The 57,492-nt window shown below is 67.7% G+C and carries 53 protein-coding genes, 2 tRNA genes and 2 pseudogenes (1 of these 57 only partly in view); 36 read left to right on the top strand and 21 right to left on the bottom strand.

Annotation, left to right across the window (positions count from 1 at the left end; all coding sequences use genetic code 11):
• On the top strand, positions 1-321 hold the 3' portion of the coding sequence (locus A5752_RS10980; protein ID WP_067085065.1) for an acyl-CoA thioesterase. 126 nt of this gene lie to the left of the window's left edge; only the last 321 of its 447 coding nucleotides appear in the window; its start codon lies off the left edge, out of view; the stop codon is at positions 319-321.
• Positions 318-977 carry a DUF8185 domain-containing protein gene (locus A5752_RS10975; protein ID WP_502686713.1) on the top strand — a complete coding sequence of 220 codons (660 nt, stop codon included), beginning with the start codon at positions 318-320 and terminating at the stop codon, positions 975-977. Before A5752_RS10980 ends, A5752_RS10975 begins: the two co-directional genes overlap by 4 nt.
• A 42-nt stretch (positions 978-1,019) precedes the next feature.
• Here the strand turns inward: A5752_RS10975 and A5752_RS10970 are convergent, their stop codons facing one another.
• Both A5752_RS10970 and A5752_RS10965 read right to left on the bottom strand, forming a co-directional pair.
• The gene (locus tag A5752_RS10970) at positions 1,020-2,585 is read right to left on the bottom strand and encodes a glycoside hydrolase family 13 protein (protein ID WP_067085061.1); all 1,566 of its coding nucleotides are present in this window, start codon (positions 2,583-2,585) and stop codon (positions 1,020-1,022) included.
• A complete protein-coding gene (locus tag A5752_RS10965) occupies positions 2,585-2,980 on the bottom strand; it encodes a globin (protein ID WP_064422536.1) in 396 nt (131 codons plus the stop codon). Before A5752_RS10965 ends, A5752_RS10970 begins: the two co-directional genes overlap by 1 nt.
• 138 nt (positions 2,981-3,118) lie before the next feature.
• Here A5752_RS10965 and A5752_RS10960 point away from each other — a divergent pair, with 138 nt between their 5' ends.
• From A5752_RS10960 to A5752_RS10950, 3 genes are read left to right on the top strand one after another with little or no spacing between them, the layout of a single operon-like run.
• A complete protein-coding gene (locus tag A5752_RS10960) occupies positions 3,119-3,787 on the top strand; it encodes an HNH endonuclease (protein WP_067085060.1) in 669 nt (222 codons plus the stop codon).
• A 25-nt stretch (positions 3,788-3,812) separates the two neighbouring features.
• Positions 3,813-4,097, top strand: a complete 285-nt coding sequence (gene ctaJ, locus A5752_RS10955; RefSeq protein WP_082963837.1) for an aa3-type cytochrome oxidase subunit CtaJ — start codon at positions 3,813-3,815, stop codon at positions 4,095-4,097.
• Positions 4,084-4,569, top strand: coding sequence for a DUF5130 domain-containing protein (locus A5752_RS10950; RefSeq protein WP_067085058.1), 486 nt, complete (start codon positions 4,084-4,086; stop codon positions 4,567-4,569). The genes ctaJ and A5752_RS10950 overlap by 14 nt, the downstream gene beginning before the upstream one ends.
• 33 nt (positions 4,570-4,602) lie before the next feature.
• On the opposite strand, the gene A5752_RS10945 is transcribed toward A5752_RS10950, so the two are convergent.
• The 3 genes from A5752_RS10945 to A5752_RS10935 all read right to left on the bottom strand — a co-directional run bounded on the left by A5752_RS10945 (position 4,603) and on the right by A5752_RS10935 (position 8,000).
• Positions 4,603-4,953, bottom strand: a complete 351-nt coding sequence (locus A5752_RS10945; protein ID WP_156613769.1) for an HNH endonuclease — start codon at positions 4,951-4,953, stop codon at positions 4,603-4,605.
• An 87-nt stretch (positions 4,954-5,040) separates the two neighbouring features.
• Positions 5,041-7,626 (bottom strand): aminopeptidase N, encoded by a 2,586-nt coding sequence (gene pepN, locus A5752_RS10940; RefSeq protein ID WP_067085056.1) that lies wholly within the window; start codon positions 7,624-7,626, stop codon positions 5,041-5,043.
• 50 nt (positions 7,627-7,676) lie between these two features.
• Complete coding sequence (locus A5752_RS10935; RefSeq protein WP_067085054.1) at positions 7,677-8,000, bottom strand: DUF732 domain-containing protein; 324 nt, start codon at positions 7,998-8,000, stop codon at positions 7,677-7,679.
• A gap of 248 nt (positions 8,001-8,248) precedes the next feature.
• Between A5752_RS10935 and A5752_RS10930 the strand changes: the two genes are divergently transcribed.
• From A5752_RS10930 to A5752_RS10915, 4 genes are read left to right on the top strand one after another with little or no spacing between them, the layout of a single operon-like run.
• Positions 8,249-8,857 (top strand): mycothiol-dependent nitroreductase Rv2466c family protein, encoded by a 609-nt coding sequence (locus tag A5752_RS10930; protein WP_067085053.1) that lies wholly within the window; start codon positions 8,249-8,251, stop codon positions 8,855-8,857.
• Positions 8,858-8,900: 43 nt separating this feature from the next.
• Complete coding sequence (locus tag A5752_RS10925) at positions 8,901-9,374, top strand: ribose-5-phosphate isomerase (protein WP_197500593.1); 474 nt, start codon at positions 8,901-8,903, stop codon at positions 9,372-9,374.
• Positions 9,375-9,376: 2 nt separating this feature from the next.
• Positions 9,377-10,171, top strand: coding sequence for an Fpg/Nei family DNA glycosylase (locus A5752_RS10920; protein ID WP_067085049.1), 795 nt, complete (start codon positions 9,377-9,379; stop codon positions 10,169-10,171).
• Between the two features lie 50 nt (positions 10,172-10,221).
• Entirely contained in the window at positions 10,222-11,910 is a 1,689-nt protein-coding gene (locus A5752_RS10915) for a cation:proton antiporter (RefSeq protein ID WP_067085048.1), read from the top strand.
• A 22-nt stretch (positions 11,911-11,932) separates the two neighbouring features.
• On the opposite strand, the gene A5752_RS10910 is transcribed toward A5752_RS10915, so the two are convergent.
• The gene (locus A5752_RS10910) at positions 11,933-12,697 is read right to left on the bottom strand and encodes a hypothetical protein (protein WP_067085105.1); all 765 of its coding nucleotides are present in this window, start codon (positions 12,695-12,697) and stop codon (positions 11,933-11,935) included.
• A gap of 177 nt (positions 12,698-12,874) precedes the next feature.
• Here A5752_RS10910 and A5752_RS10905 point away from each other — a divergent pair, with 177 nt between their 5' ends.
• Entirely contained in the window at positions 12,875-13,594 is a 720-nt protein-coding gene (locus A5752_RS10905) for a GAF domain-containing protein (RefSeq protein ID WP_231983382.1), read from the top strand.
• A 111-nt stretch (positions 13,595-13,705) separates the two neighbouring features.
• Positions 13,706-15,238, top strand: a complete 1,533-nt coding sequence (locus A5752_RS10900; RefSeq protein WP_067085046.1) for a sugar transferase — start codon at positions 13,706-13,708, stop codon at positions 15,236-15,238.
• Between the two features lie 42 nt (positions 15,239-15,280).
• Here A5752_RS10900 and A5752_RS10895 read toward each other — a convergent pair whose 3' ends face one another.
• The 5 genes from A5752_RS10895 to A5752_RS10870 form a co-directional block, all read right to left on the bottom strand.
• Positions 15,281-16,669, bottom strand: a complete 1,389-nt coding sequence (locus A5752_RS10895; protein WP_067085045.1) for an FAD-dependent oxidoreductase — start codon at positions 16,667-16,669, stop codon at positions 15,281-15,283.
• 6 nt (positions 16,670-16,675) lie between these two features.
• A complete protein-coding gene (locus tag A5752_RS10890; protein ID WP_353612396.1) occupies positions 16,676-17,341 on the bottom strand; it encodes an undecaprenyl diphosphate synthase family protein in 666 nt (221 codons plus the stop codon).
• A 681-nt stretch (positions 17,342-18,022) separates the two neighbouring features.
• Positions 18,023-18,781 carry a PP2C family protein-serine/threonine phosphatase gene (locus A5752_RS27965; RefSeq protein WP_231983380.1) on the bottom strand — a complete coding sequence of 253 codons (759 nt, stop codon included), beginning with the start codon at positions 18,779-18,781 and terminating at the stop codon, positions 18,023-18,025.
• 258 nt (positions 18,782-19,039) lie between these two features.
• Positions 19,040-19,354, bottom strand: coding sequence for a hypothetical protein (locus tag A5752_RS27960; protein ID WP_067085040.1), 315 nt, complete (start codon positions 19,352-19,354; stop codon positions 19,040-19,042).
• 166 nt (positions 19,355-19,520) lie between these two features.
• Positions 19,521-19,594 (bottom strand) — tRNA-Gly (locus tag A5752_RS10870).
• Between the two features lie 157 nt (positions 19,595-19,751).
• Between A5752_RS10870 and A5752_RS10865 the strand changes: the two genes are divergently transcribed.
• The 7 genes from A5752_RS10865 (at position 19,752) to A5752_RS10840 (ending at position 26,034) form a co-directional block, all read left to right on the top strand.
• A tRNA-Pro gene (locus A5752_RS10865) sits at positions 19,752-19,825 on the top strand.
• A 38-nt stretch (positions 19,826-19,863) separates the two neighbouring features.
• Positions 19,864-21,267 carry a trigger factor gene (gene tig / locus A5752_RS10860; RefSeq protein WP_067085039.1) on the top strand — a complete coding sequence of 468 codons (1,404 nt, stop codon included), beginning with the start codon at positions 19,864-19,866 and terminating at the stop codon, positions 21,265-21,267.
• Positions 21,268-21,314: 47 nt separating this feature from the next.
• On the top strand, positions 21,315-21,977 hold the full coding sequence (locus A5752_RS10855) for an ATP-dependent Clp protease proteolytic subunit (protein WP_082950747.1): 663 nt from the start codon (positions 21,315-21,317) through the stop codon (positions 21,975-21,977).
• Positions 21,974-22,633: an ATP-dependent Clp protease proteolytic subunit gene (locus A5752_RS10850; protein WP_067085036.1), complete on the top strand. Its 660-nt coding sequence runs from the start codon at positions 21,974-21,976 to the stop codon at positions 22,631-22,633. Before A5752_RS10855 ends, A5752_RS10850 begins: the two co-directional genes overlap by 4 nt.
• A 92-nt stretch (positions 22,634-22,725) precedes the next feature.
• The gene (locus A5752_RS27735; RefSeq protein WP_197500592.1) at positions 22,726-23,049 is read left to right on the top strand and encodes a hypothetical protein; all 324 of its coding nucleotides are present in this window, start codon (positions 22,726-22,728) and stop codon (positions 23,047-23,049) included.
• Positions 23,050-23,341: 292 nt separating this feature from the next.
• Positions 23,342-24,622, top strand: a complete 1,281-nt coding sequence (gene clpX, locus A5752_RS10845) for an ATP-dependent Clp protease ATP-binding subunit ClpX (RefSeq protein ID WP_067085034.1) — start codon at positions 23,342-23,344, stop codon at positions 24,620-24,622.
• 125 nt (positions 24,623-24,747) lie between these two features.
• Positions 24,748-26,034: an MFS transporter gene (locus tag A5752_RS10840; protein ID WP_082963838.1), complete on the top strand. Its 1,287-nt coding sequence runs from the start codon at positions 24,748-24,750 to the stop codon at positions 26,032-26,034.
• A gap of 4 nt (positions 26,035-26,038) precedes the next feature.
• Here A5752_RS10840 and fdhD read toward each other — a convergent pair whose 3' ends face one another.
• Entirely contained in the window at positions 26,039-26,863 is an 825-nt protein-coding gene (gene fdhD, locus A5752_RS10835) for a formate dehydrogenase accessory sulfurtransferase FdhD (protein WP_067085032.1), read from the bottom strand.
• A gap of 106 nt (positions 26,864-26,969) precedes the next feature.
• Between fdhD and A5752_RS10830 the strand changes: the two genes are divergently transcribed.
• The 6 genes and pseudogenes from A5752_RS10830 to A5752_RS10805 all read left to right on the top strand — a co-directional run bounded on the left by A5752_RS10830 (position 26,970) and on the right by A5752_RS10805 (position 33,121).
• Positions 26,970-27,113, top strand: coding sequence for a hypothetical protein (locus A5752_RS10830; RefSeq protein WP_156613767.1), 144 nt, complete (start codon positions 26,970-26,972; stop codon positions 27,111-27,113).
• A 315-nt stretch (positions 27,114-27,428) separates the two neighbouring features.
• Positions 27,429-29,384, top strand: coding sequence for a 2-oxoacid:acceptor oxidoreductase subunit alpha (locus A5752_RS10825; protein ID WP_067085029.1), 1,956 nt, complete (start codon positions 27,429-27,431; stop codon positions 29,382-29,384).
• Positions 29,381-30,451, top strand: coding sequence for a 2-oxoacid:ferredoxin oxidoreductase subunit beta (locus A5752_RS10820; RefSeq protein ID WP_067085028.1), 1,071 nt, complete (start codon positions 29,381-29,383; stop codon positions 30,449-30,451). The genes A5752_RS10825 and A5752_RS10820 overlap by 4 nt, the downstream gene beginning before the upstream one ends.
• A 10-nt stretch (positions 30,452-30,461) precedes the next feature.
• Positions 30,462-31,052: a molybdenum cofactor guanylyltransferase gene (gene mobA / locus A5752_RS10815; RefSeq protein WP_082963834.1), complete on the top strand. Its 591-nt coding sequence runs from the start codon at positions 30,462-30,464 to the stop codon at positions 31,050-31,052.
• A 1,102-nt stretch (positions 31,053-32,154) separates the two neighbouring features.
• Positions 32,155-32,388, top strand: a pseudogene (locus A5752_RS10810) (transglycosylase family protein); the annotation flags it as partial.
• A gap of 217 nt (positions 32,389-32,605) precedes the next feature.
• Entirely contained in the window at positions 32,606-33,121 is a 516-nt protein-coding gene (locus tag A5752_RS10805; RefSeq protein WP_067085097.1) for a transglycosylase family protein, read from the top strand.
• On the opposite strand, the gene A5752_RS10800 is transcribed toward A5752_RS10805, so the two are convergent.
• Genes A5752_RS10800 through A5752_RS10785 form a run of 4 tightly spaced genes read right to left on the bottom strand, consistent with a single transcriptional unit; the run spans position 33,105 to position 35,820 of the window.
• On the bottom strand, positions 33,105-33,671 hold the full coding sequence (locus A5752_RS10800) for a VOC family protein (protein WP_067085024.1): 567 nt from the start codon (positions 33,669-33,671) through the stop codon (positions 33,105-33,107). The two genes, A5752_RS10805 and A5752_RS10800, sit on opposite strands and share 17 nt — an antisense overlap.
• Complete coding sequence (locus A5752_RS10795; protein WP_067085023.1) at positions 33,668-34,834, bottom strand: FAD-dependent oxidoreductase; 1,167 nt, start codon at positions 34,832-34,834, stop codon at positions 33,668-33,670. Before A5752_RS10795 ends, A5752_RS10800 begins: the two co-directional genes overlap by 4 nt.
• A gap of 31 nt (positions 34,835-34,865) precedes the next feature.
• A complete protein-coding gene (locus tag A5752_RS10790; protein ID WP_067085021.1) occupies positions 34,866-35,396 on the bottom strand; it encodes a PaaI family thioesterase in 531 nt (176 codons plus the stop codon).
• A gap of 19 nt (positions 35,397-35,415) precedes the next feature.
• Positions 35,416-35,820 carry a winged helix-turn-helix transcriptional regulator gene (locus A5752_RS10785; protein WP_231983379.1) on the bottom strand — a complete coding sequence of 135 codons (405 nt, stop codon included), beginning with the start codon at positions 35,818-35,820 and terminating at the stop codon, positions 35,416-35,418.
• 69 nt (positions 35,821-35,889) lie between these two features.
• Between A5752_RS10785 and A5752_RS10780 the strand changes: the two genes are divergently transcribed.
• The 11 genes from A5752_RS10780 to proB all read left to right on the top strand — a co-directional run bounded on the left by A5752_RS10780 (position 35,890) and on the right by proB (position 50,865).
• The gene (locus A5752_RS10780; RefSeq protein ID WP_067085094.1) at positions 35,890-37,917 is read left to right on the top strand and encodes a S9 family peptidase; all 2,028 of its coding nucleotides are present in this window, start codon (positions 35,890-35,892) and stop codon (positions 37,915-37,917) included.
• A 10-nt stretch (positions 37,918-37,927) separates the two neighbouring features.
• A complete protein-coding gene (locus tag A5752_RS10775) occupies positions 37,928-39,217 on the top strand; it encodes a saccharopine dehydrogenase family protein (RefSeq protein ID WP_067085020.1) in 1,290 nt (429 codons plus the stop codon).
• 95 nt (positions 39,218-39,312) lie between these two features.
• Entirely contained in the window at positions 39,313-41,964 is a 2,652-nt protein-coding gene (locus tag A5752_RS10770) for a valine--tRNA ligase (RefSeq protein ID WP_067085018.1), read from the top strand.
• Complete coding sequence (gene folC / locus A5752_RS10765) at positions 41,961-43,406, top strand: bifunctional tetrahydrofolate synthase/dihydrofolate synthase (protein WP_067085017.1); 1,446 nt, start codon at positions 41,961-41,963, stop codon at positions 43,404-43,406. The genes A5752_RS10770 and folC overlap by 4 nt, the downstream gene beginning before the upstream one ends.
• Positions 43,403-43,792 (top strand): DUF4233 domain-containing protein, encoded by a 390-nt coding sequence (locus A5752_RS10760; protein WP_067085015.1) that lies wholly within the window; start codon positions 43,403-43,405, stop codon positions 43,790-43,792. The genes folC and A5752_RS10760 overlap by 4 nt, the downstream gene beginning before the upstream one ends.
• A gap of 39 nt (positions 43,793-43,831) precedes the next feature.
• On the top strand, positions 43,832-44,239 hold the full coding sequence (gene ndk / locus A5752_RS10755; protein ID WP_067085092.1) for a nucleoside-diphosphate kinase: 408 nt from the start codon (positions 43,832-43,834) through the stop codon (positions 44,237-44,239).
• A 308-nt stretch (positions 44,240-44,547) separates the two neighbouring features.
• Positions 44,548-47,421, top strand: a complete 2,874-nt coding sequence (gene rne / locus A5752_RS10750; RefSeq protein ID WP_067085013.1) for a ribonuclease E — start codon at positions 44,548-44,550, stop codon at positions 47,419-47,421.
• 191 nt (positions 47,422-47,612) lie between these two features.
• Positions 47,613-47,936, top strand: coding sequence for a 50S ribosomal protein L21 (gene rplU / locus A5752_RS10745; protein WP_066841644.1), 324 nt, complete (start codon positions 47,613-47,615; stop codon positions 47,934-47,936).
• Positions 47,937-47,949: 13 nt separating this feature from the next.
• Positions 47,950-48,216, top strand: coding sequence for a 50S ribosomal protein L27 (gene rpmA, locus A5752_RS10740; protein ID WP_067085011.1), 267 nt, complete (start codon positions 47,950-47,952; stop codon positions 48,214-48,216).
• Positions 48,217-48,298: 82 nt separating this feature from the next.
• On the top strand, positions 48,299-49,744 hold the full coding sequence (gene obgE, locus A5752_RS10735; RefSeq protein ID WP_067085010.1) for a GTPase ObgE: 1,446 nt from the start codon (positions 48,299-48,301) through the stop codon (positions 49,742-49,744).
• Entirely contained in the window at positions 49,741-50,865 is a 1,125-nt protein-coding gene (proB, locus tag A5752_RS10730; protein WP_067085008.1) for a glutamate 5-kinase, read from the top strand. Before obgE ends, proB begins: the two co-directional genes overlap by 4 nt.
• Positions 50,866-50,868: 3 nt before the next feature.
• Here proB and A5752_RS10725 read toward each other — a convergent pair whose 3' ends face one another.
• Genes A5752_RS10725 through A5752_RS10710 form a run of 4 tightly spaced genes read right to left on the bottom strand, consistent with a single transcriptional unit; the run spans position 50,869 to position 55,110 of the window.
• On the bottom strand, positions 50,869-51,708 hold the full coding sequence (locus A5752_RS10725; protein ID WP_067085006.1) for an NAD-dependent protein deacetylase: 840 nt from the start codon (positions 51,706-51,708) through the stop codon (positions 50,869-50,871).
• A 17-nt stretch (positions 51,709-51,725) separates the two neighbouring features.
• Positions 51,726-52,205 (bottom strand): hypothetical protein, encoded by a 480-nt coding sequence (locus A5752_RS10720; RefSeq protein ID WP_067085004.1) that lies wholly within the window; start codon positions 52,203-52,205, stop codon positions 51,726-51,728.
• A complete protein-coding gene (locus tag A5752_RS10715; protein WP_067085002.1) occupies positions 52,202-54,535 on the bottom strand; it encodes a molybdopterin oxidoreductase family protein in 2,334 nt (777 codons plus the stop codon). The genes A5752_RS10720 and A5752_RS10715 overlap by 4 nt, the downstream gene beginning before the upstream one ends.
• A 35-nt stretch (positions 54,536-54,570) precedes the next feature.
• The gene (locus A5752_RS10710; protein WP_067085000.1) at positions 54,571-55,110 is read right to left on the bottom strand and encodes a cysteine hydrolase family protein; all 540 of its coding nucleotides are present in this window, start codon (positions 55,108-55,110) and stop codon (positions 54,571-54,573) included.
• A 43-nt stretch (positions 55,111-55,153) separates the two neighbouring features.
• Here A5752_RS10710 and A5752_RS10705 point away from each other — a divergent pair, with 43 nt between their 5' ends.
• Positions 55,154-57,196 (top strand): NAD(+) synthase, encoded by a 2,043-nt coding sequence (locus A5752_RS10705; RefSeq protein ID WP_067084998.1) that lies wholly within the window; start codon positions 55,154-55,156, stop codon positions 57,194-57,196.
• Between the two features lie 61 nt (positions 57,197-57,257).
• On the opposite strand, the pseudogene A5752_RS27470 reads toward A5752_RS10705, so the two are convergent.
• Positions 57,258-57,492: pseudogene (locus A5752_RS27470) on the bottom strand (HNH endonuclease signature motif containing protein); the annotation flags it as partial.

The following is a 57,492-nucleotide window of genomic DNA, read 5'->3' as shown; positions in this document are numbered from 1 at the left end:
GAGGAGGCCCGGATCCCGTTCCTGCGTGAGCCGTTCGGCCCGGAGATCGAGACAATCGGACTGCTCATCGCCGAGGTCAACATCTCGTATAAGGCCCAGCTGCGCCTGATCGATTCGCCGCTGCAAGTCACCATGTGGTCCAAACGCGTCCGCTCCGTCGACTTCACCGTCGGATACGAGGTGCGGTCGGTTGGGGCGTCGCCTGATTCGAAGCCGGCGGTGATCGCCGACACCCAGTTGGCCGCCGTGCACATCAAAGAGCAGCGGCTGCACCGTCTTTCGCCGCAGCAAAAAGAGTACCTGCAGCGCTGGACACGATGACGCCCTCCGACCGGGGCGTCTGGCTCACCGATGCGGCGCACCGTGACGACCTCGCCGCGTTCGCCGAGCGGGCGATACGCCTCGACGAGGCCGCCGTCATCCGGCTGCGTCAACGCGCCGACGGCCTGTTTGGCGCATGGGTGGCAACGGGATTCGACGTGCTGGCCACCCGCGTGGTTGCGGGCCGGGTCAATCCGCCGGACCTCTCCGCGGGCGCCGACGCGCTGGCCGCGGGATTACAGGCGATGGACCGCAGCGGCTTCGTCGAACCCGGCTTCGCGCTGGACTCCGCATGGCGCGGCGCGCTTCCGCCGGACTCCGGGTTCGTCCACCTCGACGACGTCCCGGCCCGTGTCGTGCTCGACCTCGCCGAGCGCGGCGGCGCTTTGGTCAAGCAGCACTCCAGCGGTCAGGGCCCACCGGTCTCGCTGCTGGATCAGGAGGTCGTCGCGGTCAGTTCCGCCGACGACAGCGTCGGCATCCCGATGCGGTGTGTGTTCGCCTTGACCGCAATGGGATTCCTGCCGCAAGCCGGTTCGGCGGTGGGCGCCGACGAAATCGTGCGGGTTCGCGTCACCCCGACGTGGCTGCGCGTCGACGCACGGTTCGGATCGGTCTATCGCCGCCGCGGCGACCCCGCCATCGTCCTGCGGTAACGCCCACTTCGCGCACGCTCGCGCCGCCGCGACGGCGCGCACTCAGACCAGCCAAGCGGCGGCGTCGGGCGGCAGAGTGCCGTCGAACACCTCGGCGCTGGCAAGGAGAACCTGCCCCTCCGGCAGCGGTATGGGTCGCGATCCCGCATTCAACACGCACACCAACCCGCCGCTGCGGTGGAACACCAGGCTGTCGGCGGGCGAGTCCAGCCACTCGACCGTCGGCCCATCGAACTCCGCACGCCGGGAACGCAATTCAAACGCCCGCCGGTAGAACGCCAGCGTCGAATCGGGGTCGGCCAGCTGCTTCTCGACCGTCAACGCCGCCCACTCCCGAGGAATCGGCAGCCACGTGTCGGGGTTCGTCGAGAACCCGAACGGGGGAGCATCACCGTCCCAGGGCATCGGGATCCGGCTGCCGTCGCGTCCGCGACGGGTGTGCCCGGACCGCTCCCACACGGGGTCGCGCAGCGCCTCGTCGGGAAGCTCGACGTTCGGCAGCCCCAGTTCCTCGCCGTTGTAGACGAACACCGGCCCGGGCAGCGCGAGCATCACCAGTGCCATCGCCTTGGCGCGGGCCAACCCGCCGCTGCCGCCCCCGTAGCGGCTGGTTTCGCGTTCGACGTCATGGCGGGCCAGCGTCCAGGTCGGAACGGCGCCCACCAACTCGACCGCCGCCAAGGAGTTTTCGATGGCCTCTCGAACGTCGGCGGCGTCGAACGCGGCGCGCAACAAGCGGAAGTTGAAGCCCAGGTGCAGTTCGTCGGGGCGCACATAGCGGGCGAACTGTTCGTTGTCGTAGACCCAGACCTCGCCGATCGCAACGGATTCCGGATAGTCGTCGAACACCCGGCGAATGCGGCGGTGAAGTTCGTGGACGCCGTCGTTGTTGAAGCGCGGATCGTCGTCCATCTCGGCCAGCAGCATCTCGCGCCGGGGGATCGTCATGTCGGGAAGGTTCGGTGGCTTGGCCATGCCGTGCGCGACGTCGATGCGGAAGCCGTCCACCCCGCGACCGAGCCAGAACCGAAGCGTCCGCTCGAGGTCGTCGAACACCTCGGGGTTGTCCCAGTTGAGGTCGGGCTGTTCGGCGTCGAACAGATGCAGGTACCACTGACCCGCGCTGCCGTCGGCCTCGGTGATCCGGGTCCACGCGGGGCCCCCGAAGATCGACACCCAGTTGTTCGGGGGTTGCGAGCCGCCGGGCCCGGTGCCGTCGCGGAATATGTAGCGGTCGCGTTCCATGCTGCCCGGCGGCGCGGCCAACGCCTCGCCAAACCACGGATGCGCGGAGCTGGTGTGGTTGGGCACCAGGTCCATCGTCACCTTGATGCCCCGATCGTGCGCCGCCGCGATGAGCCGGTCCAACGCGGCCATGCCGCCGAACAGCGGGTCGACGTCGCGCGGATCGGAAACGTCGTAGCCGTTGTCGGCCATCGGCGAGACCATCACCGGATTGAGCCAGATCGCGTCGACGCCGAGCGCCTCGAGGTAGCCCAGGCCGGCGGTCACACCGTCGAGATCGCCGACGCCGTCACCGTCGCTGTCGCGAAACGAACGCGGATACACCTGGTAGAACAGCGTATCCGACCACCAGGGGCTGCTCATCAGAACGGCGCGTTCACCATCGAATGGGCGGCCATCTCCAGATAAGCCAGCAGTTCCTTGCGGTGCTCGTCGTCGAGCGTCTGCGAATCGATCTCGGCGACCGCGGTGTGCATGCACCGCAGCCACGCGTCACGTTCGATGTAGCCGATCCGGAACGGGGCGTGGCGCATCCTCAGCCTCGGATGCCCACGCTGATCGGAGTAGGTGCGAGGGCCGCCCCAGTACTGCTCGAGGAACATCCGCAGCCGCACCTCGGCGGGCCCGAGGTCCTCTTCCGGGTACAGCGGACGCAGGATCTCGTCCTCGCGGACCAACTCGTAGAACCGCGCCACGATCGCGCGGAACGTCTCGTGGCCACCGACTTCGTCGTAGAACGACCTCTGTGGCTGTGTCACGCCCCCATTGTTCCCTGTTGCTGGATTGCCAGGTCAGGCGGGCGCGCCACCCGATGTTCACCCAATTGACCTGCGAACACGTCGAGAAATGTCGTGCGATTCACAGGAATCCGTGGTGAACTGTCGGACGGAGGACGTATGGCGCATCGCAAGAAAGGCCCGTCCAGAAGGGCCGGCCAGCGGAGCCACGGTGCCGCGACCGCCCTAGCCGGGTCGGCGGTACCGGGCGCACAGGCACGCGTGCTGCACAGCGTCGACATCCATCCGCCGAGTACCAGCGAGGCCTCGATCTGGGGCCGCCGCCGGGTCCTCCTGCTGAACTCCACCTACGAACCGCTGACCGCTCTGCCCATGCGCCGAGCGGTCATCATGTTGATGTGCGGGAAGGCCGACGTCGTGCACGACGATCCCGGGGGACCGGTGATCCATTCGGCGACCCGCTCGATCGTGGTGCCCTCGGTGATTCGGCTGCGCACCTACGTGCGGGTGCCTTATCGCGCGCGCATCCCGATGACCCGCGCCGCGCTGATGCACCGCGACCGGTTCCGCTGCGCCTACTGCGGCGGCAAGGCCGACACCGTCGACCACGTGGTTCCCCGCAGCCGCGGCGGGGCGCACGCCTGGGAGAACTGCGTGGCGGCCTGTTCGACGTGCAACCACCGCAAGGCGGACCGGCTGCTCACCGAGCTGGGGTGGTCGCTGCGCACGGTGCCCGTCCCGCCGAAGGGACAGCACTGGCGGCTGCTGTCGAGCGTGAAGGAACTCGACCCGTCGTGGGTCCGATATCTGGGCGAAGGCGCGGCGTAAACGCGGCTGGTATACGGTTTGCGACGTGAGCACCGCACTGACACACGCGCTACTGATTCTGGTGCCGCTCGGGCTGACGGCCGTGCTTGCCGCTCTCATCTGGCGCAAGAAGGGCCCGCACCCGGCGACCTACAAGATGTCCGAACCTTGGAAGCACGCCCCGATCCTGTGGGCGGCCGACGAGCCGGCCGGTCACGGGCACGCCACCGGGCGCAGCGTGGCGGCCGATTCCGCGGCCGAAGGCGGAAACGTGGGTGGGCATGACACGCACGCGGTGACGATTGGAGGCGGCGCCAGTGGCAAGTGGTGATGTTGCAGTAACCGGCCACCGGGCCGCGGTCGAGCGCGCCGATCTGCCCGTCGGTTGGGTGGTCACGTCCAGCGGTCGCATCTCCGGTGTCACGCAGCCGGGCGCGCTGTCGGTGGATTACCCCTTCCCGGTCAAGGATCTGGTGTTCCTCGACGACGCGCTCAAGTACGGCTCGCGGGCGGCCAAGGCACGCTTCGCCGTGTACATCGGCGACCTCGGCACCGACACGGCGGCCACCGCGCGCGAGATCCTCGCGCAGGTGCCGACTCCGAACAACGCGGTGCTGCTGGCGGTATCGCCCGACCAGCGCGCGATCGAGGTGGTCTACGGAGCCGACGTCAAGGGGCGTGGCATCGAAGAGGCCGCACCGTTGGGCGTTTCGGCGGCCGCGGCGTCGTTCAAGGACGGCAACCTGATGGACGGCCTGATCAGCGCGGTGCGCGTGATGAGCGCCGGCGTCACCCCGGCCTGACACAGACCTTTCGCGCCTTTGCGCGAGCGCGCGTCAGGGTGCGTCGACCGCGAGCGCGGCGCGGATCTCGACGTAGCGCTCGAGGAACCGCCGCTCGTCGAGACGTTTGCGCCGCAGCCATGCGGTGACCTCGTCGTTGCACTTGCTGGTGTTGCACGAAGCGCAGGCCGGGACGACGTTGTCGATGGTGTAGCGGCCGCCGCGGGATATCGCCATGACGCAGTCGCGCTGGAGCGCTCGGTCTGTCGCCCCGCAGTAGGCGCAGCCCTTCCACGCATCCTTCAAGGCCTGCCATTGCTGTGGCGTGAGGTCGTTGTCGACGGCGCCGAGCCGACGCTTGCGCCTGCGGGCCGCCCTGGCCCGGCGGGTTCTGCTGATCGCCACGGGCTCAGCATGCCCGGCGAGCGTGCGCAAAACGTCGCGATGACGCGGCGTGTCGTGTGGGAACACGCACGCCCGCGCAACGGAGTTCTAGGTGATGTCGAAGGCGCGGGCGCGCAGGGAACGCTCGACGCCGGCGCGGCCCTCGATGACCAGGCGACGCAGCGGAGGCGGCACGTCGGGGTCGGCGAGGAACTCGTCGGCCGCGGCCAGACCGTCCTCGCTGATGTCCCACGACGGGTACAACCCGATGACGACGGTCTGTGCGACCTCGCTGGAGCGCCGCTGCCACACTCCCGAGATCGCGCCGAAGTACTTGGCGCGGAACGGCTGCAGCAGATCCTGCTGACCCGGCTGCACGAAGCCGCCGATGATCGCGCGGGCGGTGATGTTGGGCAGCGTGTCGTCCTCGATGACCTGCTCCCACGCCGTCGCCTTGACCTCCGGCTGCGGACGCGCCGCGGTCGCCGCCGCCGCGTGGCGCCTGCCGGCCGCGGTCGGGTCGCGCTGGGCCTCGGCGTCGATGAACGGTGTTGCGGCGCCGTCGGAGTCGACGACGCCCGCCGCGGCCAACGCGGTGACGATGCGCCACCGCAGATCGGTGTCGACCACCAGCCCGCCCAGTCCGGACTCGGCGGGATCCGCGTCGAGCACCGCCTTCAGCACGTCGGTGTGCCTGCTCGACAACACCGACCCGCACAGCGCGTTGACGTACGCCAGTTGGTGATCCGAGCCGCCCTCGGCGCCGCGGGCCAGTTCCAGCAGCCGGTCGGCGAACGCCGACCAGCCCTCCGAGTGCGCCCACTCGGGGTCGGCATAGGAGTTCAACGCCGTCTGCGCCTGCAGCAGAAGACGCTGCAGCACACCGACTTCCGTCTCGGCGTGTACACCGCTGGTCACCAGCGACACGAAGTCACGCGCCTTAAGCTCCGCCTCGCGCGTCATCTCCCACGCCGCCGACCACGCCAGGGTGCGCGGCAACGGCTCGGCGATGTCGGCGATGCGCGTCAGCACGGTCTGCAGCGAGTCCTGGTCCAGCCGCAGCGAGCAGTAGGTCAGATCGTCGTCGTTGACCAGGATCAACTTGCCGCGTGAAACTCCCTGTAGCGCAGGCACATCGGTGCGCGGTCCCTCGACGTCGAGTTCCTCGCGATGCACCCGGACCAGCTTGCCGGATCCGTCGTCGTCGTAGACGCCGACGGCGAGACGGTGCACGCGGGTCTCGCCGGCACCCGGTGCGGCGCCGCTCTGATCGATGGAGAACCGGGTGAACCGGCCGTCGACGTCGAGATCGAATTCGGGGCGCAGCGTGTTGAGGCCAGTCGTCTTGAGCCACTGCCTGCCCCATCCGGACAGGTCGCGGCCCGACGCCTTCTCCAGGGCGCCCAGCAGATCACCGAAGGTGGCGTTGCCGAATGCGTGGTCGCGGAAGTAATCCCGCAGCCCGGAGAGGAACTCCTCCTCGCCGACGTAGGCGACCAGCTGCTTGAGCACGCTGGCGCCCTTGGCGTAGGTGATCCCGTCGAAGTTCACCTCGACCGCGGCCAGATCCGGGATGTCGGCGGCGACCGGGTGTGTGGAGGGCAGCTGGTCCTGCCGGTACGCCCACGACTTCTCGACATTGGCGAACGTCGTCCACGCCTCGGTGTACTCGGTGGCCTCGGCCTGGCACAGCACCGAGGCGAACGTCGCGAACGACTCGTTGAGCCACAGGTCATCCCACCACTGCATGGTGACCAGGTCGCCGAACCACATGTGCGCCATCTCGTGCAGGACGGTCTCCGCGCGCCGTTCGTAGGAGGCCCGGGTGACCTTGCTGCGGAAGACGTAGTCCTCCAGGAACGTCACCGCGCCGGCGTTCTCCATCGCCCCGGCGTTGAACTCCGGCACGAACAACTGGTCGTACTTGCCGAACGCGTACGGGACGCCGAAGTTCTTGTGGTAGAACCCGAATCCCTGTTTGGTCTCGGTGAACAGCCGCTCGGCATCCATGAACTCGGCCAGCGAGCTGCGGCAGAACAGCCCGAGCGGGATGTCGCCGTGGTCGTCGCTATAGACGTCGTCCCAGCGCGCGTACGGTCCGGCGATGAGCGCCACCAGATACGTGCTCATGCGCGGTGTGGCGGCGAACGTGTGGCGCTTGGCGGCGCCGGCATCCTCGACGCTCACGGTGGCGCCGTTGGAGACGACCTCCCAGTGCGACGGCGCGGTCACCGTCACGTCGAACGCGGCCTTGAGATCGGGCTGGTCGAAACACGCGAACATCCGCTTGGCGTCGGCGGTTTCGAACTGCGAATACAGATACACCTCGTCGTCGACCGGGTCGACGAACCGGTGCAGCCCCTCTCCGGTGTTGGAGTAGCGGCAATCGGCGTCGACGACGACGACGTTGTGGCCGGCCAATCCGGTCAACGGGATACCGGTGGATTCGTCATAGGCGGAGACGTCGATGTCGCGGCCGTTGAGCGTGGCGCTGTGGATCACGTCGGCAGCGATGTCGATGTAGGTGTCGGCGCCGGCGAGGGCGTCGAATTCGACGGTGGTCGTGGACCGGAAGGTGCGCTCGCCGGGCTTGCCGGCGCCGTCGGTCAGGTCGAGTTCGATGCGGTAGCTGTCGACGGTCACCAGGGCGGCGCGTTCGACGGCCTGGTCGCGGGTCAGGTTGGGAAGTGCCACGCGACCAACCTATAGCGCGCGCCGGCCGACGGCGCGTCGCACGTCCCGCGTCAGAAGCCGGGTATCGCCCGCGCCGCGGGCAGCCAGTCCAGCACGGTGCCGTTGCCGACCGAGGCCATCATCTGCGGGCAGTACATCGAGATCGCGATGCCGGTGAAGAACGCCGCGATGTCCGGCGGGATGCCGTTGTCGGACACCTGCGTGTACACCTTCGCGAGGTTCTTACCCGGCTCGACGAGCATCGGGCACACGGATTCCCCGACGGCGACCATGTTCACCGGGTTGTCGACGGTCATGCCCGCACCGCGGAGCGCGGCCAGGAAGGCGTCGTCGGTCGTGTCGGCCTGGGCGGGCGCGGCGAACGTTGTCGCCATTGCCGCCAGACCGGCCCCTAACGCCAGAGCGCGTACTCGAACATCAACAGGTTTGTTCACTTCGGTAACGATTCTTCACATTGGTCACATCAGGAACACGGTTCGGTCACCGTTTGCACTCTTAGGCGTTTCTCATATCGCGATCCGCGGAGCGGGCCGCTATAGGCGCCGACGCGGGGAACACTCCACACGCGATCGCAGTTGTTCACAATTGGACCCTGCCCATTCCGCGCCCGGAAGGATTCATCATGCCCGAGAAGTCCGTCGCAGAACTCTGGTTCGACCCGCTGTGCCCCTGGTGCTGGATCACCTCGCGCTGGATCCTCGAGGTCGAGAAGGTCCGCGACATCGACGTGAACTTCCGGGTGATGAGCCTCGCGGTGCTCAACGAGGGGCGTGACCTGCCCGAGCAGTACCAGGAGGCGATGAAGAAGGCGTGGGGGCCGGTGCGCGTCGCGATCGCCGCCGAGCAGGCCAAGGGCCGCGAAATCCTCGAGCCGTTGTACACCGCGATGGGTACGCGCATCCACAACCAGGGCAATCAGGACTTCGACGTGGTGATCAAGGAATCGCTGGCCGAGGTGGGCCTGCCCGCCGAACTCGCGGAGGCCGCCACCACCGACAAGTACGACGAGGCTCTGCGTAAGAGCCATCACGAGGGCATGGACCCCGTCGGCGAGGACGTCGGCACCCCGACGATCCACGTCAACGGCGTCGCCTTCTTCGGACCCGTGCTGTCGAAGATCCCGCGGGGCGAAGAGGCCGGCAAGCTCTGGGACGCCTCGGTGACCTTCGCGTCTTATCCGCACTTCTGGGAACTCAAGCGCACGCGCACGGAGTCGCCGCAGTTCGACTGATCGCGCCCCGGTCGCGCCGGCGGCGTCTGCCACAATGACCGCCATGCGCGTCTACCTGGGAGCCGATCACGCCGGCTTCGACCTCAAGCAGGCCATCATCGAGCACCTGCGCAACACCGGACACGAGCCCATCGATTGCGGAGCCTTCGTCAACGACCCCGACGACGACTATCCGGCCTTCTGCATCGCCGCCGCGGAGAAGACCGTCGCCGATTCGGGCAGCCTCGGCATCGTGCTCGGGGGGTCGGGCAACGGTGAGCAGATCGCGGCCAACAAGGTCCTCGGCGCGCGGTGTGCGTTGGCGTGGAGCGTCGAGACCGCCAAACTCGCACGCGAGCACAACAACGCGCAGCTGATCGGCATCGGCGGGCGCATGCACAGCGTCGAGGAGGCGTTGGCGATCGTCGACGCGTTCCTGAGCACTCCGTGGTCGGAAGCCGCGCGGCACCAACGTCGTATCGACATCCTCTCCGAGTACGAGCGCACCCGCGTCGCGCCCCCGGTGCCCGGCGCCTAGGGATGCCGGAGGGCCACACGCTGCACCGGCTCGCCCGGTTGCATCAGCGCCGCTTCGGTCGCGCGCCGGTGCTGGTGTCCAGCCCGCAGGGCCGGTTCGCCGACGGCGCCGCCGCGGTCAGCGGGCGTGTTCTCAAGAAGGCCACCGCCTACGGCAAGCATCTGTTCCATCACTACGAGGGCGGCCGGGTGGTGCACGTGCATCTCGGCTTGTACGGCACGTTCACCGAGGTGCCGCTGCCGGTCCCGGCCCCGGTGGGACAGGTCCGGATGCGGATGATCGGCGCCGAGTACGCCACCGATCTGCGGGGGCCGACGGTGTGTGAGGTACTCGAAGAGCCGGAGATCGCCGACGTCATCGACCGCCTCGGACCCGACCCGCTGCGTCGGGACGCCGACGGGTCGCTGGCGTGGGCCCGAATCCGCAAGTCGCGCAGGCCGATCGGGGCGCTGCTGATGGACCAGTCGGTGATCGCCGGGGTGGGCAACGTCTACCGCAACGAGCTGCTGTTCCGCCACGGCGTCGACCCGCATCGGCCCGGCATCCGCATCGGCGAGGACGAGTTCGGCGAGATGTGGACCGACCTCGTCGAGTTGATGCGGATCGGGCTGCGGCGCGGCAAGATTCACACCATCCGCCGCGAGGACGATCACGGGCTGCCGTCGTACGCGCCGGGCCGCCCCCGCACCTACGTGTACCGGCGTGCCGGGGAGCCGTGCCGGCTGTGCGGCACCGAGATCCGCACCGAGGTGATGGAGGGCCGCAACCTGTTCTGGTGTCCGACCGATCAGAGCTAGGCACCACGGCTGAGTCCACGTGACGGGCGCGCCTCAGAGACAATCGGCGCGTGGAGTTGATTCTCGTCGTCGTCGGAGCCATCGTCGTCACCGCTGTCGCGCACCGGCGCGGCCTCGAGCCCGCCCTGATCATCGTCGTCATCGGTGCCGCGGTGTCCTTCCTACCGGATTTCGAACCGCCCGAACTCGATTCGCACATCCTGCTGACGGTGGTGCTGCCGCCGCTGCTGTACTCCGCCGCCCTGGACTTCTCGTTCCCGACGTTTCTGCGCAACATCCGGCCGATCCTCGGCCTCGGCATCGGGCTGGTCGTGGTGACCGCATTCGCGGTGGCGGCCTCGGCGTGGCTGGTGGTCGTGCCGCTGACGTTCGCCACCGCGCTGGTGCTCGGCGCGATCGTGGCACCCCCCGATGCGGTGACCGCGGTGGCGGTGGGACGCAAGCTCGGTCTGCCCAAGCGGGTGATGGCGATCCTGACGGGCGAGAGCTTGATCAACGATGCCGCCGCGCTGACGCTGTTCTCCATCGCGGTCGTGCAGGTCACCGGCGGACACATCTTCATCCACAACCCGTTTCTGCTGTTCGGGTACAGCGCGGTGGTCGGACCGATCGTCGGCGCGCTGCTCGGCTACGTGACGATATGGATCCGGCGCCGACTGGCCAATCCCGGACTCGAGACCGTGCAGGGGCTCGTGGTGCCGTTCGCGGCGTTCATCGTCGCCGAGGAACTGCACGCCTCTGGGGTGCTGGCTGTCGTGGTCGCCGGATTCGTGGTGGCCAACGGAACGCTGTCCGCCGGATACCAGACCCGGCTGCAGGAGCGCTACGTGTGGAACTCGGTCGACGTGCTGCTCGAGGCGTTCGTGTTCGCTTACATCGGGTTGCATCTGCGTTTCGTGCTCGAGGATCTGCGGGAGGCGCACGAGTCGCTGGCCGAGGTCGCGATGGCGTCACTGGTGGTGTTGGTCATCGTCCTGGTGATCCGGCCGCTGTCGGTCTTCGCCATCTTCGGCCGCAACAAACTTTCCCAGCATGTCGGGAACCGGTTGAGCGTTCCGGTGCCGGAGGGCGGCGGCCGCGGTGCGCTGGGAGCCAAGCGGCGCACCAACCCACCGGGTAAGTGGCGCTCGCGCATCGACCGGCGGTCGCTGTCCTGGCAGGAAAACCTGGTCGTCTCATGGACGGGTATGCGCGGGGTGGTGACTCTGGCTGCGGCTGCGGCCATTCCGGCGACGACGGTCACCGGCGAACCGTTCCCCGAGCGCGCCACCATCCAGGCCGTCGCGTTCGTGGTCAGCGTCGGCACCCTGTTGCTACAGGGCTCGACGCTGCCGATCCTGATCCGGCGGCTGCACCTCTCGCGGTTCTGCGATGATCACGCCGTCGACCGCAACGAGGAACTCAAGGCCGAACGCATCGTGCACGAGGCGGCCGACCGTGTGCTCGCCGAATTCCGGGCCCATCCGCCGGCGAACCTGAGCCCGCGCGTGGCCGCCGAAATCGAGGCGATCATCGCCAGGCACTCCCAAGACGCCGACGAGATGCCGGATCCGGAGGCGCACACCAAGCGCTCGGAGGTGTTCTCGGCGCTGTACCGCGATGTGCTGGCCCAGCAGCGCGCGGCTTTGATCGCCGAACGCGACGAGGGACGCATCGAGGACGAGGCGGTGCGGGCGATGCTCGAACGGCTCGACCTACAGGAGGCCGGGGTGTCGGCGCGGCTCGAGAGCCGGCTCTAGCGGAGCCGAGGTCAGGCGGATCTCAGAAGCCACCGAAATCGCCGAGGCCGCCGCCGATGTCGCCGCCGCCCCAGTCACCGCCGCTGTCGCCCCAGCCGCCGTCGCCGCCGAAGTCCTGGCCGCCCTGGTCCAGTCCTTGGTCGTAGCCCTGGGCGAAGCCCTGCTCGTAGCCGCTGCCGTGCATGCCGGAGAACAGGGCGTCGAACAACAGCACCGAACCCAGCCCCCACGCGCCGGCGACGAGCGCTGGCTTCCACCACGGCTCGGAGTACCAGCCCGCGGGCACCGGACGGCCCGCGACCCGGCCGCCGGGGTAGTAGTTCGGGGTACGCGCGGACGGTGTCGGCGACGCCTCGATCTCGCGGCCCTCGAAGTTGACCTTGCGATCCTCGGTCACCGTGCCCGCCGCCCGCTGACCGGTCAGCGTCTCGAGTTCGGGTCCCGGATCCATACCCATCGCGGTGCGCGCGGCCCGAACGTAGTAGAGGCCTTCGATCGCGCTCTCCTTGGCCAGCAACGCCTGCTTGACGGTGCCGGCCTGGTCGATCTGTGAGCCGGCGGCCGTGTAGCGCTCGGACGCGTCGGCGAGCGCCTGCTTGGAGGCCTCGTCGGTGCCGGTCAAGCTGATCACCTGACCGCCGAGGCGTTCGATGACGCGGCGGGCGTCCGCTTTGGCGTCGTCGAGCGAGGCGGCCTTGCGCCGGTCCGACGCCCGCATCGCGCCGTAGGCGACGACGCCGAGAGCGACGATGACCAGGACGACGAGAACGAGCAGAACACCGTTCATGGCGACCACCCTACCCAGGCGGCTGGGCACGGACCGGATGGCGACGACCGCAGCGGGAGGTGTGACGGCGTGCAAACGACCAGCACCCTGTGAACTGTGTCTCAACGATCTTGGGCAAACCTTGTCTTCGTCATTCGCGATTTTTATTCGACCGTCAATATGGGTACCGTGAGTCGAGTGACAGACCGCGTACGCAAGTTCGACGACTACCTCAACCGCCTGCTCGAAGAGCTGGCGCGGGAGGCTGGGGAGAACGTCGAAACGTATGTGGCCCGCGCCGTCGCCACCCAGATGGACAACGATATGCGGCGCGCCGACGACCCCGCCATCGATGACCTGCGAGCTCACCTGTCGGCTTCGGGCGTGCTCGAAAACACCGCGATGCCGGACGTGTCGTCGGTCATCACCGACCCCGACCGGCTGACCGCCCTTCGCGACACGGGTCTGCTGGACTCGCCGCCGGAGGCGATCTACGACCGGATAACCCGGGCCGCTGCCGAAGCGCTCGACACCCCCTTTGCCATGGTGTCGCTCATCGACGTCGACCGACAGTTCTTCAAGAGTGCTGTGGGTCAAGAGATCACATCGCCCGAGGATCGGCAGACACCGCTCGAGCGTTCGGTCTGTCAGTACGCCGTGGCCGATCGTGCGCCGTTGGTCCTGGAGGACGCACGCGTCGACCCCACCTTCAAGCACCACCCAGCGGTGCAGGACGGAACGGTGGTGGCCTACCTCGGCATACCGCTCATGGACGATGCGGGCAACGCCGTCGGCACACTGTGCGTGTACGACACCAAGCCCCGCCTGTGGAGTACGGGTCATATTCAGGTCCTCAGTGACCTCGCCGCGCTCGCCGCAGAACGCATGTTCGACGGCCGTACCGAACCGCAGCAATGATGCAATTCCCCGCCGACACTCGAATTGCCAGGAATTTCGGCTGCATCGCCTAGACTGGCAACGTTTTCGATTTCAGACACTTCTATAGCGCCGGGTTTCCATCGGGGGAACATGCAGGCTGACGCGAATGCGTCCACTCGTGATTCGCAACCTCGACTCAGGACCACGGTGCCGCAGCTCAGGGCCGTGCCGTCGCCCTCCCGTGATGGCAAGCCCGGCTGGATCGAGACCCTTCGCGCGGAGTCCGGCTATGTGGCACTCACCGTCGGCTTGGACATCTGGTCCGCGGCGTGGGCGGTCGCAATAGCGCAGTGGTTGACGCCGGGTCCCGTCGCGGACCGAAATATCGCAGCACTCTCGTGGCTCTTCGTCCCGATCGTCGTGGTGATCATGCACACGCGGTCGTTGTACAAGCGCAGGCTCGGTCACACCTTCCTCGACGACTTCGAACCCGTCGAAACGTCGGTGGCGGTGTCCGCGCTGGCAACGCTCACGGCCTTCATAGTGCTCGTACCCGAATTGCCGACCGGCTCGGTGGTGGGGGAATACGTTCGCCCAAGCGAGGTGGTCATCCGGATCTGGGTCTGCGCCGCCATCCTGCTGCCGGCGAACCGTCTCGTCAGATCGCTGGCTGAGCGCTATCTGAGGCGACGGCACGGCTTCGGATCGTCGGCGCTGATCGTTGGCTCCGGTCCCTTCGTCCGTCAGCTCGTCACTCGGATGCGGCAGATCCCCGACTACGGTCTGCGCCCCGTCGGCGTGCTCGACGAGGTTCGCCCGGTCGCCGCCGACCTGGGCGACGTACCGTACTTCGGATCGACGGCGAACCTCGAGGCCGCCGCTCAGGCCACCTGCGCAAAGGAGCTCATCATCGGGCCGTCGTCGACTCCCGACGACGATCTGGCCCTCACCGCTCAGCTGGCACACCACCTCGGACTGTGCGTGCGGGTAGTGCCACGCTTGATGGACGTCATCGGGGGCGGGACGTACGTCGACCACCTCGGTGGCATACCTCTGCTGGTGCTCAGCCATACCGACCCCAAGGGCTGGCAGTTCGCCGTCAAGCACGCCTTGGGGCGGACAATCGCGGCGCTCCTGCTGATCCTCATTTCACCCCTGTACCTCACGCTCGCTATTGCGGTGAAGCTGAGCTCGCCGGGCCCTGTCTATTTCCGTCAGGAGCGCGTCGGACGCGACGGCAAGGTTTTCGACTGCCTCAAGTTCCGCAGCATGCGACTCGTCGGCCCGGCCACGAATGCGTTCGCGCTGAAGGAGGGTTCTGCCCCCGGCGGTGTGGAAGGCGACGACCGACGCACGCTGATCGGCAAGCTCATGCGCAAGGCATCGCTCGATGAACTACCCCAACTGGTCAACGTGTTGCGCGGGGACATGACGCTGGTCGGCCCGCGGCCTGAGCGACCGGAGTTCGTCGAGCTGTTCGAGATGCAGGTGCGCCGCTACGGCGACCGCCACCGCGTTAAGGCGGGCATCACCGGTTGGGCACAGGTGCACGGGCTTCGGGGCCAGACCTCGATCGCCGACCGAGCGGAGTTCGACAACTACTACATCGAGAACTGGTCGCTTGTCCTCGACTTCAAGATTCTGATTCTGACCGTTCTGGCGGTACTGAAACCCGCAGAGTAGGGACGACCCGACCCGGCGAGGTTCCCAACGCCGACGGCCGAACTAGACCTTCAGCAACCCGGACTCGTGGTAGCGGCGTTCCTTGTTGACCTGCCAGGGGTCGACACTTTCGCCGAAATACCGCTTGACGCTGTGCACGGCACTGAGCATCGCGTGGTCCTGGTTGTCGTAGCGGTGCATGCCGTTGCGTCCGATTGGATGCAGGGCCGGATAGCGCTTGCGGAGGTAATCCCGGATCTGGGCGACGCTGGTCTCCATCGCGGGATTGCAGATCGGGTAGGCGAATTGCGAGCGCACGACCATGACATGCTCGATGGTGGACGGATCGAAACCCAATGTGCGCAAGTCGCTTTCGACTATCTGTCGCATGTGACCGTCGTCAGCGGTCCACAGCGCCGAACCCGCACCGATGAAGTACTCGAACCCCAGGTATGTCCCATCCCAGTCCGGTGGAGTGAGGTCATCTGACCATTGGCGGTAGTTCTGGATACGGCCGACCCGCAGGTCCATACCGGGTGTGTACACCCAGTTGAACGGGAGCTCGCGGCGCTGCCGAAGGGCGACCGCGACGGTGATCAGCCCTCGGTGCTTGAGTTGGGCGGCCGCCTCCCAGACCTGCTGTGGTGGTGCGGGTTCCAGGGCGTTGACCAACATCTGCAGGGGCATGCTGGAGAAGACGGCATCTCCGGTGGCGACGCCTCCGTCGCGCAGTTCGATCGTCCACCTTCTGCCGTCGAACCTCAGCTTGACCACCGGTGAGTCCAGCGACGGTTCGACACCGAACCGCGCCAGCTCCGAAGCTGCGGCTTCCCAGAGCTGACCGGGCCCGCAACGGGGGTAGAGAAACGCGTCAGCAGCCATTGCGTCTCGACCGCCCCACACGATCGGCTTGATGCGCTGCTCGGCCCAATCGCTGGTGAGTTGGGCGGGCTCGGCGAGCCACGTCTTGCGCACGTATCCGTCGAAGAACATGCGATACCAATAGCTGCCGAACTGGTAGCGGCCCCACTCCAGGAAGTTCGCAGAGTGGTCGAGCGGACGCATTCCACGCCGCATCCTGGACCACAGGAGACTGCCCAGGCCGCGTGCTCCGCGCCCATATCCCAACTGAGTCAGCAGGTTTCGACCGAGAAGCGGGTAGGGCACGTAGTGGCCGTCGACCAGCATGGCAGAGCGCCTCGACACCGAGTGCCACTCGTCGTCCGGGAGCAGGGATTTCCAGAGACGGAGGATCTGCTCGTCCTTGGTGAAGAAGCGATGACCGCCCGGATCGACGCGGAAACCGTGCTCAGCCGGAGTGCGCGCCAGACCTCCGACGTTCGATGATGCCTCGAACAGCTGGGCCGCGACGCCGTTCTTCGCCAGTTCCAGTGCGGCGGTGAGGCCGGCAGGGCCTGCGCCGATGATCACGGGACGCCGGTCGGAGTGCATCGGTGCCTACCGTCCCCGAAGCTGCGGCGTGCGCCGGTAGTCGTCGATGAACTCGTCGATGTGCCGCTCTTCGAGTTCGTTGAGCGGCGTCGTCAAGAACCGCAGTTGGGCGTACTGCGTCTGCAGCGGAAGGAATCCGCTGAGCAGGGGCTCGGGGGAGGTGCGGATGACCAGGTCGACGTCCTCGATGTCGAAGGCGCCGTGAAGTTCACCGCCTTGTTGCTGCGCTTGCGCAACGGCCGCTCGTAACTCGTCGTTCGCGTCGTAGGCAGCGAGGATGTTGATGCGGAAGTCTTCTCCGCGCATGACGGACTCGGCGTGCTCGGCTGCCGCGACGTATTCGGCTGGTAACAGCGAGCGGTCACCGTACAACCGCACACTGCACCCGTCGGGCGCGAAGCGAGCGGGGATCAACGTGGTCAGGAACGTGATCGACGCTTTGAACACCGGCTCAAGCTCGGCCTGGCTGCGGGCGAGATTGGCGCGGCTCAGGTTGTAGACCGTCACCGTCTTCACATTGTGGCGACGCAATACCTGAAGAATGTCGGCTACCTTTTCAGCGCCCTGGAGATACGCGTCCTCCAATGAGACGCCGCGGCTCTTTGCCCACCGGCGCATGCCGTCGGGTATCAAACCGACGTGGGTGGGTTCGTAGCCCGTCAGAACGCGCAACCGACTATCCCCCCGTAAGTACGCTTATGACTCTGGCTAAGAGTACTTACCCGGTACCCATAAGTCCATTTATTCAAACCGCACGTTCGCGGCTCGGCCCCGACGCTGCGCGGCCGGGTTCGTGACCATGGCTGGGCGAGGCTGTAAAAGGGGATCTGCGCTGGACCGCCGGGTTTGCGGCGAAGGGGCGACACCGACCGGCACCGGGGGAACTGCCGCCGCAGACCGACGGTACCCTCGCGCGAGATGTCGATCGGGCCCATTGAAACCCCTTTAATTTGTCGCTTCCTAGATAGGTATGTGATCTGTGACCATGAGTCAAGTTATTCGCGAAAATAGGACGTTTTCGCCGATTCTCGAGATAAGGCCGATATAAGGCATCGGGTGCCACTGAATGAGTTTGCTCAGACGAGTAAATGTGTCGCGAATAAGTAAAATCAGCAAACTTCTGGTACGTCTATACCAATTCCATTCACGTGACGTCGTTGCCTGTGAAAAGACTGCAAGACGGTGGTGTGGACTCCCGCGCGGTGCAGGTTTCGGTTCTGCAGCGTGAGAACTAGCGAAGGGTGGGTGCGTCCGACCGTCGATCGGGCGCCCACGCGCGACGGGCGATGTTGGCGCAGTTGGCGCGCGGGACCCACCCAGACAACCGCGACCTCGGCGCCGAAACCCTGATCTTCAAAGGTCTCGCCGAAGCGCTACAGCGGTGACGTCGTCGCGGTCGAGGGACCCCTCGGCGCCCACGCACAGCGCCTCGACGAGGCTCTGGGCGCTGACGGCGCCGAGCCGTTGCACACAGTCGGAGATCGCATCGTGGAGGTCGTCGACGGTGTTGCCCCACAGCTCCAACAGGCCGTCACTGACCAAGAGCATCCCGTCTCCCGGCTCCAGCGTGCCCCGCCGTTCCCGCCACTCCGATTCCAGTCCCATGGGCAGGTCTTCGGACGCGAAGCGCTCCACACCGCCGGAGTTGCCGCGCAGTATGAAGTGCAGCCCGTGGCCGGCATCGACGAACTCGAAGTCGCCGGAGACGAGGTCTACGCGTACGTAGGTCAACGTGACGAACGCACCGGTGCGATTCAGGTCGTGATTGATCACGCCGGCTGCGTGCGCGACGGCGCCAGCCGGGCTGGTCTCAAAAGCGTTGGAGCGCAAGGCTGCACGGGTGGCCGCCGCGAGCATCCCGGCGCCGACACCTTTGCCCATGACGTCACCGAGGCTGATCACCGCGTGGGGCACATGCAACCGGATGTCGTAGAAGTCGCCACCGACCTGACGCGCGGGGGCGGACACCGCGCCGATGCTCCATCCCGGCATCGTCGGCAGATGCTCGGGTAACAGAGCGCGTTGCACTTCACCGGCCCGTTCGAGCTCTGCCTGCTCGAGGCGCCGGACCCGCAGGGCCTCGGTGACGTCTTGAAAATGCAGTGCGAACACCGGATGTCCGGTGAGATTGTCGGCGACCCCCGCGACGCTGACGTCGAGGCTGCGCTCGCTGTCGGTGACGAGCGTGAGCCGCGCGTTGCCCCCGCCGAGTGAATACGTGACCCCGGCCAGCGCGGCCGTCGCGTCCGGTCCGAACAGGTCGTCGAGTCTCGTCCTGCAGGCCCATGAAAAGGGGTGCGATCAGAATGATGCCGGCGGCGTGTTTCGGCGCAGCGGTCACCAACCGCGTGAGCGCATCATCCGGTCCGCTCAACCAGAGGTCGGCAGCGTGGCGGCGAAGTCGTAGACGACCGCGGCGGCCAGGGCGGCGAGCAGGAATCGCGTGAAGTCGCCGAGGGTCACGAGCCGGGGGAAGGTGTCCGTCCGGCCCCTGAGAATCAGCGTGCCTACCACCATCTCGACGCCGACGGCAAGCGACAAGGCCAGTGCCAACGGGAGCGGCCGGTCGGCCCAGAGCTGGGGCTGCAGTGTGACCAGGCAGACGGCGGGTGTCAGCAGCCAGAGGTAGCGCCGCGGGAACCGGATTCCGGCGCCCACCGCGACGCCGGCGGCCGGCCACCACACGGTGAAAGATCCGGCCGTGGGCCGCGTTGCAGCGACAGCCAGCCCAGCAAAAGGATCGCCAGCAGCGACGCGGCGATGAACGCCGCGATGGGGACGGCGCGCCGCGAAGTATCCGGCGGCTACGCACCCCCGTTCACGCGCATGCGATAACTACCACTACGTTCCTTGGAGCGGGCGACGGGAATCGAACCCGCGTAGCTAGTTTGGAAGACTAGGGCTCTACCATTGAGCTACGCCCGCATGTACAGCAAGACCAGATCGTACCGGCGGCAGCCAAATCAAATCCAATTGAAGGCTTAGCGTGTCCAGCCCGTAGTATCTCGCGTGGTCGTTCCGTGTTTTTGCGGAACGATCCGCGCGGACGCAGCACGCGAGCGTCAACGCGACGAGCAGGACACGGGGTGTAGCGCAGCTTGGTAGCGCATCCGCTTTGGGAGCGGAAGGCCGCAGGTTCAAATCCTGTCACCCCGACTGCGACATCGACCGACCAGAACAACGAGGAGCAGATCGTGAAGAGCACCGTCGAGAAGTTGAGCCCCACCCGGGTTCGCATCAACGTGGAGGTGCCCTTCACTGAGCTCGAACCCGACTTCGACCGTGCGTTCGCGCAGTTGGCCAAGCAGGTCCGGCTGCCCGGCTTCCGTCCCGGCAAGGCGCCGCGCAAGCTGCTCGAGGCGCGCGTCGGCCGCGAGGCGATGCTCGACCAGGTCGTCAGTGACGCCCTGCCCGGCCGCTACAGCGAGGCGGTGACGAGCTCCGAGGTGCAGCCGTTGGGCCAGCCCGACATCGAAATCACCAACAAGGAGTACGGCCAGGACCTCACGTTCACGGCCGAGGTCGACATCCGCCCCGAGATCGAGCTTCCCGACCTGTCGACGCTGACGGTGACCGTCGACCCCATCGAGGTCACCGACGAAGAGGTCGACGCCGAGCTGCAATCCCTGCGCGCCCGCTTCGGAACGCTCAAGGGTGTCGAGCGCGCCGCCGAGAACGGCGACTTCGTCTCCATCGACCTGTCGGCGACCGTGGACGGCAAGGAACTGCCCGACGCGGCCACCGAGGGCCTGTCCCACGAGGTCGGCTCCGGCCAGCTGATCGACGGTCTCGACGAGGCGATCGTCGGCCTCAAGGAGGGGGAGACCCGCGTCTTCACCACCAAGCTGGCCGCTGGCGAGCATGCCGGCGAGGACGCTCAGGTGACCGTCACCGTGAAGTCGGTCAAGGAGCGCGAGCTGCCCGAGCCCGACGACGAATTCGCCCAACTGGCAAGCGAATTCGACACCATCGAGGAGCTGAAGGAGTCGCTCGTCGAGCAGGTGCGCCGCACCAAGCGCGTCCAGCAGGCCGAGCAGATCCGCGACAAGGTGCTCGAGACGCTGCTCGAGCAGGTCGAGGTGCCGCTGCCGGAGAAGGTGGTGCAGGCCCAGATCGACGACGCGCTGCACAACGCGATCCACGGGCTCGACCACGACGAGGAACGCCTCGCCGAGGCCCTCGAGGCACAGGGCTCCAGCCGCGAGGAGTTCGACGCCGACAACCGCAGCAATGCGGAAAAGGCGGTCAAGACGCAGCTGCTTGTCGACGCGATCGCCGACAAGCTCGACGTCCAGGTCGGCCAGAACGACATCACCGAGCGCCTGATGCTGATGTCGCAGCAGTACGGCCTGCAGCCGCAGCAGCTGATCCAGTCGCTGCAGCAGAACAATCAGCTGCCCGCGCTGTTCGCCGACGTGCGTCGCGGGCTGGCGCTCGCCGCGGTCGTCGAGGGCGCCAACGTCACCGACTCCGACGGCAACGTGATCGACACCACGGAGTTCTTCGGCCGCGCCGAGGCGCAGACCGAGGAAGCTGCCGACGAGGCCTCGGAGACCGCCGAGCCCGAAGCTGACGAGGAGTCGGCCGACGCGAAGTGACGCTGTGAGCGAACGCGGCCCGTCTAGGGACTGCACGCCTGCGCGGGTTGGTTAGTGTCGGTGAGTATCAAGCTCTTGAAGAAAGCAGGTATCCAGTCGTGACCCACATGCGTGGCGCCTCGCAAGGCCTCAACCTTGTCGACTCGGTCTATGAGCGGTTGCTGGCGGAGCGGATCATCTTCCTGGGCTCACAGGTCGATGACGACATCGCCAACAAGCTCTGCGCGCAGATTCTGCTGCTGTCGGCCGAGGATCCCACCAAGGACATCCACCTCTACATCAACTCGCCCGGCGGCTCGATCAGCGCCGGTATGGCGGTCTACGACACCATGGTGTTGGCGCCGTGCGACATCGCCACCTACGCCATGGGCATGGCCGCCTCGATGGGCGAGTTCCTGCTCGCCGCGGGTACCAAGGGCAAGCGCTACGCGCTGCCGCACGCCCGCATCCTGATGCACCAGCCGCTGGGCGGGGTGACCGGCAGCGCGGCCGACATCGCCATCCAGGCCGAGCAGTTCACGGTGATCAAGAAGGAGATGTTCCGGCTGAACGCCGAGTTCACCGGGCAGCCGATCGAGCGGATCGAAGCGGACTCCGACCGCGACCGCTGGTTCACCGCGCAGGAGGCCCTCGAGTACGGCTTCGTCGACCACATCATCACCAGCGCGAGCGTCAACGGCTCAGGACCAGGAGCAGGACTAGACAAATGACCGATCACATCCATCCGTCCTTGGACGCCCGCGTGCAGCCCCAGGCCCGCTACATCCTGCCGTCGTTCATCGAGCACTCCAGCTTCGGCGTCAAGGAGTCCAACCCGTACAACAAGCTCTTCGAGGAACGCATCATCTTCCTCGGCGTGCAGGTCGACGACGCGTCGGCGAACGACATCATGGCGCAGCTGCTGGTGCTCGAGTCGCTCGATCCCGACCGCGACATCACGATGTACATCAACTCGCCCGGCGGCTCGTTCACCTCGCTGATGGCGATCTACGACACCATGCAGTACGTGCGCGCCGACATCCAGACGGTGTGCCTCGGGCAGGCCGCCTCGGCCGCCGCGGTGTTGCTGGCGGCGGGTACGCCCGGTAAGCGCATGGCGCTGCCGAACGCCCGCGTGCTGATCCACCAGCCCGCGCTCGCCGGCGTCATCCAGGGTCAGTTCTCCGACCTGGAGATCCAGGCCAAGGAGATCGAGCGGATGCGCACGCTGATGGAGGTGACGCTGGCCCATCACACCGGCCGGACGCCCGAGCAGATCCGCAAGGACACCGACCGCGACAAGATCCTGACCGCCGATGAGGCCAAGGAGTACGGCGTCATCGACACCGTCCTGGAGTACCGCAAGCTGTCGGCACAGACCGCCTGATCACGGTTCCCGAACCACGCAAAACGGGGTCTGCGACCTCGTCCGGCGTGGCACGCTGTCTGCACGCCAGGGGACGGTAGGGGAGGACTGCGATGACGGTGGGGTTGCGAGCACGCTCGGTGGTGGCGACGTTGGCGGCGACGGCCGCGGTCTGGAGTCTCGCTGCCATCGCCTCACCCGCGATCGGCGACGCCCAAGAACCGGCTTGTCCGGCGGGCACGTACTGGGACATGTACACCGATCAATGCGTCCCCAATGACGTCAATGTGTATCTGAACCCCGCGCCGGTGGTGGGCCCCGCTGGCCCCGTCGGTGTCGGAGGAGTGGTGGGCCCCGCCGGACCAGGACCCGTCGGGCCAGGGCCGGCTGGGCCGGGACCGGCCGGGCCCGGACCCGCAGGACCCGGCCGCCGATAGATCGACGGAGTCGACCGGCGCCGTGCACGGCGCCGGAATACGGGTACTTTGGGTGCCGACGGCCTCTCGGTCCGGTCACGGCGACGACACGCCAGAGACACGGCGGCGCGTTCGCTGGGGTCCGAGGGTGATCAGACGATATGTTGGCGCGAACACAGATGAATACCACTGGCGCGATTCGGCTTTATCGGTCGCCTCGCGCGGGAACAAACGGGTAGCGTCGGGTGAACCACCCGAGGCAACCACAGAAAAGAAGCTTCACCGGCTGCGAGGAAAGTAGGACCCCACCACCATGGCGCGCATTGGAGACGGCGGTGACCTGCTGAAGTGCTCGTTCTGCGGCAAGAGTCAAAAGCAGGTTAAGAAGCTCATTGCGGGTCCGGGCGTCTATATCTGCGACGAGTGCATCGATCTCTGCAACGAGATCATCGAGGAGGAACTCGCCGACGCAGACGACGTAAAACTCGACGAACTGCCCAAGCCGGCCGAAATCCGCGAATTCCTCGAGGGTTACGTCATCGGGCAGGACGCCGCCAAGCGCACCCTCGCGGTTGCGGTCTACAACCACTACAAGCGAATTCAGGCGGGGGAGAAGACCCGCGATTCGCGTTCCGAACCCGTCGAACTGGCCAAGTCCAACATCCTGATGCTCGGGCCGACCGGATGCGGTAAGACCTATCTGGCGCAGACGTTGGCCAAGATGCTCAACGTCCCGTTCGCCATCGCCGACGCCACCGCGCTGACCGAAGCCGGATACGTGGGCGAGGACGTCGAGAACATTCTGCTCAAGCTGATTCAGGCGGCCGACTACGACGTCAAGCGCGCCGAGACCGGCATCATCTACATCGACGAGGTCGACAAGATCGCCCGCAAGAGCGAGAACCCGTCGATCACCCGCGACGTCTCCGGTGAGGGTGTCCAGCAGGCTTTGCTGAAGATCCTGGAGGGCACGCAGGCGTCGGTACCCCCGCAGGGCGGTCGCAAGCACCCCCACCAGGAGTTCATCCAGATCGACACCACCAACGTGTTGTTCATCGTCGCGGGCGCGTTCGCGGGTCTGGAGAAGATCGTCTCCGACCGTGTCGGCAAGCGCGGACTGGGCTTCGGCGCCGAGGTGCACTCGAAGGCCGAGATCGACACCCAGGACCACTTCGCCGAGGTCATGCCCGAAGACCTGATCAAGTTCGGGCTGATCCCGGAGTTCATCGGCCGCCTGCCCGTCGTGGCGTCGGTGACCAACCTGGACAAGGACTCGCTCGTGCAGATCCTGTCCAAGCCGAAGAACGCGTTGGTGAAGCAGTACACCCGCCTGTTCGAGATGGACGGCGTGGAACTCGAGTTCACCGACGAGGCGTTGGAGGCGATCGCCGACCAGGCCATCCACCGCGGCACCGGCGCTCGTGGTCTGCGCGCCATCATGGAGGAAGTCCTGCTGCCGGTGATGTACGACATCCCGAGCCGCGACGACGTCGCCAAGGTGGTCGTCACCAAGGAGACCGTCCAGGACAACGTGCTGCCGACCATCGTGCCGCGCAAGCCGTCGCGGCCGGAGCGCCGCGACAAGTCCGCTTAACGACGATCAAGCGGCGAGGAACGAGCCGCACTCGTGTGTCCTCCGATTGGGGGACAACGGATTCCACCCGGTAATCGTCCGATCCGCCGAGGATTTCGCGCGCCGACGCTGTGAACATCGTCGGCATGACTTCGGTTACAGCGGTTACCCCTGCGCCCTCGTCGCTGCGACGCATCTCGATCGCCAGCTATGTCGGCTCAGCCATCGAGTTCTACGACTTCTTCATCTACGGCACTGCGGCAGCGCTGGTGTTCCCGACGGTGTTCTTCCCCAACCTGGGCCATGTGATGGCGACGACGGCCGCGCTGGGCGCCTTCGCCGCGGCATTCCTTGCCCGCCCGGTGGGCGCGGCGGTGTTCGGCCATTTCGGCGACCGGATCGGCCGCAAGCAGACGCTGGTGATGACGCTGCTGCTGATGGGTATCGCGACCGTCGGCGTCGGCCTGATCCCGAGCACCGCGTCGATCGGCATCGCCGCACCGCTGCTGCTCATCACCATGCGGCTGATCCAGGGCTTCGCGGTCGGCGGCGAGTGGGCCGGGGCGGTGCTGCTCAGCGCCGAGAACGCGCCCGCGCACCGGCGTGGGTTCTACGGCATGTTCACCCAGCTCGGCCTCGGCACCGCGGTGGTGTTGGCCAACGTGGTGTTCCTGCTGGTGCACTTCGGCTTCGGCTCGTACAACGACGCGTTCCTGCAGTGGGGATGGCGCATCCCGTTCCTGCTGTCGGCGGTGCTCATCGCGACGGCGCTCTACATCCGGCTGCGCGTGGAGGACTCCCCGGCGCTCGACGAGGAGCCCGTCGAGCCGGCCACCCCGATCGCGGCGCTGCTGCGACGCCAGGGCCGCCAGATGCTGCTGGCGTCGGGCGTCGCGGTGTGTGCCCCGATGCTCGTCTTCCAGGCCAGCACGTTCTTCACGCACTACGCCGCGGACCACCTGGACTACTCGACGAACCTGGTGCTGCTCGTCGGCGTGATCGGCGGACTGTGTCAGGTGCTGGTCGTGATCGCGGCGGCGACGCTCAGCGACACCTACGGCCGCAAGCGCGTCGTCACCGTTGGCTTCGCGATCGCGGTGCCGTGGTCGTTCGTGCTGTTTCCGTTGGTGCAGAACGGAAACCGGCTGGTGTTCGGCGTGGCGATCGTGGCGACCTACGCGCTGATCGGAGTGTGCATGGGGCCGCTGGCGGCGTTCCTGCCGGAGATCTTCGCGCCGCAGTACCGCTACACCGGGGCCGCGCTGGCGCATACGTTCGGCGCCGTCATCGGCGGTGCGCTGCCGCCCGTGGTCTCCCCGACGCTGCTCAACTCGTACGGCGGGTGGGCCGTCGCGGTGATGATGGGTGCGCTCGCGGCGGTCAGCCTGATCTGCACCGTCAAGCTGCCGGAGACCGCAGGATCGCGGATTTAGGGCCTCAGCGGACGATGCGATCGGGCCGGGTGTAGACGTTCATCGACTCGCCCCGCAGGAAGGCCACCAGCGTGAGCCCGGACGCCGCGGCCAGATCGGCGGCCAGCGACGACGGCGCCGACACCGCGGCCAGCACCGGGATGCCCGCCATCACCGCCTTCTGCGTCAGTTCGAACGATGCGCGCCCGCTGACCAGCAGCACGGTTCCGGTCAGCGGGACGCGGTTCTGCTCCACCGCCCAGCCGATGACCTTGTCGACGGCGTTGTGGCGGCCGATGTCCTCACGGACGACGAGCGTGGCGCCGTCGCTGTCGAACAGGGCCGCGCCGTGCAGCCCGCCGGTGCTGGCGAACACCTTCTGGGCCTTGCGCAGCCTGGCCGGCAGCGCCGCCAGCGTCTCGGCGGAGACGGTCGACGGGTCGTCACCGGGCGCATGCTGGCTGCTCAGCTGCACGGCCTCGAGCGACGCCTTTCCGCACACCCCGCACGAGGACGTGGTGTAGAAGTTGCGGGTCACATCGGTATCGGGCATTGCGACGCCCAGCGCCAGCGTCACGTCGAGCACGTTGTAGGTGTTGAGCTGGTCGGCGCCCGTCCCTTTGCAGTAGCGCGCCGCCACGACGTCGTCACGCCCTCCGATCACACCCTCGGTGAGCAGGAAACCCTGAGCCAGTTCGACGTCGGAGCCCGGCGTGCGCATCGTCACCGTGACGGCGGCGCCGTTGACCCGGATCTCCAGCGGTTCCTCGACGGCGAGGGTCTCCGGCCGCGCCACCGCGGCGTCCATGGTCACGTGCTGTACCCGCCGCCTGGCTGTGACCCGACCCATGACACCCACCCTAGGGCGAACGGTCGTAGATAACGTTTCCGTGCTGTTCATCACGACGCCAGCTCACGAAGCGGCGTCGGCGTCCTCCGGACGGCACAATGTATGCGTGCCCAACGAACTGCAACCGCACCGCCGCACGCCGGTCTGGCGTGACCCGCTGTCGGCCGGCTTCCTCGCGCACCGCAACCTGCTGCTCCTGCGTCTGCGCTGGCACCAGCGGCGCGCCGAGACGTCGGCAGATACCGGCTGACAACGCGACGACCAGCGCCGAGACGGTGCTAGCTAGCGGCTACTGAGCGGTAACCATTTCCTTAGAATTATTGTCTCGCGGACGTGACGAACAACACAGTTTTGTCTCACGCGAGGCATCAACACATCGGCTGAGCTGTACGTTCGACTCCCTGCCGGCGGCACGCCGCGGGCGAGTCCGGTGAAGGGCTGCCTAAGAGAAGTGCAATAATCGGTACTGGCAGTGACATCAAAACTTTGGTGGACGTCCACCGTCGGCGCGTCGACTCGACAGTGACTCGGAGGACATCCCCACGCAGCGTGGAAGGCAGGCCTCGTGGCAGCGAACGACAACGCGGTCAGTCCGGGGAGTGCGGGTCCTCGACAGAAGCTCGAGAAGGTCGTCATCCGTTTCGCCGGCGACTCCGGCGACGGTATGCAGCTCACCGGTGACCGGTTCACCTCCGAAGCCGCGCTGTTCGGCAATGACCTTGCCACGCAACCGAATTACCCCGCCGAGATCCGCGCGCCGCAGGGCACGCTGCCCGGTGTGTCGTCGTTCCAGATCCAGATCGCCGACTACGACATCCTCACTGCAGGCGACCGCCCCGACGTGCTCGTCGCGATGAACCCGGCGGCGCTCAAGGCCAACGTCTCGGATCTGCCTCGCGGCGGTCTCATCATCGCCAACTCCGACGAGTTCACCAAGCGCAACCTCGCCAAGGTCGGCTACGAGGCCAACCCGCTGGAGACCGAGGAGCTGTCCGACTACGTCGTGCAGGCCGTCCCGATGACGACGCTCACCCTCGGTGCGGTCGAGTCGATCGGCGCCTCGAAGAAGGACGGCCAGCGTGCGAAGAACATGTTCGCGCTCGGCCTGCTGTCGTGGATGTACGGCCGCGAACTCAAGCACAGCGAGGCGTTCATCCGCGAGAAGTTCGCGCGCAAGCCCGATGTCGCCGAGGCCAACGTGCTCGCGCTCAAGGCCGGTTGGAACTACGGCGAGACCACCGAGGCCTTCGCCAGCACCTACGAGGTTGCCCCCGCCAAGCTCAAATCCGGTGAGTACCGCCAGATCTCGGGTAACACCGCGCTGGCCTACGGCCTCGTCACGGCAGGTCAACTCGCCGACCTTCAGGTCGTACTCGGCACTTACCCGATCACCCCGGCGTCGGACATCCTGCACGAGCTGTCCAAGCACAAGAACTTCAATGTGCTGACCTTCCAGGCCGAGGACGAGATCGCCGGCATCGGCGCGGCCATCGGCGCCTCCTACGGCGGTGCCCTCGGTGTCACCAGCACCTCGGGCCCGGGTATCTCGCTGAAGTCCGAGGCCATCGGCCTGGCCGTGATGACCGAACTGCCGCTGATCGTCATCGACGTGCAGCGCGGCGGGCCGTCGACGGGCCTGCCGACCAAGACCGAGCAGGCCGACCTCCTGCAGGTGATGTACGGCCGCAACGGTGAGTCGCCGGTTGCGGTGCTCGCGCCCCGTTCGCCGTCGGACTGCTTCGACGTCGCCGTGGAGGCCGCCCGCATCGCGGTCAGCTACCACACGCCGGTGGTGATCCTGTCCGACGGCGCGATCGCGAACGGCTCTGAGCCGTGGCGGATTCCGGACGTCAGCAGCTATCCGGCCATCGAGCACACCTTCGCCAAGTCCGGCGAGCCGTTCCAGCCGTATGCCCGCGATCCCGAGACCCTGGCGCGCCAGTTCGCGATTCCCGGTACGCCCGGCCTCGAGCACCGGATCGGCGGACTGGAGGCGGCCAACGGCTCCGGCAACATCTCCTACGAGCCGAAGAACCACGACCTGATGGTCCGGCTGCGCCAGGCCAAGATCGACGGCATCACCGTGCCGGATCTCGAGGTCGACGATCCGGCCGGCGACGCGGAGCTGCTGATGCTGGGCTGGGGTTCGAGCTTCGGGCCGATCGGTGAGGCGTGCCGCCGGGCGCGCCGCAAGGGCATCAAGGTCGCCCAGGCGCACCTGCGCAACCTCAACCCGTTCCCGGCCAACCTCGGCGAGGTGCTGCGGCGGTATCCGACGGTCGTGTGCCCGGAGATGAACCTGGGCCAACTCGCCCTGCTGCTGCGGGGCAAGTACCTGGTCGACGTCCAGTCGGTGACCAAGGTCGAAGGCATGGCCTTCCTGGCCGACGAGGTCGAGGGCATCATCGATGCGGCACTGGACGGAACGCTCGGTGAAAAGGAAAGTGACAAAGCGAAGTTCGCACGACTGGCGGCGGCCACCGTCGAGGTCGGAGTGAGCGGTGTGGGAGCGAACGCATGACCGATTTGATCGGAGCAGATCTCGGGTTGACCGCGGGCACCAGCCTGGTGCCGACGACCGATCAGCCGCAGAAGTCGAAGGACTTCACCAGCGACCAGGAGGTCCGCTGGTGCCCCGGTTGCGGTGACTACGTCATCCTCAACACCATCCGCAACTTCCTGCCGGAACTGGGGTTGCGCCGCGAGAACATCGCGTTCGTCAGCGGCATCGGCTGCTCGAGCCGTTTCCCGTACTACTTGGAGACCTACGGGTTCCACTCGATCCACGGCCGCGCGCCGACGATCGCCACCGGCCTGGCGCTCGCGCGCGAGGACCTGTCGGTGTGGGTCGTCACCGGTGACGGCGATGCGCTGTCCATCGGCGGCAACCACCTGATCCACGCGCTGCGCCGCAACATCAACATCACGATCCTGCTCTTCAACAACCGGATCTACGGGCTGACCAAGGGGCAGTACTCCCCGACGTCGGAGGTCGGCAAGGTCACCAAGTCGACCCCGATGGGTTCGTTGGACTACCCGTTCAACCCGGTGTCGCTGGCCCTCGGTGCCGACGCCACGTTCGTCGGCCGGGCCCTGGACTCCGACCGCAAGGGGCTCTCCGAGGTGCTGCGCGCTGCCGCCGCACACCGCGGCGCGGCACTGGTCGAGATCCTGCAGGACTGCCCGATCTTCAACGACGGCTCCTTCGACGCCCTGCGTAAGGAGGGGGCCGAGGAGCGGCTGATCAGCCTCACCCACGGCGAACCCGTCACGTTCGGTGCCGACGGTGAGTACTGCGTGGTGAAGTCCGGCTACGGGCTGGAGATCGCCAAGACCGCCGATGTGTCGGCCGACGAGATCGTCATCCACGACGCGAACCTCGAGGACCCGGCCTACGCGTTCGCGCTGTCGCGGCTGTCGGACCAGAACCTCGAGCACATGGTGATGGGCATCTTCCGTCGGGTGAGCAAGCCGACCTACGACGACGCCGCCCGCCAGCAGGTCGCCGCGGCCCGTTCCGAGAAGGCGCACGACACGGCGGCGCTTCAGTCGCTGCTTCGGGGCAAAGACACCTGGACTGTCGACTAACGTCTCGGTCATGACGACCACCGTTCCGTTGGCCGGAATCATCCTGGCGGGCGGGGCTTCCCGCCGCATGGGCCGCGACAAGGCCACGCTGCCGTACGAAGGCACCACGCTCGTGGAGCGGATGGTGAGCATCCTCAAGCCGCGGTGCGCGCCTCTGTACGTCATCGCCGCGCCGGGGCAGGCACTGCCCGCGCTCGACGCCGAGATTCTGCGCGACGAGGTTCGCGGCGTGGGTCCGCTGCTGGCGACCGGTCGAGGGTTACGGGCGGCCGCCGAGGCCGGATCGGAACTAGCGTTCGTCGCCGCGGTGGACATGCCATTGCTGACGACCGATCTGATCGACGAACTGGCCGGGCCCGCCGTCCGGCTCCACGCCGACGTCGTGCTGCCCTGGGACGGTCGCGACCATTACCTCGCCGGGGTCTACCGCACGGCGCTGGCCGGCCGCGTCGCCGGACTGGTGGCTGCGGGCGAGCGCAGCATGCGCGCGCTGGTCGACCGGGTCGACACTCAGCGGATCGTGATGCCCGAGCAGCGGGCGCTGACGAACGTCAACACCGCCGCCGACCTCGCGTCGATTCGCGACGTGCAAATCGCCTAGCAAATTCTCTTCAGAATTACCTTCAATTCGCGTTACTGCAGCTCGAATTCGTGCCACCGAATTTCTCCGCTGAATTACCGTGATATACCGCACCGAATTGTGAATATCTCGCCACCGGCGATAGGCGCAGCGCCGGGAAACCAGATCGTGAATGCGCCTGGGTGACAGGGGCTTTCGCCGACGGCGCCCGGCGGTGGTGAACGAATTCGGCCTTCCTGTGGCGCTTTACGGCGCTTGGTCCCGACTGAATGCGGCGCTCGCGACTGGTCCGATTGGGGTGCGGGGCGTCCTACGCCCCGATCCGCGGGATTGCGATGCTGACGCGAGGTTGCGGCGCCCCTCGGTGACGGCGAAAGATCCGCTCGCCGAACGGATTTGCCGGGCAGGGCGTGGCCGCCGTCCGCGACACTTACCGATGTGTTTCGCGTGAATAGTTGACGCGCAGAAGATTTGAGCGACCGGTCCCGGCCTCAAATGAGCGAAGGCGTCGAGCGTGAAGGGGACCGTTTGCGTAGTACCGAGCCAACTTCGGCACCGACGCCGCGGTTTCGCCGATCCGAGGCCGTCGCCGCGCCGGGCACCCGTGTTCCAGTTCACAAATAGGCCGTGAGATGGCTCACGGATACCGCCGGAGAGGTTTAATTTGATCTCTCCGTCAAACACGCGAATGACCTGGGATAACGAAAGGCGATCCCGGTCGTGATCGTTCCGTTATCTGCCCGCGACACGCCTTCGCCCGATATGACTTCGGCGGAGCCTCTTTTGTACGGTCCAAACCGGCTCTACCGGAGCAAATAATTTCAAAAACCACGAACCTGCGTGTGAGTGGGGTTGTAGGAGGCGAGGCCTCCGGCGGCCGCCGGCGCTGACGCCCGGCGAGGCACTTCTGGCCTCCCGCTGTCGCACCCGACCGAGACGGTGCGGCCCAAATCCGGCCTGTTCGACAGGCATGCCCATCCCGTGCGCTTCGGCGCGGGTGTGTAGTGGCGCGCGCGTGGCGAAAGGATAGAAGTTGAAGAACATCCGCAAGACATTCGGCCTGGCGACCTTTGCCGGTGCGCTCGCGTTGGCGCCCATGGCACTGGCTACCGGCACTGCCAATGCGGACAGCGTGGACTGGGACGCCGTCGCGGCGTGCGAGTCGGGTGGCAACTGGTCCATCAACACCGGTAACGGCTACTACGGCGGCCTGCAGTTCACCCAGAGCACCTGGCGTGCCAACGGCGGCAGCGGCTCGCCGCACAACGCCAGCCGGGAAGAGCAGATCCGCGTCGCGGAGAACGTGCTGCAGTCGCAGGGCATCGGCGCATGGCCGGTGTGTGGCGGTCGCGGCTAAACCCCGTATTTCGTCTTTACAAGAGGCGGTGCCGGATGACTCCGGCACCGCCTCTTCTTTCTCAGAGGGCTCTTACGCCAATTAAGTAACGAATAAAACTTTTGACCCTCGCGTAACACGTGACGTTCATCACCCGACACACCGGATGACCGCAGCGGAGATCGAGGGGTTCTCGGATGCGGGCCTTGTGAAAAACGGTCGGGGAAGGACCGCAGAGATGAACGTTCGTACCGCAGTTATCAAGGGCATGTGGGCCGCGGCGATCTCCGGAGCGCTCGCGATGGTGCCGATGGCCCTGTCCGACGCCTCGCTGGCCACCGCCAACGCCGATTCGGTGAACTGGGATGCCATCGCCGAATGCGAATCCGGCGGCAACTGGGCGACCAACACCGGCAACGGCCACTACGGCGGCCTGCAGTTCAAGCCGGCCACCTGGGCCTCCAACGGCGGTGTCGGCAACCCGGCGACCGCCTCGCGCGCCGAGCAGATCCGCGTCGCCGAGAACGTCCTGCGCACGCAGGGCCTGAAGGCGTGGCCGAAGTGTGGGCCCCGCGGCGCCACGCCCGCGGTGTGGACCACGCCCTCGGCGCCCTCCGCTCCTGCGCGGACGGTGCCTGCCTCGGCCACGGGTTGCGCCTCGATGCCGTCCAGCGGGCTGTTCGGCTTCGTCAACCCGCGTCAGATGTGCACGGCGCTGCTGAACCCGATCGGCACGCTCAGCGGAGCACGCTGAACTCGTTGCCCTGCGGGTCGATGAGGCCGTCAGGGGCCGAGTCGACGCTCCATCGCCACCGGTTGGGAACGACGCGCTCGTCGTCGACGCGGACGAACTTCCAGATGAGGTCCTCCCACCCGGCCGACCGATAGAGCCACCGCGGCGTCCCGTCGGGGCCGTCGCGCACCTCGGCTCCCACCCGGGCGGCCCACCACGTGGCGAGCTCCTCGGGCCGGGCGCTGTCCGTGCAGATCGCGAACACCCGCGCCGGCGGGTCCGCGTCGCCCTGATCGTCGGGAAAGGCGCAGAACTCATTGCCCTCGATGTCCGCGAGCGTCGCCCACCCGGTGTGCTCGGCGATGATGCGGGCGCCGAGGTCAGTCAGCGTCTTGGTGTCGCGAACATAGAGATCGAGATGGACGCGGTTCTTCACCGTCTTCGGACGGTCCTGCGGCCGGAAGACCAGCAGCCGGCGCGCAGCCTCGCTGCCGAGGACCGCGGCCCAGAAGGCGGACATCGCATGCGGGTCGGCGGACTCGACGACCAGCGGACCCAGGCGCACGCTCACGCCGTGGACAGGTCGCGGTCGGTGGGCGGCCGGAATGCCGAGCGCGCGGCCACGGCGGCCAGGTGGCGGGCCACCAACGCGTCGGGTCCCAGCACCGTCGCGCGGCTGGCCAGTGCGCTGAGCGCGGGCGGCAGGTTCATGACGCGGCCGATGAACCGCGATTCGCGCACCAGTGAGCGGACCCGCGGCCGGCGGAAGGCGACGAACCGCGCGAACGCCGCGGAGATGTCGTCGTCGCCGTCGGAGAACCTGGCCAGGATCGCGGCGTCCTCCAGCCCCTGGCAGCCGCCCTGCCCGAGGTGGGGGCGCATCGGGTGGGCGGCGTCGCCGACGGTCACCACCGGGCCGCGCGACCACTGACGTGCCTCGTCGCGGTCGTAGAGGTCGTTGCGCAACACGTCGGCGGGATCGGTGGTGGCCAGGATCTCGGGAACGGGCTGCGCCCAGGACGCGAACCGCTGCCGCAGGTACGCCAGTTCGCCCTGCGGCGCGCTCGTCGCCTCGGGCACCCGCTCGGTGGCGAACCAGTACGTGTCCTGCTCGCCCATCGGGACGTGACCGAACTCGACCGCGGGACCGAGCGTTTCACCCGCGAGCTCGGGTTCGAGCCGGCAATGCGCCACCCCGCGCCACGCGGTGTAGCCGACGTAGGTGTTGCGCAGAGGTCCATTGAGATGGCGCGCGACCATCGAGTGGGTGCCGTCGGCGCCGACGACGGCCTCGGCGTCCAGCACCGTGGAGTCGGCCAGCCTGACCCGGACGCCGTCGGCGGTCACCGCGAGCGCCTCGGCCGCCACGCCGGCACGCACGGTGCCGTCGGCGAGCGCGGAGGCCAGGATCGACGTCAACGCCGAACGGCGGATGACCACGAGAGGTTCGCCCAGGGACGTGACGATGAGTTGCGCTTCGGGACGTCGCAGCCAGCTGCCGTCGCGCCAGCGCGCGGCGCCCGCGGTGATCCGGCCGCCGGCCTGACGCACAGGGTCGCCGAGGCCGATGTCGTCGAGCGCGGCCAACGCGTTGGGCCAGATGCTGATCCCGGCCCCCGACGACGTGTCGGTGCGCTCCTCGACCAGGGTGATGTCGTGTCCGCGTTGTTGCAGCGCGACGGCGGTCGCCAGTCCGGCGATGCCCGCTCCGATCACAACGATCCGCTTTGGCATGCACCGAAACTAGCGCGCGGGGGGCGTCGGATTACAGGTCGAAGATCAACAGCGTGCTGCTCGCGGTGGCCACGACGGCGCCGGAGCCGTCGGTCACCACACCTTCGGCGAAGCCGACCCGTGACCCGGCCTTGACCACGGTTCCGGTCGCGGTGAGCACGCCGCTGTCGAGGCGAACCGCCTTGAGGTAGTTCACCTTGATTTCCACCGACGTGTAGCCCTTGCCCTGCGGCAGGGTGCTGTGCACCGCGCAGCCGGTCACCGAGTCGAGAAGGGTGCAGATCAGCCCGCCGTGAATCGCGCCGATCGGGTTGTATGCGGATTCGTCCGGCACACAGGTGAATTCGACACGGCCCGGCTCGACTCCCGCGATGTCGAACTGCATCAGCCCGCCGATCGGCGCGGGCGGCAGCTCGCCCTCGGCCATTGCGCGCAGGTAGTCGATACCCGCCATCGACAGGCCCTTGGCGGTGCCCGGACCGGGGGAGTGCCAGGTCACGGTGCGCGAACGCTGCGGGCCCCAGTCCTCGCGGCCGGGTGCCTTCTCCAGTTCGAGGGTCATCGGATTTCCTTCGATCGGCTCAGGAGGTGAGCGGGGGATACCGGCGTTGCCGGTCGGGGTCGGACTCGGAGACGGCGTGGGCCTGACCCCAGACCAGCAGTGCGTCGAGAACGGGTAACAACGCCCGACCGGAGTCAGTCAGCCGGTATTCATGGCGCGCCGGGGCGTCCCGGTAGCGCGACCGTGCGACCACCCCAGCCTGCTCCAGCGCCCTCAGCCTCGCGGCGATGCGGTCGCGCGGCGCGCCCGTGCCACGCACGATGTCACTGAAACGCGTTGTTCCCAGCGCGATTTCACGGACCACCAGCAGCGCCCAACGTTCGCCGACCAGCTCGAGGGCGGCCGCGATGGGACAGGGGCGGCCGGGCAGCTCCGCCAACGGCACGGTGGCGATCGTCGACATCGCACCATCATGCCGCGCCATGGTTTGAAAATCAAACTCACTCGCGTCTCGACGCAGGAAGGCAGCCGGTTCGTGTGCTACGAACGGGGCATGACCGCGACGGCCCCCCACACCGCCTCGTATCGCGCACCGTTCGACGACCTCGACGAGTACGTCGGGCTGCCCCGTGTCTCGGGATTGGCACTGTCGCCGGACGGCACGCGGCTGGTGACCACCATCGCCGAACTCAACGACAAGAGAACCGAATACGTCACCGCGGTGTGGGAGCTCGATCCCGCCGGCGTGCAGCCGGCGCGCCGCTTGACGCGCGGGACCACGGGAGAGTCGGCGCCCGTGTTCGCGGCCGACGGCGACCTACTGTTCGTCGCCGCCCGCCCGAAGGGCGACGACGACAAGCCGCCCGCCGCGCTGTGGCGGCTCCCGGCCACCGGCGGGGAGGCGGCGCAGGTGCTGGCGTTGTCCGGCGGCGTCGAGGCGGTGCGCCCGGCCCGCGATGCCGATGTCGCGGTGGTGCGCTCACCACTGATGCCGTCGGCGCGGACGATCGAGGACGACCGTCGGCTCCGCGAGCTCCGCAAAGACAACAAGATCACCGCGATCCTGCACACCGGCTATCCGATCCGGCACTGGGACTCCGATCTCGGGCCCGGCGAACCGCACCTGCTCGGCGTCGACCTGACCGCCGATACCGCCCGCAGCGGAGACGTCCGCGACCTGACCGCCGCGCCCGGCGGTGCCCTGCGCGACTCCGACTACGACATCAGTTCCGACGGGGAGTTCTTGATCACCACGTGGCAACGGCCGGCACCGGGCGCGTCCCGGCATTCGGTGCTGATGCGGATCGACCTCGACAGCGGTGAGCGCACGGTGCTGGTCGACGATCCCGACGCAGACGTCTGGGGTCCGGCCATTTCGCCTGACGGGTCCGCGGTCGTGTACCTCCGCGAGACGTTCTCGACGCCCGACACTCCGCCACGAATCATGCTCAGCTGTATGCGGTTTGGTGCGGAACCCACGACGCTCGCGGCCGACTGGGACCGCTGGCCGGCCTCGGTGACATGGCTGCGCGACGGTTCGGCGGTGATCGTCACAGCCGACCAGGACGGGCGGGCACCGGTGTTCCGAATCGGCGTCGCCGACGGTGCGGTCACTCAGCTGACGTTCGACGACCACTGCTACTCCGATGTGGCCGCCGCGCCTGACGGTGCGCTGTTCGCCTTGCGCAGCTCCTACGCCGGGCCGCCGCACCCGGTGCGCATCGATCCGGACGGCGCGATCACCGAACTGCCCTGCGTCGAGGCGCCGCCGCTGCCGGGCACGCTGACCGAACTCGAGACGACGACCGACGACGGCACCCGGGTGCGCTCATGGGTGGTGCTGCCGGCGGGCGATGGCGAGGCGCCGCTGCTGCTGTGGATCCACGGCGGCCCGCTGAACAGCTGGAACGTGTGGTCGTGGCGATGGAATCCCTGGCTGCTGGCGGCCCGCGGGTATGCCGTGCTGCTGCCCGACCCCGGGCTCTCGACCGGGTACGGGCAGGACTTCGTCGCGCGCGGCTGGGGCGCATGGGGCGGAGCGCCGTTCGAGGACCTGATGGCCATCACCGACGCGGCCTGCGCACATCCGCGCATCGATGCCTCCCGCACGGCGGCGATGGGCGGCTCGTTCGGCGGCTACATGGCCAACTGGGTCGCCGGCCACACCGACAGGTTCGACGCGATCGTCACCCATGCCAGCCTCTGGGCGCTCGACCAGTTCGGCGCCACCACCGACTCGTCGTACTACTGGCTGCGTGAGATGACGCGCGACATGGCCGAACAGAACTCCCCGCACCGCCACGTCGGCCGGATCCGCACGCCGATGCTCGTGATCCACGGCGACAAGGACTACCGCGTCCCGATCGGCGAGGCGCTGCGGCTCTGGTACGAGTTGCTGACCCACTCGGGGCTGCCCGCCGACGCCGACGGTGACAGCCCGCACCGGTTTCTGTACTTCCCGTCGGAGAACCACTGGGTGCTCACACCGCAACACGCCAAGATCTGGTACCAGGTGGTGATCGGGTTCCTGGCCAGGCACGTGCTCGGTGAGGACGTCGAGGTGCCCGAGACGCTCGGGTAGCGTCGCGACCATGAGCGCACCGGAGCCGGGCGGCCGGCGAGATTCCACATCGCAACGGGAATTCGACATCGTCGTGTACGGGGCCACCGGGTTCGTCGGCAAACTCACCGCCGAATACCTGGCCAGAACGGCTCCGGAGGTCCGGATCGCGCTCGCCGGCCGATCTCACGACAAGCTGGTCGCGGTCCGAGACTCGTTGGGTGGCAAGGCCGCTTCGTGGCCGCTGATCACCGCGGACGCGTCACAACCGTCGACGTTGAACGCGATGGCCGCACAGACCCGCGTCGTGGTGACGACGGTCGGGCCCTACGCCCGCTACGGCCTGCCCCTCGTTGCGGCGTGCGCGGCGGCCGGCACCGACTACGCGGATCTGACCGGCGAACCGCTGTTCATGCGCGACAGCATCGACCAGTATCACGAGCAGGCCGCCGGTACCGGCGCGCGCATCGTGCACTCGTGTGGATTCGACTGCATCCCTTCCGATCTCACGGTCTTCGCCCTGCATCGGCGCGCACAGCAGGACGGCGCAGGCGAGCTCACCGACACCAACCTGGTGCTACGCGGGTTCAAGGGCGGCGTCTCGGGCGGCACCGCCGCTTCGCTGATCGAGGTCATGCGTGAGGCCGCAGGCAACCCCGAAGCCCGGCGGCTGATGAACGACCCCTACACGCTCAGTCAGGACCGGGCCAACGAACCCGAGTTCGGCGGTCAGCCTGACCTGCGGTGGCGCAGGGGCGCCGAGATCGCCCCGGAATTGCGCGGCTACTGGTTCGGACCCTTCGCGATGGCCGCGGTCAACACCCGAATCGTGCGGCGCAGCAACGAATTACTCGATCACGCCTACGGTCGCCGGTTCGAGTACGGCGAGCAGATGAGCATGGGGAAGTCGGCGCTCGCACCGGTCGCGTCGGCGTTGTCCGCGGCCGGCAACACCGCGACGATGGCGCTGGGAACGCGCTTCTTCCACCGGGTGCCCAACAAGCTCGTCGAGCGCGTGCTGCCGAAACCGGGCACCGGTCCGAGCGAACGCGTCCGGGAGAGCGGCTACTACGACGTCGAGACCTACGCCACGACCACCACGGGCGTCCGCTATCGCGCGGTCATGTCGCAGAAGGGCGATCCGGGTTACAAGGCGACGTCGGTATTGCTGGGGGAGAGCGCGCTGGCGCTGGCGCTGGACCGCGACCAGCTCTCCGACTTACGCGGCGTGCTGACACCGGCCGCGGCGATGGGCGATGCGTTGCTCACGAGGCTGCCTGCCGCGGGGGTGACGTTGACGACGGAGCGCCTGCAGGGGTAGCCCACGTCACAGCGGTCTCGGGGCGGAAACCGCCCTGTTCGGCCGCGTTTCGGGGCAGTTAGCGACGGCCCCGGCCGCGTTCCTAGAATTGCGGGGTGACCGCCAGCCCCCCGTCCTCCGCCGAAGCCCTGCCCAAGTCCTGGGATCCGGGCGCGGTGGAGAGCGATCTCTACGAGGGTTGGGTCAAGGCCGGCTACTTCACCGCCGACGCCACCAGCGGCAAGCCCGGCTATTCGATCGTGCTGCCGCCGCCGAACGTCACCGGCAACCTGCACATGGGTCACGCGCTGGACCACACGCTGATGGATGCGCTGACCCGCCGCAAGCGCATGCAGGGCTACGAGGTGCTGTGGCTGCCCGGCATGGACCACGCGGGGATCGCGACGCAGTCGGTGGTCGAGAAGCAACTCGCCGTCGACGGCAAGACCAAAGAGGACTTCGGCCGGGACCTGTTCATCGACAAGGTCTGGGACTGGAAGCGCGAATCCGGCGGCACCATCGGCGCGCAGATGCGCCGCCTCGGCGACGGCGTGGACTGGAGCCGCGACCGGTTCACCATGGACGAGGGCCTGTCCCGCGCGGTGCGCACGATCTTCAAGCGGCTCTTCGACGCCGGGCTCATCTATCAGGCCGAGCGCCTGGTCAACTGGTCGCCGGTGCTCGAGACCGCGATCTCGGACCTCGAGGTCAAATACGAAGACATCGAAGGCGAACTGGTGTCGTTCCGGTACGGCTCGCTCGACGACAACGAACCGCACATCGTGGTCGCCACCACTCGCGTCGAGACGATGCTGGGCGATACCGCGATCGCCGTGCACCCCGACGACGACCGCTACCGCGACCTGGTCGGCAAAACGTTGCCGCATCCGTTCATCGACCGCGAAATCGTCATCGTCGCCGACGCGCACGTCGACCCCGAATTCGGTACGGGTGCGGTCAAGGTGACGCCCGCGCATGACCCGAACGACTTCGAGATCGGCCTTCGTCATCAGCTGCCGATGCCGTCGATCATGGACACCAAGGGCCGAATCACCGGCACGGGAACCGAATTCGATGGTCAGGACCGCTTCGAAGCCCGGGTCAAGGTGCGCGAGGCGCTGGCCGAGCAGGGCCGCATCGTCGCCGAGAAGCGGCCGTACGTACACAGCGTCGGACACTCCGAGCGCAGCGGCGAACCGATCGAACCGCGCCTGTCTCTGCAGTGGTGGGTCAAGGTCGAGGCGTTGGCCAAGGCTGCCGGCGACGCGGTTCGCAACGGCGACACCGTGATTCACCCGCCGAGCCTCGAACCGCGGTGGTTCGCGTGGGTGGACAACATGCACGACTGGTGCATCTCCCGGCAGTTGTGGTGGGGCCACCGCATCCCGATCTGGCACGGCCCCGACGGCGAGACGGTCTGCGTCGGCCCCGACGAGACACCGCCCGAGGGCTGGGAGCAGGACCCCGACGTACTCGACACCTGGTTCAGTTCGGCGTTGTGGCCCTTCTCCACCATGGGCTGGCCCGACCACACGAAAGACCTCGCCAAGTTCTATCCGACCACCGTGCTGGTCACCGGCTACGACATCCTGTTCTTCTGGGTGGCGCGGATGATGATGTTCGGCACGTTCGTCGCCGACGACCCCGCGATCACCCTCGACGGTCAGCGCGGGCCGCAGGTGCCGTTCCAGAACGTCTTCCTGCACGGGCTGATTCGCGACGAGCACGGCCGCAAGATGAGCAAGTCGCGCGGTAACGGGATCGACCCGCTGGACTGGGTGGAGATCTTCGGGGCCGACGCGCTGCGGTTCACGCTTGCGCGCGGTGCGAGCCCCGGCGGCGACCTGTCCATCGGCGAGGACCACGCCCGCGCGTCCCGCAACTTCGCCACGAAGCTGTTCAACGCCACCCGCTTCGCGCTCATGAACGGCGCAGCACCCGCCCCGTTGCCCGAGGCCGCCGAACTGACCGATGCCGACCGGTGGATCCTGGGCCGCATGGAACAGGTTCGCGCCGAGGTGGATTCGGCGTTCGACGCCTATGAGTTCAGCCGGGCGTGCGAGTCGCTGTACCACTTCGCATGGGACGAGTTCTGCGACTGGTACGTCGAGCTGGCCAAGGTGCAGTTGGCCGACGGCATCGACCACACGACAGCGGTGCTCGCAGCGGTGCTCGACACGCTGCTCAAACTGTTGCATCCGGTGATGCCGTTCGTCACCGAGGTGCTGTGGAAGACCCTGACCGGCGGGGAGTCGCTGGTCATCGCCGACTGGCCGGCGGCGTCGGGCTTCGAGCTCGATCCGATTGCCGCGCAACGCGTCGCGGACATGCAGAAGCTGATCACCGAGGTGCGCCGCTTCCGCAGCGACCAGGGGCTCAACGACCGGCAGAAGGTCCCGGCCCGGCTGTCGGACATCGCCGGTGCGGACTTGCAGGCGCAGGTGCCCGCGGTGCGGTCACTGGCCTGGCTGACCACCGACGGCGAGGGCTTCGCCCCGACCGCGGCGATCGAGGTGCGGCTGTCGCGCGGCACCGTGACCGTTGAGGTCGACACCTCGGGCACCGTGGATGTGGCCGCCGAACGGCGTCGCCTGGAAAAGGACCTGGCGGCGGCGCAGAAGGAACTGGCCAGCACCACAGGCAAACTCGGGAACGAGGCGTTCCTGGCGAAGGCGCCCGCGGAGGTGGTCGACAAGATCCGCGGACGCCAGCAGGTCGCCCAAGAGGAGGTCGACCGCATCACCGCAAGGTTGGCCGCGCTCCGATGACCGAGCCGGACGACCGGCCACCTCCGGAACCCGAGCCGTCACCGGACGAGATCGCGGCGCTCCTGCAGGTCGAGCATCTGCTCGACCAGCGTTGGCCCGAAACGAAACTCGAACCCAGCACGACTCGCATCTCGGCGTTGCTCGAACTCCTCGGCTCACCGCAGCGCGGATATCCGTCGATCCACATCGCGGGCACCAACGGCAAGACGTCCGTCGCGCGGATGGTCGACGCGTTGTTGACGGCGTTGCACCGCCGCACCGGCCGCACCACCAGCCCGCACCTGCAGTCGGCCGTCGAGCGCATCTCCATCGATGGCAAGCCGATCAGTCCCGCGGCCTACGTCGACACCTATCGCGAGATCGAGCCGTTCGTGCAACTGGTCGATCAGCAGTCAGAGGCCGCTGGCGCCCCCCGCCTCAGCAAGTTCGAGGTGGTGACGGCGATGGCGTTCGCCGCGTTCGCCGACGCGCCGATCGACGTGGCCGTCGTCGAGGTCGGCCTCGGCGGGCGCTGGGACGCCACCAACGTCGTCAACGCCCCCGTCGCGGTGATCACCCCTATCGGGGTGGACCACGCCGAGTACCTGGGCGACACGCTCGCCGAGATCGCCGCGGAGAAGGCCGGAATCATCGGCAAACAGGAAGAGGAGATAGTTCCGGCAGGAACAGATATCAGCACCGTCGCGATCATCGCCAGGCAAGCCCCGGAAGCGATGGAAGCGCTGCTGGCGCAGACGGTGCGCGCCGACGCGGCCGTCGCCCGGGAGGACTCTGAGTTCGCGGTGCTCGGCAGGCAGGTCGCGGTCGGTGGGCAGCTGCTGGAGCTACAGGGGCTGGGCGGGCTCTACTCCGACATCTTCCTGCCGCTGCACGGCGAACACCAGGCGCACAACGCCGCTCTGGCGCTCGCGGCCGTCGAGGCGTTCTTCGGTGCCGGCGCGCAGCGCCAGCTCGACATCGATGCCGTGCGCGCGGGTTTCGCCGCGGTGACGAGCCCGGGCCGGCTGGAGAGAATGCGCAGTGCGCCAACGGTTTTCATCGACGCCGCGCACAACCCCGCGGGCGCCGCGGCGCTGGCGCAGGCGTTGACGGAGGAGTTCGACTTCCGGTTCCTGGTCGGCGTCGTTTCGGTGATGGGCGACAAGGACGTCGACGGCATCCTGGCCGCACTGGAACCGGTGTTCGACCAGATCGTCGTCACCCACAACGGCTCACCGCGCGCGCTCGACGTCGAGGGGCTGGCGCTGCTCGCCGAGCAGAGGTTCGGGCCCGAACGCGTGGTCACGGCCGCTACGCTGCCCGACGCGATCGAGACCGCCACCGCGATCGTCGAGGAATCGGCCATCGAAGGCGAACTGCTCGGCGGCGCCGGCATCGTGATCACCGGCTCCGTCGTCACCGCCGGAGCGGCGCGCACGCTGTTCGGAAAGTATCCGCAATGACCGCGCCTGCGCAGCAGCCGGACCCGTGGAAGAGCTTCCGCGGGGTCATGGCCGGCACGCTCATCCTCGAGGCCATCGTCGTGCTGCTGGCGCTGCCGGTGGTGGCGAACCTCGGCGGTGGTCTGACCACGGCCACCGGCGGCTTTCTGATCGGCATGGCGGTGGTCCTGGTACTCCTGGCCGGGGTGCAGGGCAGATCGTGGGCGATCTGGGTGAACGTCGGCATCCAGCTGGTCCTGATCGCCGGTGTCGTCCTCGACGGTGCGATCGCGTTCGTCGGCGTGATCTTCCTGGTCGTATGGCTGCTCATCGCCCGGCTGCGCGCCGAGGTCCTTCGCAGGCAGAAGCGGGGACTTCTGCCTGGTCAGCAGCGTCCGCCGGAGTAGTCGAGCGCGGCGGCTATTCTGTGCGCCGTGACTGAGCCGATTGAACGCACCCTCGTGTTGGTCAAGCCCGACGGCGTCAAGCGGCGTCTAGTCGGCGAGATCCTGGCCCGGATCGAACGCAAAGGCCTGACCTTCGCGGCCCTGGAACTGGTGACCGTCAGCGACGAGCTGGCGCGCAAGCACTACGCGGAGCACGACGGCAAGCCGTTCTTCGACTCCCTGCTCGCGTTCATCACCTCCGGCCCCGTCGTGGCGGCGATCGTGGAGGGGCCCCGGGCCATCGCCGCGTTCCGCCAGATCGCCGGCGGAACCGATCCCGTGGAGAAGGCGACACCGGGCACCATCCGCGGTGACCTGGCCCTGATCACCCAGGACAACCTGGTTCACGGCTCGGATTCGCCGGAGTCCGCCGCTCGCGAGATCGATCTCTGGTTCCCCAGCAAGTAGCCGGTTTCTGCACCCGTCTCGCCCAGCCTGGTCAGGCGGGGCGTCGTGATGTGGGATACTCGACTCGGGTTGCCGGCCGCCAAACCGGGGTCGGAAGCCCGAATGAAGACTTAGACGTGCGCGACCATCGCCACGAGTGATGCGGCGCCGACCGTCCAGCCATCATTCAGACCGGCACCGGGATGGTCCCCTGTGGACCGCTCGGAGCGAGACCACAACAAGCTCGGGCGAAAGTTACCCGGGTCCATAGCGGAAGCCCTCGCGTGGCCGCGTCAGCAACGACGCGCCCGGGGGCTTAAGGAGACTACGTGGCCGAAGATGCCCCAACCGAAGACCTTTCTGAAGACACGCGAGAAGCGCAGGACTCTCAGCCGGAGACGTTGAGGGTCGATTCGCTTGCCCAGGTGCTCGGCACCACCAGCGAGCGGGTCCTCGAGGCGCTGACCGAACTCGACGGTCGACCCCGCACCGCCGAGTCCACCGTCGAGGAGGACGAGGCGCAGCGGGTACGCGAAGCGCTCGCCGACGGTGCCGGTGCGCCGCAGACGCCCGAACCCTCGGCGCAGGCGCCCGAACCGGCGGACGACTCCGCGACCGAGGACGGTGACGAGCCGGAGGCCCGGCTGATACTGGAGACCCCCGCGGAGGAGACCCCGCAGCGCGCCGAGTACATGCCGCTGTTCGTGGCGCCGCAGCCCGTCAAGTTCGAATACGACACCGGCGACGACGATGACGACGACGACGATGACGACGACGAGGGGCCCGACAGCGAGGACGACCAGTCCGAGCGGCCTTCCGGTCGCCGTCGCCGCCGCGGCCGGCGTGGACGGGGCCGCGGACGCGGCGAGCAGAACGGTGACGAGGGCGACTCCGACGGGGACACCAACCAGAACGGCTCCTCGGGCGCGGACCAGGACGGCGACGACTCGGACGACTCCGACGACGACAACGGCGACGACGAGAACACCGGCTCCGAGGGCGCGACCCGCCGTCGGCGCCGCCGCCGTCGCCGCAAGTCCGGCTCCGGAGACGACGGCGACGCCACCTCGCCCGACGACCCGCCCAACACCGTCGTCCATGAACGCGAACCACGGAAATCCCCCCGGGGCGACAAGTCGTCCTCGAGCGGTGACGGCGAGATCCAGGGCATCAGTGGCTCCACCCGCCTGGAGGCGAAGCGGCAACGCAGGCGCGACGGCCGCGACGCGGGCAGGCGCCGGCCCCCGATCCTGAGCGAGGCCGAATTCCTGGCCAGGCGCGAAGCCGTCGAGCGGATGATGGTCGTCCGCGACAAGGTCCGCACCGAACCACCCCACGAGGGCGCCCGCTATACGCAGATCGCCGTGCTCGAGGACGGCGTGGTCGTGGAGCACTTCGTGACGTCGGCGGCGTCGGCGTCCCTGGTCGGCAACATCTACCTCGGCATCGTGCAGAACGTGCTGCCGTCGATGGAGGCGGCCTTCGTCGACATCGGCCGCGGACGCAACGGTGTGCTCTACGCCGGCGAGGTGAACTGGGAAGCCGCCGGACTCGGCGGTGCGAACCGCAAGATCGAGCAGGCCCTCAAGCCGGGCGACTACGTCGTCGTCCAGGTCAGCAAGGACCCCGTCGGGCACAAGGGCGCCCGACTGACCACCCAGGTCTCGCTGGCGGGCCGCTACCTGGTCTACGTGCCGGGCGCCTCGTCGACCGGGATCAGCCGCAAGCTGCCCGACACCGAACGCCAGCGGCTCAAGGAGATCCTGCGCGAGGTCGTGCCGCCCGACGCGGGCGTGATCATCCGGACCGCTTCCGAGGGCGTCAAGGAAGAAGACATCCGCACCGACGTCGAGCGCCTCGCCAAGCGGTGGAGCGAGATCGAGGCAAAGGCCGCCGAGATCACCGAGAAGAAGGCCGGTGCGGCCGTCGCGCTCTACGAAGAGCCCGACGTGCTGGTCAAGGTGATTCGCGACCTGTTCAACGAGGACTTCACCGGGCTCACGGTCTCCGGCGAAGACGCCTGGAACACCATCACTGAATACGTGAATTCGGTTGCGCCGGAACTTCTTCCACGCTTGACGAAGTACGAGCCCGTGTCGGATGACGGCCCGGACGTGTTCGCGGTGCACCGCATCGACGAGCAGCTGACCAAGGCGATGGACCGCAAGGTGTGGCTGCCGTCGGGCGGCACTCTCGTGATCGACCGCACCGAAGCCATGACCGTCATCGACGTCAACACCGGCAAGTTCACCGGCTCGGGCGGCAACCTCGAGCAGACCGTCACGCGCAACAACCTCGAGGCGGCCGAGGAGATCGTGCGCCAACTGCGGCTGCGCGACATCGGCGGCATCGTGGTGATCGACTTCATCGACATGGTGCTCGAGTCCAACCGCGACCTGGTGCTGCGCCGGCTGACCGAGGCGTTGGCCCGCGACCGGACCCGCCACCAGGTCTCCGAAGTGACCTCGCTGGGATTGGTGCAGTTGACGCGCAAGCGGCTCGGCACCGGTCTGGTGGAGGCCTTCTCGACGGCGTGCACACACTGCGCCGGGCGGGGAATCGTGCTGCACGGCGATCCGGTGGACTCGACGTCGAGCAGCGGGCGCAAATCGGACGGCGGCGGCGGGCGGCGCGGTAAGCGCGGCAAACGCGGCGGCAAGTCCGACGACGTCGCCGTGGCCAAGGTCCCGCCGCATCCCGCCGGCGAGCATCCGATGTTCAAGGCGATGGCGGCCGCCAACGGCCGGCACGAAGGCGACGACGAGGACGACACCGACGAGACCCGCGAGCAGAAGCCCGAGGAGGTCGCCGAGACCGATGCGGAAGCTATTTCGGGAGCCATCCGCACCGCGGTGATCGAGTCCGGCGAGGACGACATCGAGGACCTCGAGGACGAGGACTTCGATTCCGACGACGAGGACGATTCCGACGACGAGGACGACTCCGACGAGGACGAGATCGACCTGGACTCCGACGACGACGAGGACGACATCGACGACGACATCGAGGTCATCGGCGCCGAGGACTCCGAGGACTCCGACGACGACTCTGAGGACGATTCCGAGGACGAGGACTCCGACGAGGACTCCGACGATCCCGGATACGACGCCCGCGGGGTTGCGCCGGCAGCGACCGCCTCGGGAGGGCGGCACCGGCGCCGCGCGGCCGCCCGGCCTGCGGGGCCACCGAGCCATGACGGCTGACCTGCTGGTCGGGCGCCGACGAGCCGTGACCTGCGGTGATTTGACCCTCATGCGGCGGCTCAAGTAGCCTTGAGCAGTTGTCGCCAGGCTTTGGACCAAGTGGAGTCGGCGACACTCCGAGATCCGGAAACCCAGACCAGCGCAGCGGCAAGTCGCGCGCGCCCAGTGAACGACGTAGGAGTAGCAAGGCGATGGCAGCCGAAAAGGTCACGTACGCAATCGTCAAGACCGGCGGCAAGCAGTACAAGGTCGCGGTCGGCGACGTGGTGAAGGTCGAGAAGCTCGATTCCGAGCCCGGCGCCAGCGTCTCGTTGCCCGTGGCCCTCGTCGTCGACGGTTCGAAGGTGACCTCCGACGCCAAGTCGCTGGAGAAGGTCGCCGTCACCGGCGAGATCCTGGAGCACACCAAGGGCCCCAAGATCCGCATCCACAAGTTCAAGAACAAGACCGGCTACCACAAGCGGCAGGGTCATCGTCAGCAGCTGACCGTCCTCAAGGTCACCGGGATCAAGTAGAGGAACCACAGACATGGCACACAAGAAGGGCGCTTCCAGCTCGCGCAACGGTCGCGATTCAGCCGCACAGCGGCTCGGCGTCAAGCGGTTCGGCGGCCAGATCGTCAAGGCCGGCGAGATCCTGGTCCGCCAGCGCGGCACTCACTTCCATCCCGGTGTCAACGTCGGCCGTGGTGGCGACGACACCCTGTTCGCCACGGCCCCCGGCGCCGTCGAGTTCGGCACCAAGCGCGGCCGCAAGACCGTCAGCGTCGTGCGACCGGCGCCGCAGGAGGCCTGACTTCCTGCCGCGAATGTGATGCTGCTGCGACTTCCCGGCTGAAGCTGGCAGTAGCTCACATCGTCACGGAAAGGAAGGTCCGATGCCTCGCTTCGTCGACCGCGTGGTGATTCACGCGCGGGCCGGCAACGGCGGAAACGGCTGCGCGTCGGTCCATCGCGAGAAATTCAAGCCCCTCGGCGGCCCTGACGGCGGTAACGGCGGGCGCGGCGGCAGCGTGGTCCTGGTCGTCGACCCGCAGGTCCACACGCTGCTCGACTTCCACTTCCACCCGCACGTCGTCGCACCGTCCGGAAAACAGGGCGCGGGCGGCAACCGGGACGGCGCCGCGGGCGCGGATCTCGAGGTGAAGGTTCCCGACGGCACCGTCGTGCTCGACGAGGATGGCCACCTGCTCGCCGACCTCGTCGGAGCCGGCACCCGCTTCGAAGCGGCCGCCGGCGGCCGCGGCGGCCTGGGCAACGCGGCGCTGGCGTCGCGCGCCCGCAAGGCGCCGGGCTTCGCGCTGCTCGGCGAGAAGGGCCAGGTCCGCGACCTGACTCTGGAACTCAAGACCGTCGCCGACGTCGGCCTCGTCGGGTTCCCGTCCGCGGGCAAGTCCTCTCTAGTCTCGGTGATCTCGGCGGCCAAACCGAAGATCGCCGACTATCCGTTCACGACGCTGGCGCCCAACCTCGGCGTGGTGTCCGCGGGTGGGAACACCTTCACCGTCGCCGATGTGCCCGGCCTGATCCCCGGCGCGTCGCAGGGCCGCGGGCTTGGGCTGGACTTCCTGCGCCACATCGAACGCTGCGCCGTGCTGGTGCACGTCGTCGACTGCGCGACGATGGAACCCGGGCGCGACCCCGTCTCCGACATCGACGCGCTGGAAGCCGAACTTGCCGCGTACACCCCCACACTGCAGGGTGACTCGACGCTGGGTGACCTCGCCGAACGTCCGCGTGCGGTGGTGCTCAACAAGATCGACGTGCCCGACGCACGCGAACTCGCCGACTTCGTCCGCGAGGAGGTGGTCCGCCGGTACGGCTGGCCGGTCTTCGAAGTGTCGACCGTGACCCGGGAAGGGTTGCGCCAGTTGACGTTCGCGCTGTGGGAGATGGTGTCGGCCTATCGCGAAGCGCAACCTCCGGTGGTGCCGCGACGGCCCGTCATCCGGCCCATCCCCGTCGACGAGACCGGTTTCACCGTCGAACCGGACGGTCACGGCGGCTTCGTTGTGCACGGCATCCGGCCCGAACGATGGGTCGCCCAAACCGATTTCGACAACGACGAGGCGGTTGGCTACCTCGGCGACCGATTGGCTCGCTTGGGCGTCGAGGACGAGCTGTTGAAGCTGGGCGCGCGGCCCGGCTGCGCGGTCACCATCGGCGAAGTCACGTTCGACTGGGAGCCGCAGACGCCTGCCGGGGTCGATGTGCCGATGTCGGGCCGCGGCACCGACCAACGCCTGGAACAGACCGAACGCGTAGGGGCCGCCGAACGCAAGGCCGCCCGGCGGGAACGGCGGCGCCCCGGCGGTGAGTCGTGACGGCCTCGCCGCGCGCCGCCGAGTCCCCACACCGCGACGCGATCCGCACCGCGCGCAGCGTCGTCGTCAAGATCGGCACCACCGCGCTGACCACACCGTCCGGGGTATTCGACGCCAGTAGGCTCGCGGTGCTGGTCGAGGCCATCGAGGGACGGATGCGGGCCGGTTCCGACGTGGTCATCGTCTCGTCGGGTGCGATCGCGGCGGGCATCGAACCGCTGCGGCTGAACAGACGCCCCACCGACCTCGCCACCAAACAGGCCGCCGCCAGCGTCGGGCAGGTGGCGCTGGTCAACGCGTGGAGCGCGGCGTTCGCGAACTACGACCGCACCGTCGGCCAGGTGCTGTTGACCGCGCACGACATCTCGATGCGGGTTCAGCACACCAACGCCCAGCGCACGCTCGACCGCCTGCGGGCGCTGCACGCGGTCGCGATCGTCAACGAGAACGACACCGTGGCCACCAACGAGATCCGGTTCGGCGACAACGACCGGCTCTCGGCGCTGGTCGCTCACCTGGTCGGCGCCGACGCCCTGATCCTGCTGTCCGACATCGACGGGCTCTACGACTCGGACCCGCGAAAAGGTAACGCGCGCTTCATCTCCGAGGTCGCGGGGCCCGACGACCTCGACGGCGTGGTCGCCGGTAGGGGAAGCCATCTGGGCACCGGCGGGATGGCGTCGAAGCTGTCGTCGGCACTGCTGGCGTCCGACGCCGGGGTGCCGGTGTTGTTGGCCGGGGCCTCCGAGGCGCCGACTGCGTTGTCCGATGCCTCGGTCGGAACCGTGTTCGCGCCGCGGCCCGAGCGGATGTCGGCGCGCCGTTTCTGGGTGCGCTACGCCGCCGAGGCCGCAGGGGCGCTGACGCTGGACGACGGCGCGGTGCGCGCGGTGGTCAAGCAGCGGCGCTCGCTGCTGCCCGCCGGGATCACCGCGGTGTCGGGACGGTTCTACGGCGGCGACGTCGTCGAGTTGCGGGCGCAGGACGGCACGATGGTCGCGCGTGGCGTGGTCGCGTACGACCGCGGTGAACTGGCGACGATGCTGGGCCGCTCGACGTCGGACCTGTCGCCGGAGCTGCGACGCCCCGCGGTGCACGCCGACGACCTCGTCGCCGTCTGATCCTCACGCCGAGGTCGCGACCGCGGGCAGTTCGTCGGCCAGCAGCGCCAGCATGGGTGAGCATCCGTTGTCGACCTTGACCGTCGCCAACGCGTCACCGCGGGTCGGCCCCCGGTTGACGATCGCGACCGGCATGCCCGCCGCGGCGGCGTGGCGCACGAACCGATAGCCCGAGTACACCGTCAGCGACGACCCGGCGACCAGCAGGGCGTCGGCCGCGTCGACCACCGAATACGCCTCGGCCACACGTTCTTTCGGCACGCTCTCACCGAAGTAGACGATGTCGGGTTTGAGCATGCCGCCGCAGCGGGGGCAGTCGACGACGCGGAAGGAGCTGGTTTCGCCGACGACGGCGTCGGCGTCCGGTGCGACCGCGATACCGCCGACGGACTCCGCGACTCGCTGCGCGAAGCCCTGGTTGGCCTCCTCGAGCAGATCGGCCAGGGCGGCTCGGCTCATCGTCTGGGCACAGTCCAAGCAGACCACCTGCGCATAAGTGCCGTGCAGGTTGACGACGTTGTCGCTGCCCGCCTTGGTGTGCAGCAGATCGACGTTCTGGGTGATGAGCCCCGACACCACGCCCGCCGCCTCGAGCGCGGCCAGGGCACGGTGGCCGGCGTTGGGCAGCGTGGCGTCCATATGGCGCCAGCCGAGGTGGTTGCGCGCCCAGTAGCGCTGCCGGAATACCCGGTCGGAGGTGAACTGGCGGATCGTCATCGGGTTGCTCGGCGGGGAGTCCGGCCCGCGGTAGTCCGGGATCCCGGAGTCGGTGGACATGCCCGCGCCGGTGAGCACGGCGATGCGCCGGCCGCGCAGCAGGGCGACGAGTTCGGGTGCCTCCACCAGATCGAGGGTAGGCGCTAGTTCGCCAGGGCCTGCGGCGACAGTTCCTTGAGCATCGCGTTCGCCCACCGCATCTGCCGGAGGGCCTGCGGATGGCACCGCTGGGTCAACTCGAGCAGCCGCTCGTCCTTGGCCGCCTGCGCGCCCTGGGCCAGCAGTTCCCAGTCCAGCGATACGCCGGCCGCCAGCCGGTGCAGCCGCCGCAGATCCGCCAACAACAGCAGGGCGGGTTCGGGCCGTCGGCCCAGCCGGTCGCTGACCCACTGCTGGGCCACCTCGGTGACGGCCTTGGTCCGCGGATGTGCGCGCAACCGGACGCCGTAGCGGGGCCCGATCTGTGCGATCAGGTCGACGTGTTCGCGCGACCAGACGGTGAGGTCCATCGCGACGTGATAGATGCCGTGGTCGTTGTGGTGGCGCGCGGCGATCGCGTCGAGCGAGCGGGCCAGCCGCAGTTCGGAGCGGTGCAGTTCGCGCAACGCCAGGCCGAGTTTCATCGTGACTCCGCTCCGGTCGGCACGACGGCCAGCCTGGCCGCCGCGGTCTTGAAGATCGGTTGCTTGGACACCGGGTCCCAGTCGGTCATGGTGAGCTCGTTGGCGGCCCGGTCGTGCTGGCCGTCGTCGGCGTCCCAGTAGCCGTAGTGGAACGGCAGGAACAGCACCCCCGCGCGGATTCCGGTGATGCGCGCCTTGGCGCGGACGCGGCCGCGCGGTGTTTCGACCTCGACCAACTCGCCGTCGCGGATACCGAGGCGGCGCGCGTCGGACTCGGCCAACTCGACCCACACCTCGGGAGCCGCCGCGGCGAGTTCGGGAACGCGTCCGGTCTTGGTCCTGGTGTGAAACTGGTACACCGTGCGCCCGGTGATCAGCGCGAATGGGTAGTCGTCGCTCGGAATCTCATGCGCAGGCAGGTATTCGGCCGCCTTGATGATCGCCTTGCCGTCCGGGTTCATCGCTCGGTACTCGGTCGGCTCCAGCGGTGCGCCGGTGATGAGGTCCTTGCCGTACGCCTCGCAGTAGTCGGGCGCCGCCCAGAATTTTCCGTCGGCGTAGAGACGTTCGGTGCCGTCGGGATTCTCGGCGTTACACGGCCATTGGATTCCGCTGCCGCCGCGCAACCTGTCGTAACTCAGACCCGTGTAGTCGCACGGCCGCCCGGCGCTGCAGCGCTGCCATGCGGCGAACGCGGACTCCGGATCGGTCCACGACGGTAAAGGATCGCCCTCGCGGTCACGGAAATCCATGCGGCGCGCGTAGTCGAGGAAGATGTCGAGATCGGGGCGGGCCTGACCGGGCGGATCGACGGCCTTCTCCGACAGGTGCACGGTGCGATCGGTGTTGGTGAACGTGCCGGTCTTTTCGCCCCATGCGGCGGCCGGTAGCACCACGTCGGCGAGTTCGGTTGTCTCCGTGGGGAAGATGTCCTGCACGACGACGAACAGTCGCTGCTTGCTCAGAATGCTGCGGATGCGGCGCAGCTCGGGCAGTGAGACCGCCGGATTCGTCGCGCTGATCCAGAGCAGACGCAGCGTGCCCTGCTCGGCGTAGCGGAACATCTGCATCGCGTGCGTGGGCGGCGCATAGTGCGGGATCTGCGTCATGTCGAGATTCCACAGCTGCGCCAATTCCTCGATGTGACTGTCGTTGGACCAGTTCCGGAAACCGGCAAGGTCGCCATCGGCGCCGCACTCGCGGGTGTTCTCGGCGGTCGGCTGACCGTTCATCTGCAGCACCCCACATCCCGGCTGGCCGAGCATGCCGCGCAGAATGTGCACGTTGTTGACCTGAACCGCGGCGGCCGTGGCCTGATGGGACTGGTAAAACCCTTGCAGCACCGTGGACAACAGTCGTTGCGCGGTGCCCAGCAACCGCGCCGCGGTACGAATGTCGTCGGCGGAGACGCCGCAGATCTCGGCGGCGCGCTCGGGCGGGAATTCGGCGACGCGCTTGCGCAGCTCGTCGAAACCCACGGCGTGCGCGTGGATGTAGTCATGGTCGATCCAGTCGTTGGCCACGATCTCGTGCAGGAGGGCGTTCATCAGCGCGACGTTGGTGCCGGGCAGCGGCGCCAGATGAACCGTCGCGTGCTTGGCCACGGGGGTCTTGCGCGGATCGACGCACACGATGGCCGGCGGGTTTGGCCCGGCCAGCCGGTCGAGCATCCGCATCCACAACACGGTCTGGGTCTCGGCGACGTTGTGGCCGTACAGCGCGATGACGTCGGCGTGATCGACGTCGGCGTAGGAACCGGGTTGCCCATCGCAGCCGAACGATTCCTTGAGCGCCTCCGCGGCCGTCGCGGTGCACAACCGGGTGTTGCCGTCGACGTGGTTGGTGCCGATCGCGCCGTGGGCAATCACACCGAGCGTGTAGTACTCCTCGAGGAACAGCTGCCCCGAGGTGTAGAAACCGAACGCCGAAGGGCCGTACCGGTCGAGCAGGCGCTTGCTGTGCCGAACCACCTGATCCATGGCGGTGTCCCAATCACATTCGGTCAGTTGGCCGTTGACGCGGATCATGGGTGTGGTGAGGCGATCGGGTGAGGCGTTGGCCTGCCACCCGTAGAAGTCCTTGGGGTCGAGTCGACCATGGTTCACCCGGTCGGCCTCGCGGCCCCGCACGCCGACGATCCGGCCGTCCTTCACCGCGATGTCCAGGCCGTCGCCGTTGGAGTGCAGGATGGCTGCCGACTGCACCCAGCGGTCAACCGATTCCGGCGTCACGCCGTCGGCCAGATGCATGTCCGGTCGCGCAGGCCACTGTCCGTCGCGCGGATACGGAGTCCGCGCGCCCCACGGTTCGGCTATCCGATTGGCGGGCACCCGGACGGCCTACCCGGTCAAAGCCGGGTGAAACCTCACTTCAAGCACTGGGCGGCGGGCGTGATCTCGGCGCTCATATTGCTTTTCATCATGGTCAGCGCGGCGTCGCTGAGTTCGGGGTCGATATGGGCGACGGCGTCCGGCGGGACGACGACGGGGAAGTGGCGGACATAGGCGTCGAGCGCCGTGTAGAGGATGCACTGCTCGGTGACCTGTCCGGTCAGGATGACCCGCTGAGGCTTCAACTGTCCCAGCAGATACGCGAGTGCCGTGGCGTAGAAGGCGCTGTGGCGCACCTTCGTCATCAGCCGGCAGCCCTTCTGCGGGACGATCGGCTCGACCAGGTCCGGCCGGTCGCCTTTCAGGGCCGACTGCACGATGTCGCTGAACTCCGCGGTGAAATCGCCGTAGTTGTCGTTGACGTAGATCAGATCCACATCGTCGCGTTCCCGGGCCTCGGCGACGAGCTTGGAGAGCGGATCGATGATCTCGGCGACGTTCGGCGCCAGCTTCTCGGCGTCGGGATGTTGGTAGGTGTTCATCATGTCGATGACCAGCACGGCGGTGTCACTCATGGGGACTTGCATACCCTGTTCGGTTTTCGGGCAACAATGAGGCATGGATTTCTACTCGGCGTATCGGCACGGGTTCGTCCGCGTCGCCGCTTGCACGCATCACACGGCGCTCGCGGATCCGCAGGCCAACGCCGAGTCGGTGCTGCGGCTGGCCCGCGCCTGCCACGACGACAGCGTCGCGCTCGCGGTGTTTCCGGAGCTGACGCTGTCGGGATACTCGATCGAGGACATCCTGATGCAGGACGCGCTGCTGGACGCGGTCGAGGATGCGGTGCTCGACATCGTCGTGGCCTCCGCCGACCTGATGCCGGTCCTGGTGATCGGTGCGCCGCTGCGCTATCGCCACCGGATCTACAACACCGCGGTCGTGATTCACCGCGGGCGGGTGCTCGGCGTGGCGCCGAAGTCGTATCTGCCGACCTATCGCGAGTTCTACGAGCGACGCCAGATGGCGCCCGGCGACGACATCCGCGGCGCCATCCGGATGGGGGACGCGGACGTGCCGTTCGGTCCGGATCTGTTGTTCACCGCGACCGACATGCCCGGTTTCGTGCTGCACGTCGAGATCTGCGAGGACATGTTCGTGCCCGTCCCGCCGAGCGCGCCGGCGGCGTTGGCCGGGGCTACCGTGCTGGCCAACCTGTCCGGAAGCCCGATCACCATCGGACGTTCCGAGGACCGCTGCCTGCTGGCGCGTTCCGCGTCGGCGCGGTGCCTGGCCGCCTACGTCTACGCCGCGGCGGGAGAGGGCGAGTCGACGACCGACCTCGCCTGGGACGGTCAGACGATGATCTGGGAGAACGGCGAATGCCTCGCGCAATCCGAGCGTTTCCCCAAAGGCGAGCGCCGATCCGTCGCCGATGTCGACCTGGAACTGCTGCGCTCCGAACGCATCCGGATGGGCACGTTCGACGACAACCGAAGGCACCACAGTGCGTCGACCGACACGTACCGCAGGGTCGAGTTCCAGCTCGATCCACCGTCCGGCGACGTCGGCCTGCTGCGCCACATCGAGCGGTTCCCGTTCGTCCCGTCGGATCCCGAACGGCTGGAACAGGATTGCTACGAGGCCTACAGCATCCAGGTGGCCGGGCTCGAACAGCGGTTGCGCGCGTTGGACTTTCCCAAGATCATCCTCGGCCTGTCGGGCGGCCTCGACTCGACGCACGCCTTGATCGTCGCCGCGCGCGCGATGGACCGCGAAGAGCGCCCGCGCAGCGACATACTCGCGTACACCATGCCCGGATTCGCCACGGGGGAGCGCACGAAGGGCAACGCCCAACGGTTGGCCGAGGCGCTCGGCGTGACGTTCGCCGAACTCGACATCAGCTCGACGGCGGAACTGATGCTCAAGAACATGGACCATCCGTTCGGCCGCGGGGAGAAGGTCTACGACGTCACGTTCGAGAACGTGCAGGCCGGACTGCGCACCGATTACCTGTTCCGGCTGGCCAACCAGCGCGGAGGAATCGTGCTGGGCACCGGCGACCTCTCCGAGCTCGCGCTGGGTTGGTCGACCTACGGTGTGGGCGATCAGATGTCGCACTACAACGTCAACGGCGGCGTTCCGAAGACGTTGATCCAGCACCTGATTCGCTGGGTCATCTCGTCGAAGCAGTTCGACGACAAGGTCAATGAGGTGCTGCAGTCGGTGCTCGACACCGAGATCTCGCCGGAGCTGGTGCCGGCGGGTGAGGACGAGGAGATCCAGAGCAGCGAGTCCAAGATCGGACCTTATGTGCTGCAGGATTTCTCGCTGTTCCAGGTGCTGCGCTTCGGGTTCCGGCCGTCGAAGGTGGCGTTCCTGGCGTGGCACGCCTGGAGCGATCCGCAACGCGGCGACTGGCCGACCGGATACCCCGAGGACAAGCGTCCGTCGTACTCGTTGAAGGAGATTCGGCACTGGCTGCAGGTGTTCGCGCAGCGGTACTACTCGTTCGCCCAGTTCAAGCGGTCGGCGGTGCCGAACGGGCCCAAGGTCTCACACGGCGGATCGCTTTCACCGCGCGGTGACTGGCGGGCGCCCTCGGACATGTCCGCCCGCACCTGGCTCGACGAGATCGAGCGCGAAATCCCCGAAGACTAGCGGCGCTGCTGGTCGGTGGCGCGGACAGTCCGCGATAAACAGTCGGGATCTCGTGGCGCGGTCAGGCGGCTTGGTCTCCTGGAGGTGATGGCCCGCCGGGCTCAGTTGTTCGGTCGGGTGTTGTCGCTTGGCCCGGTTCGGCTTCGGCGGCCGGGTCCTCGTCGGCCGGCGCCGCGGGGTCCTTGGCCGTGTCGTCATCCAGGGGTTTGTCGTCGGGTCGGAGGAGGCGTTCGGGGCGGTGGTAGTAGTTGGTTCGGGCTTGGCCGGTGTCGAGGTCGGGTGGGGGGAGCCATTCG

Source organism: Mycobacterium sp. 852002-51961_SCH5331710, from assembly GCF_001665535.1.
GTDB lineage: Bacteria > Actinomycetota > Actinomycetes > Mycobacteriales > Mycobacteriaceae > Mycobacterium.
The sequence above is the reverse complement of the archived record's forward strand: the minus strand, read 5'-3'. Positions and strand labels throughout refer to the sequence as shown.

Coding starts and splice junctions, on each gene's coding strand:
- clpX (WP_067085034.1), top strand. CDS start 23,342: ATGGCGCGCATTGGAGACGGCGGTGACCTGCTGAAGTGCTCGTTCTGC.
- A5752_RS10935 (WP_067085054.1), bottom strand. CDS start 8,000: ATGGCGACAACGTTCGCCGCGCCCGCCCAGGCCGACACGACCGACGAC.
- A5752_RS10970 (WP_067085061.1), bottom strand. CDS start 2,585: ATGAGCAGCCCCTGGTGGTCGGATACGCTGTTCTACCAGGTGTATCCG.
- A5752_RS10805 (WP_067085097.1), top strand. CDS start 32,606: ATGAACGTTCGTACCGCAGTTATCAAGGGCATGTGGGCCGCGGCGATC.
- A5752_RS27735 (WP_197500592.1), top strand. CDS start 22,726: ATGACGGTGGGGTTGCGAGCACGCTCGGTGGTGGCGACGTTGGCGGCG.
- A5752_RS10895 (WP_067085045.1), bottom strand. CDS start 16,669: ATGCACTCCGACCGGCGTCCCGTGATCATCGGCGCAGGCCCTGCCGGC.
- A5752_RS10710 (WP_067085000.1), bottom strand. CDS start 55,110: ATGAGTGACACCGCCGTGCTGGTCATCGACATGATGAACACCTACCAA.
- A5752_RS10900 (WP_067085046.1), top strand. CDS start 13,706: ATGCAGGCTGACGCGAATGCGTCCACTCGTGATTCGCAACCTCGACTC.
- fdhD (WP_067085032.1), bottom strand. CDS start 26,863: ATGGGTCGGGTCACAGCCAGGCGGCGGGTACAGCACGTGACCATGGAC.
- A5752_RS10720 (WP_067085004.1), bottom strand. CDS start 52,205: ATGAAACTCGGCCTGGCGTTGCGCGAACTGCACCGCTCCGAACTGCGG.
- rpmA (WP_067085011.1), top strand. CDS start 47,950: ATGGCACACAAGAAGGGCGCTTCCAGCTCGCGCAACGGTCGCGATTCA.
- A5752_RS10760 (WP_067085015.1), top strand. CDS start 43,403: ATGACCGCGCCTGCGCAGCAGCCGGACCCGTGGAAGAGCTTCCGCGGG.
- A5752_RS10705 (WP_067084998.1), top strand. CDS start 55,154: ATGGATTTCTACTCGGCGTATCGGCACGGGTTCGTCCGCGTCGCCGCT.
- A5752_RS10920 (WP_067085049.1), top strand. CDS start 9,377: ATGCCGGAGGGCCACACGCTGCACCGGCTCGCCCGGTTGCATCAGCGC.
- A5752_RS10790 (WP_067085021.1), bottom strand. CDS start 35,396: ATGACCCTCGAACTGGAGAAGGCACCCGGCCGCGAGGACTGGGGCCCG.
- A5752_RS10960 (WP_067085060.1), top strand. CDS start 3,119: ATGGCGCATCGCAAGAAAGGCCCGTCCAGAAGGGCCGGCCAGCGGAGC.
- folC (WP_067085017.1), top strand. CDS start 41,961: ATGACCGAGCCGGACGACCGGCCACCTCCGGAACCCGAGCCGTCACCG.
- A5752_RS10795 (WP_067085023.1), bottom strand. CDS start 34,834: ATGCCAAAGCGGATCGTTGTGATCGGAGCGGGCATCGCCGGACTGGCG.
- A5752_RS10840 (WP_082963838.1), top strand. CDS start 24,748: ATGACTTCGGTTACAGCGGTTACCCCTGCGCCCTCGTCGCTGCGACGC.
- A5752_RS10785 (WP_231983379.1), bottom strand. CDS start 35,820: ATGGCGCGGCATGATGGTGCGATGTCGACGATCGCCACCGTGCCGTTG.
- obgE (WP_067085010.1), top strand. CDS start 48,299: ATGCCTCGCTTCGTCGACCGCGTGGTGATTCACGCGCGGGCCGGCAAC.
- A5752_RS10775 (WP_067085020.1), top strand. CDS start 37,928: ATGAGCGCACCGGAGCCGGGCGGCCGGCGAGATTCCACATCGCAACGG.
- mobA (WP_082963834.1), top strand. CDS start 30,462: ATGACGACCACCGTTCCGTTGGCCGGAATCATCCTGGCGGGCGGGGCT.
- rplU (WP_066841644.1), top strand. CDS start 47,613: ATGGCAGCCGAAAAGGTCACGTACGCAATCGTCAAGACCGGCGGCAAG.
- A5752_RS10975 (WP_502686713.1), top strand. CDS start 318: ATGACGCCCTCCGACCGGGGCGTCTGGCTCACCGATGCGGCGCACCGT.
- A5752_RS10850 (WP_067085036.1), top strand. CDS start 21,974: ATGACCGATCACATCCATCCGTCCTTGGACGCCCGCGTGCAGCCCCAG.
- A5752_RS10925 (WP_197500593.1), top strand. CDS start 8,901: ATGCGCGTCTACCTGGGAGCCGATCACGCCGGCTTCGACCTCAAGCAG.
- A5752_RS10780 (WP_067085094.1), top strand. CDS start 35,890: ATGACCGCGACGGCCCCCCACACCGCCTCGTATCGCGCACCGTTCGAC.
- A5752_RS10910 (WP_067085105.1), bottom strand. CDS start 12,697: ATGAACGGTGTTCTGCTCGTTCTCGTCGTCCTGGTCATCGTCGCTCTC.
- A5752_RS10820 (WP_067085028.1), top strand. CDS start 29,381: ATGACCGATTTGATCGGAGCAGATCTCGGGTTGACCGCGGGCACCAGC.
- A5752_RS10930 (WP_067085053.1), top strand. CDS start 8,249: ATGCCCGAGAAGTCCGTCGCAGAACTCTGGTTCGACCCGCTGTGCCCC.